This is a genomic window from Anaeromassilibacillus sp. Marseille-P3371 (genome assembly GCF_900169665.1).
Taxonomy (GTDB): domain Bacteria; phylum Bacillota; class Clostridia; order Oscillospirales; family Acutalibacteraceae; genus Anaeromassilibacillus.
In genome coordinates, this window is the sequence record NZ_LT835157.1 from 3,417,879 (window position 1) to 3,475,549 (window position 57,671).

The window sequence follows — 57,671 nt, forward strand, 5'->3', positions numbered from 1 at the left end:
AGGTGCCAGCCCCATGATACCGGCCGCCCGGCATCAAAACAAGGAACGCCCTCTATTTCCCATAAAGTTTGGGAAATACATATGTTTCCTATCTTTATCTTCAAAAAGGTGAGTTAAAAATCAGAATGACTGCCCTTACTTTCCTTCTCCACTGTTGATGTTCTCAATCCCTAATCTCAAGCAGCACAAAAACCCCGGCAGGAAATCCCTGCCGGGGTAATTTGCTCCATAAATATAGATTCAGTCAAATCACTAACGCGCGTTCCCGAACTGGTAACCTAGATTTCCCATGTAATTAAACAATTGTTCCTACATTACATCCTGCAATATCGCCTGTGTAGCCGGAATAGTTTGCATATAGTTCCCCGTCCGCTGTACATCCGCGAATGGTACCACCGTTGATCCCGACGATTCCACCTGCGAATACGCCCTGTCCAAAATTCGTATTTGCTATACTCGTTGCAAAAATATAGGTATCTACACTGCAATTTTCAATCAGTCCGGTATTCTGTCCAGCAATTGTACCAATTATAGCGCCTGCTTGTACATAAGCATTGGTAAGTTTCAAATTCTTGATCGTTCCGCCCCGATTATAGGCTACCAGGCCGGCGCCCGCTGTTCTAGAATCCAACATAACGTTCATATTTTTGATCGTATGGTCTTGTCCATCAATCTCCCCACTGAAGCCAGTGCTCACCCCACCAGTGCTCACAGTCGTGTGAATCGGCATCCAATTGGAACCGCTCAAATCGATATCTTTCACCAAACGGAAATGGGAAGACATATGGTCCTCAATTCTACTCAACTCACTCCTGTTGGAAACCATAAACGGATGAAGGCTTGAACCGTCTCCTCCTAACAGGTAATCTGCGTCGCGTCTTACTTTTACCGTAAACCGCACATCTGTAATGGGCTCCTGAGTCTCCGTATCAAGCAAAACCCCGTCTTTCAGCGTCACAGAGACGCTTTGCGGATCTGGGTCAATATAATATCTACCTCCCGGCTGCCCAACATCCGCTGTAGAGATCGTCTTCGTCTCTCCCTCTTTGAGAGTCACAGTGTAGTTGGCAGAGCCTGCTTCATGATCGTTCTTATGTGCAGCAGGATTATCCGGGTTATAATTATACTCATGGCTTGGGTCAACACACCACCACTGGATGACAACTTCCTTTTCCTCCGGCTCAGGCTCTTCGCCGCCAACCTCTTTTACCGTGAATTCAATCACCTCTGGTCCCTTCGCCGCCGGAATGGTAACAAATTTTGCGCTCTGTCCCGCCGGGTCGTATTCATAGCCTTCCGGCGCCGTTACATAATGTAGAACCTCGGTGTCATTTTGTGCTTCGCCAACCGGAGTAAAGTTGTGGACTCCTTTTGTGAGGCCGCTATATGTTTTGGAATAACTTTGATCCAAAAGTACGCCTGTTTCCTGATTTCGGAAATCCACGCGCACCTGATACGCTTCCGGATGCTCCTCCGGGTCCGGATCGGTCGGTTCTGTACTCTCCGGTTTTACATCAAAGGTAATCCTCGTGGGCGTGGCTGTTCCCTCCGCATTGACCGCTACATCATAGGCCTGCGTATCCGGATCAAACACATAGCCCGCCGGAATCGGAGCGGAAATCCGATCCTTCTCTGTCGCCCTGGTCCTTGACGCCGGCGCATTGGGGGCTACAATGGTGTATTCCCCTGGATATTCCAGTGAAACCGTTTCGGTTTGGGTAAGCAATTGACCGTCTACTGTATTTCTATAATACAGCACATACTCAATCGCCTTCGCCTCTTCCGGCACCACCGTGAAAATAACCTTGCCCGGCGTTGCTTCGCCAGTCTCATGATTGACCGTCACCTCGGTGGACTGTTCTGCCGCCTCGGGGCTATACACATAACCATTCGGCGCATCATAGTTCACAGCTGCAATGGTGGTATCGCTCTTTACCGTCTCATTCTGGCTTTTTACCAGGTCACCTTCCGCAGTTCCTTCACGCCACTCGATGGTCACGTTGTCCTCGAAGCGGTCCGGGTCCTCCGGATCGGTCGAGCTGGAACCGCCCTCGTCCGGCTTGCCAGCACCGGTGTCGTCCATCTGGTAGGCATTCAGCACCAGCTTGCCGTGGAAATGCTGGCCCTGATAGGCGTTGTTCACGGTCTCCGGCAGATAGCCCGCGATCACATAGGTCGCTGTGCCCTGGGCCGGAAGCATTGCCGTCATGTATGTATTGTTCGTCTCTTTCGCTGTGTTGTCCGACGCTACTTTGTCCGGATTTGCCTTAGCCTCGTCGTACGCTGTGTTCAGGTTGACATCCTCAACCTTTGTCCAGGTTTCGCCCACCAGCTTGTAAACAAACACTTTCAGGACCGGCGCCAAACGGTTTACACAATCCTGCATCTTTTCGGGGTCCTGTTTGATCGTAATGTTGTTTTCCGTCAGGATCGGCTCCCCTGCTTCGCAGCCATCGCCTGCTTCCAAAGATAGCTTTACCTTTGCCGGCAGTGTGCCCTCATTTTTGATAACCATCGGCTTAAAGTATGCCGGCACCGGCGCATAATCCTCGTCGTCCAGGCCCGTTGTATTATCCTGGGTCACATCGTTGACCCATTTTTCGTTGCCATTGGGTTCCAACTCCTTGTAGAAGTTGTCGTACAACATCGGGCGCAGGTTCTCAAACGTGAGATCCCCTTTGTCCGTGTCACCCGGCTTTACACTGATGTCCAGCACGCCCGCGGTGAAATTCGCGTTCACCTTTTCCGTGTCCGTAAACCAGGCCATCGTCATGCCTGCCAGCAGACTCAGCACCAGCAACACGGAAACGCTCGACAAAACGACTCTGCTCTTTTTTGTCTTCATTGCTTTTCCTCCGTTTCTTTTTCGTACATCCTCAATTAGGCCGCTATTCGGCCCACGACAATAAGGATTCTATTGAAAAATCCTTATTTATTACATTATAATAGTTGTCCTTTCAATTTGTTTCTAAAAGACAATTATATTTAATATTTGTATATAATTTTATTTTTATATGATTAAAATCTATCTAATTTGTTTACTATCTCCTTCTGTTTTTTCCAATAATATTTTCTTTAAAAAATTTATCCTTTCAATTCAATTTCTATGTGCTACTTTAAGGAAACAAGAGAAGGCCCCGGCTTTCACCGGGGGCCTTCCGTTGCCATGCGGCCTGCGCATTTCTTATTGAAGGGTTGGATAAGTGCCATCTACAATGTTCCAGACGCCGGTGTCCCATCCGGCATCCGTATACGTCGAAGCCGTCTTCATTTCCTCTTCGGTTTTCCCCTGGCCACGGGCTTTATCAGTATCCCAGCCTGTATAAAGCCGGCCCCCGCGATAGAGGTTTCCTTTCCGGAAGAAGATGGTTTCCTTCCCAACCGTTCCTCCCTCCATCCATCCAATGACCGGATGAGTGGAAGTATCCACATTGCCGAAACTGTCGGTCAAAGCATACACTCTGCTCGTGGTATAGCAATTTGAAATGGTTCCCTGGTTCCGCCCCAGCAGACCGCCTGCCTTTGCTCCTTTGACCGTACCTGTCGAATAACAATTTGTCACCGTACCACTGTTGGTCCCTGCAACCCCACCGTAATAGTAATGTGTAGGAGTACTAACCGGCAGGTTTGCGGGGTTTCCACTGACATTGGCAAGAGATGCACAGCCGCTGATGACACCGGTGGTATCGTTCCAGCCGGTAATACCCCCAACTTCCCAAATATCTGCGAATGAATTCCCGGCTGTTACGTTGCCGCTCACCGTACAATTCTGAATTTTTCCGGCGTTCCAACCTACCAAAATACCGGAGTTGCTGTGTGCGTTGATTTTTGCATCGTTCACCGTAAGATTGCGGATTGTCCCGGCAGAATAGGTGAACAGGCCATTATAACTCTTCAATGTGCCGACATTCAGGCCTGTGAGTACATGCCCGTTTCCGTTTATATCCCCGGTAAACACATTTTCAGACGGCTCATAATAGGTTCCATTCCACGGATCATACTTTTGCTCCAATACTCCAATGGGCTCCCAATTCGGATAGGCCTCGCTGAGGTCTACATCATTGGCGAAAATAAAATTGCAGTGTGGATGCAGCCGTACGTTGTACAGATCTTCTGCGTCACGGATAATATGGTCGTCACGATCACAATTTGGATTATCCGGCTCTTCCGGGTCCGTGCTTCCGCCACCCACGTATTGAACCGTAAATTCAATGACTTGCGGTCCCTTCGCCGCCGGAATGGTAACAAATTTTGCGCTCTGTCCCGCCGGGTCGTATTCATAGCCTTCCGGCGCCGTTACATAATGTAGAACCTCGGTGTCATTTTGTGCTTCGCCAACCGGAGTAAAGTTGTGGACTCCTTTTGTGAGGCCGCTATATGTTTTGGAATAACTTTGATCCAAAAGTACGCCTGTTTCCTGATTTCGGAAATCCACGCGCACCTGATACGCTTCCGGATGCTCCTCCGGGTCCGGATCGGTCGGTTCTGTACTCTCCGGTTTTACATCAAAGGTAATCCTCGTGGGCGTGGCTGTTCCCTCCGCATTGACCGCTACATCATAGGCCTGCGTATCCGGATCAAACACATAGCCCGCCGGAATCGGAGCGGAAATCCGATCCTTCTCTGTCGCCCTGGTCCTTGACGCCGGCGCATTGGGGGCTACAATGGTGTATTCCCCTGGATATTCCAGTGAAACCGTTTCGGTTTGGGTAAGCAATTGACCGTCTACTGTATTTCTATAATACAGCACATACTCAATCGCCTTCGCCTCTTCCGGCACCACCGTGAAAATAACCTTGCCCGGCGTTGCTTCGCCAGTCTCATGATTGACCGTCACCTCGGTGGACTGTTCTGCCGCCTCGGGGCTATACACATAACCATTCGGCGCATCATAGTTCACAGCTGCAATGGTGGTATCGCTCTTTACCGTCTCATTCTGGCTTTTTACCAGGTCACCTTCCGCAGTTCCTTCACGCCACTCGATGGTCACGTTGTCCTCGAAGCGGTCCGGGTCCTCCGGATCGGTCGAGCTGGAACCGCCCTCGTCCGGCTTGCCAGCGCCGGTGTCGTCCATCTGGTAGGCATTCAGCACCAGCTTGCCGTGGAAATGCTGGCCCTGATAGGCGTTGTTCACGGTCTCCGGCAGATAGCCTGCGATCACATAGGTCGCTGTGCCCTGGGCCGGAAGCATCGCCGTCATGTATGTATTGTTCGTCTCTTTCGCTGTGTTGTCCGACGCTACTTTGTCCGGATTTGCCTTAGCCTCGTCGTACGCTGTGTTCAGGTTGACATCCTCAACCTTTGTCCAGGTTTCGCCCACCAGCTTGTAAACAAACACTTTCAGGACCGGCGCCAAACGGTTTGCACAATCCTGCATCTTTTCGGGGTCCTGCTTGATCGTAATGTTGTCTTCCGTCAGGATCGGCTCCCCTGCTTCGCAGCCATCGCCTGCTTCCAAAGATAGCTTTACCTTTGCCGGCAGTGTGCCTTCATTTTTGATAACCACCGGCTTAAAGTATGCCGGCACCGGCGCATAATCCTCGTCGTCCAGGCCCGTTGTATTATCCTGGGTCACATCGTTGACCCATTTTTCGTTGCCATTGGGTTCCAACTCCTTGTAGAAGTTGTCGTACAACATCGGGCGCAGGTTCTCAAACGTGAGATCCCCTTTGTCCGTGTCACCCGGCTTTACACTGATGTCCAGCACGCCCGCGGTGAAATTCGCGTTCACCTTTTCCGTGTCCGTAAACCAGGCCATCGTCATGCCTGCCAGCAGACTCAGCACCAGCAACACGGAAACGCTCGACAAAACGACTCTGCTCTTTTTTGTCTTCATTGCTTTTCCTCCGTTTCTTTTTCGTACATCCTCAATTAGGCCGCTATTCGGCCCACGACAATAAGGATTCTATTGAAAAATCCTTATTTGTTATATTATACCATTTATCTTTTTTCTTTGACTTCTTTTGGGAATTTTACAATACACAATTTGCACATGTCATGTGAAATTTAGGATTGAAATTTGTGTATATCGCTCCATTATCCCCTCTTATTCTTCCAAAAAAGAGGAATCTCTCTGCTAAAATCAGCAGAGGGATTCCTCTTCCTTAGAAACTAACCAAACAACCGTCCTCCTGTTATACCGACAAATACCATGGATAGAATTCCAACATAAATCAAAACAGAAGGCAGGCCGCGGAATGCCCTTGGCATATTCTCATTGCGATATCGCTCCAACGCTTCGGAAAGAACAAGCGCTGCTAAAAAGAAGGCCACCCCTGTCCCTATGGCAAAGCCCACCGCCTCGTGTGGCTGGAGCGTAAAGCTGCGCTGCATATAGGGCATTGAAAGCACAATACAGTTGATAGCTGCTGGCGCAAGAACAGCGCCCACCTTATCATAAATCCCTGGGAGAAACGTTTTCATCAAAAATGCCGCCAGTATATACGCCAGTGCGGCACAAAATGCATAGATGGCTGGCCGCATAAACAACAATGTGCTATTGGAAAGCAAAACCGGACCCAAAAAACAAGCAACCAACGCCGAGACCAGTGAGAACCCTCCGACAAACAGGCTGTAAATTCCAATGGTCTTCGGTTTTCGCGCTGCGCGCAGTACACGGCTAAAGCCAATGCCACCCGTAAAGATCAAATTTTCCGCTGTAACGGCTAACAGGGCTGTAAAGCCCACCTCCATCCATGTGTTCATGCGCGTGGTACCTGCCTTTCCGTCTTCTTATTTCTCCGGCCGTCCGCCCACTTGGCGAGGGCAGCGGCAAATCCAAGCAACAGAAATCCAAAGAACGGCAGCGCAGTCCCTTTATCCGCCGCGATATAGGTCCCTACATTGGCGTTCCAAACACTTCCCCTTTGGAGATATTCCCTCAAGCAGGCAAAACCGCACAAAACCACAGAATAGCCGAGCATACAGCCAAAGACATCGGCCAGAACCGCTCGCGCCAAGTGAAATGGTGCATAGTCGTTACAACGGGACAGCAACATGGAATTGCATACCGTCAGGCCCGCATAGATTCCCAGCGCATTGAGGGAACCTGGAAAAATCTGATTGAGGTACCAAGCCGCTGGAAGATAAGCCCCTGCACTTATCACAAGGACCGCGCCGGGGCGCAACCAATTGGGCACCAACCCTCCGAGAAAGCAACAGATCAACGCTGTAGGCAATGTAATCAGGAATAGCAGAAGCGATAATTGGACAGCTGCACGTAGATTATAACCAGCCGCAACAACCGGGTACAACCCCAAAGCTCCGATCAAAACCGGGTTCTTAAAAAACAAACCGTTCGTAAAAATCGTTCGGGTCTCCCGCAAGGTAGACCTCCTGGCAGGACGTATTTGTTCCGTTCTAGCTTTCAACGATCTTCCCTCCCCATCCGCGGGCGGCTGTTGCCGCCCGGTCCAGCAGCGGAGCAACCGCATTTGCCGCCAACACCGCAAAACAGGCGCCTTGTTCGTATGCGCCAAAGTGGCGGAATAGCATCACCAGCGCGCCGCAAAATGCGCCATAAACACACCGTGCTACCGGTGTACGCGGTGCGGTGACTGGGTCGGTCACCATAAAGACAGAGCAAAAAAATAGAGAACCGGACATCAACTCATATTTCACGGAGGTCAACGGGCTGCATGCGATTCTTGGAAAGAGTGCAGCCCCCACAGCCGCTACCAGCAGAAAGAATACAGGGGCTTCCCAGTTGGCGATCCTGCGCAATATCAGGAACAGCCCACACGCGCCGATGACCAGCATGGCAGTCGTCCCCATCGGCCCTACAAAGCGGCCCCAGAGCATCTCCAAAGGTACAATATCCGGTTTCAGCCCTTCTTTTAGCACGCCCGCCGGCGATCGAACCGCAGTATACGTACATTCGCCAAAAGCCGGTAACACCCATCCGGCGGAGGAACTGATATAAGAAAACATGCGTTCCGGCCAACAGATGGTGACAAACGCCACGCCAGCTGCAGCTGGATTGAAGGGAGTGCACCCTGTTCCGCCAAAGGGTGCGCGCACAACCAAAACGGCAAAGAGCGCCGCCAGTGCGGGCATCCAGAACGGTGCGTTCACAGGCATCAGGAGCGCAATAATCAGTCCCGTTACCAGAAGGGATGGGTCCATTTGAATACTACAACGGCGCACCAGGCAGACTGCCACTTCCGCAATACAACATAGCGCCACCGTTCCAAAGGAGGTGACCAGGGGTCTCCAGCCATAGTACACAGCCGGCAATACCAACAGTGTACACAGAGAGAGCGCTACATTCCACATCATCGAAGAAACGCTTCGTTCTTTTCTTAAACAAGGTGTTTCCTGTAAAGAAGGCATTCTATTCGCCCCCCTTTTTAAATTCCGCTGCACGGAGCATCTGTGACACAAGGTCGATTCCGGATGGGCATGCCACGCTGCACGCAGCGCAAGCAATGCAATGTTGTACGTTTACCATCCGCAGAGGATCGGGGTTTTCCCGGGAAAGCTGATCACACACAGCCCACGGCCGAATCCCCCTGGGACAAGCGCGCGCACAGCTTCCACAGCCAATACAAGGGAAGGTTTTCCATCTTGGCGCGCGTTTGAGTGCGACCAAACAACGCGTATCCAGCGTAACCGGAGTGTCCAGATCGGACACCTGCTTCCCAGTGATTGAGGACCCGACAAAACAAGCGCCGGGTGTCCCTTCCCCTCCACAGAATCCCAATAGTTCCCGCAATGCCGTGCCAACAGGTACGCGGACATTGTATGGAGTTGAAACCGCATCGCCGTTCACCGTTACGACCGTCTCTGTCTGTGGGACTGCCTTCTCTAAAAAGTCTGCAAAAGCGGCACAGGCCTGAACCCCAATAAATCCAGTGGTATTTCCCTTGGCATACAGCTCTCTCTTGAGCAATGCACGCGCCGGATAGCGCTCTCCAGCTGGAAACGGCTCGACCGTAGGGCACGCCTCATGAATCCGCTTGCTCTCCTTCCGAGAGCTCGCCGCAATACGCCATTCTTCTGCCCCACATGCCTTTGCAGCGGCGGCTAAGCCCTCCGCCACCCGCTGGGGGTTTTCCCGCAGGACTGCCACTGCGGACGCCACGTAGGGATCATCATCGATCGCATTGCCGAGCAGCAAATTTACACCGCGCCGGCGGAAACGTTTTAATTTCTTATATAGCGGCAGGCCATCAAATTCATCTACGATTCCTGCGGCAGCGGCCGCTGCAATGAGCTCCTCCTGATGCCCTTGCGCCGGTTTCTTTCGCTCCGGAAACTCATATGACCAATCGGGGCTCAGAAGGACACAGGTGGTTGGGCCCTTCTGAGCAAGCGTCCTCTCCCGGATCTCCTTGATACTTCCCGCGGCGGGGGCGTATACCGGCGCAGCAAACTGCGGCGCGGAAAGAGGAGTCCCCTTTTCGATCCAGTCCCCCGGTTCCACCAAGCACTCCGAGCGCACGGTACATCCTACCAAGGGAACCCACAACTGTTTCGGCTGAGGAAAGCCCTGTATCTCGTGTTTCAGGGGTTCGTCCCTGTGCGGCTCCAAACGAACGCCGCGCGGTAACCCTATCAAAGGACCACCCCATTCCCTTCTCGAAGGGAGGCGATCGCTTTCGCTGCATCCGGCGCATGGAATACACTGGTTCCCGCCACACAAGCGTCCACGCCAGCCTGTTTTGCAAGAACCGCTGTCTGAGGATTGATACCGCCGTCCACCTCTACGAACACCCCGCGGGATTTGAGAGAACGCACCTTATCCATCATGGGTTCCATAAACGACTGGCCGCCAAATCCCGGTTCCACCGTCATCACCAGAACCATATCAAGCTCGTCCAAAAAGGGCAACACAGCTTCAACAGGTGTTTTCGGTTTTATCGCGACAGCCGGTTTTGCGCCCCCTTCCCGAATCGCCCGGAGCGTCTCATGAACGCTGCTCTCCGCCTCCAGGTGGAACGAGATGATGTCCGCACCTGCCTTTAAAAAATCGTCCACATAGCGCAAGGGTTCGCTAATCATCAAATGGACGTCAAACGGCAGTTTGGTATAACGCCGGATTGCCCCTACAATGGGCGCGCCGAAGGTCAAGTTCGGTACAAAATGAGCGTCCATGACGTCCAAATGAATCCAATCCGCGCCGGCCCGCTCCATACGTATGGTTTCTTCTCCCAATTTGGAAAAATCCGAGGACAACATCGATGGTGCAATCAGCATGACTGCAACCTCCTTTTTTCAATTCCACAGCGGCCGTTACGGCGCCGGTTTTTCTATCTTTCATTTTATCCGAAATTTGTCTTTTTTTCAACCAAACGCGAAAAACGAAGCTGTTGAATTCCGGAATTCCTACTGTGAAAGGAATGGCACCCTCTCAAAAGCCCGGTCAAGAAGACTGGCTGCCGGGGAAAGGCCTTTCTGTGATTCGACACTTTGTAGAGCCATTCCATGCGAAATATGCTGAACCCCACCTTTTACAACCTGTCTTGAAGCCTAGGAAAGCCAAATGTGCGCAGGGCATCAACCCTGCGCACATTTGCCGCCGCGAGCGAACAGACACCAATATCCCGGGGCCAGCTGGACGCCCGGGTCTTGGCCGAACCCGGGCGATCTATCGTGAAGCGGTGGAAAATATATTTGCCCCGCACTCCCATAGTATGCACCCCGGTCCAAAATGGACTGCAAAATCCTGCGAAACTTACAATTGCCATCCGCAAATTTCTGTCCTCTTATCCTTCGCTGTTATCCTTTTTTCGTTCACGGTAATAAGCCATACATAGCAGCACCAACGCCACTGCCATCACGCCGCGGAACGCCCAACCGAGCGCGCCCGCAAACAGATCCTGCTGTAAAATCGCCCCAACCAGCCACCACGCGCCCATTACGAAAAACAATGCCCCTGCAAAATAAAAAATCTTATTCAGCTTCCCAAACCGAAAGACCAGAAGCAATGCCACAATAAACCACATGGCTGCATATAAATAATCCAACAAATCGCATAACCTCTTTTACACCGGACCACAGGGTTCGGGTTTTTTGTTTTTCAGTATACGCCCACCCTGAAATCCTGTCAACCGTTCTGTCAGCCCGCACGTTTCACCTGTCTCGACTGCACGGACGCCCGATGCAGGGCCCGCAAGCGGCGAGTCCGGCGAATGCGAAAGAGATATTCCCGGCGGACACGCAATGTACAACAGAATCCCATCGCCAATTCCAAAATACTCTGTACTCCTGTAAAAAATAAGTTCCCTTGCCCTGCTAGTAGGGAAACCAATCCCATGACCGCCATCATAGCACACAGCATTCGATTCGCGTCTGTCTTCGGTTGATATTGTACAAATAGCGTGCACGCACCGGCAATCATAAGAATTCCTATGAATTCCAACATCCCGTTCTCCCTCCAAAACGTTCATATGTTCTATTTTTCCCATGATAACACATATGTTCTGTAAATACAAGAGAAGTCGCAAAAATATTCGAACAAAAGACCGATCTGCTTTCTTACTGCCGATCAACCGTTTTCTTCGCCGTAGAAAGCGCTCTTCTGTATTCCCATAAATATGTAAAACAAAAGCGCCCCCTAAGGGGCGCCTGTTAAAAATTCCTTTTCGCTGCCGTATATCGAATCCTAGAAGCAACCGTCATTCTGGGTAAGCTCCGCCTTCCCCACAGCAAAGCCGTAGAGAAACCGCTAGCCTACACAGAAAATCGGATTCACGCCATTCTGTGAACGCCTCTTCTACTAGGACAAAATATACAGGTTCATGTTTCGCACGCCAAAGTTTATACACTCATTGTACGTGTCGTAGTACAAGTCCGCAACAATCCGGCCGCTCTTTACACCGCCGCCTGTGTCCGCCGCAATGGCGTAACCATAGACGGTCTTTCCGTCCGGAGAAGCGATATACATTTTCGTACCATACGGAATGATATTTGGATTGACGGCTACCAGGCCCACTGCCGCAGGTTTTCCAGTAGAGGTATATCCACCACCCGTGTAGGCAGAACTGCGCCCAGAGATCACCTTGGAGTACTTAATCGTATTTCCATTGTGATCGGTAAGGGTACCGTCTCCATTGATCACCGCAATACCGCTCTTCGGCTTTGCGCCAACAGTAACAACCTTTGTGACCGGCTCTTTCAACACCGTTGTATTGAGAACGGTCTCCTCAGCCAACTGACCGTCAATAAACTTCTGACGCTTTTCAACGGTCTGGCTGCCTACCTGACCCTCGACTTCCACAATCGTCTTGCCGCTGTCGAGCGTCGCATCCTTTTTTGTTGTCGTCTCATAAGGAATTTCTTCTGTCACTGTAACATCCTGATAAGTCACACGGGATACGACAATTTGCATGCCGTCGCAAACGCGTTCCTGCAGGTTCACACTGACAAGATCATCGGCTCCAAGGGCAATCCCTTGATCCGACAGGGTTTGTTCCACCGTGTTGGACGGAGCCAGCAATTCGCGGGTCTCTCCATCCGCTGTGATGGATACTTCATATCTGCGGGTGACTACGATTTCCGTGTCCTCCGTCACTTTCTCGTTTTCGTCGGGCTCCACCACATCGTTTACACCGAGGGTCACGCCCACCTTTTCCAACACATCTTCCACGTCTTCGCCATAGTAGGCGAGTACCGTATGACTGACATCGTCCGCCAAAACCGTCATCTCATAAGCACTCTTAACGGTCAGATGGATTGATGTTTCGTCCTCGGAACGGGAGATGTCGTCCATAGGCCCAACTTCAATCTCTGGATATTGAGCCTTTGCCTGGTTCAGGATGTCCTGCGTCCCGCCGCTGGTTGTCTGCAGCGTGTAGGTTTCCCCATTATAATTGAGATTGACGTCGCGGGTGGCAGCCATAACTGTAATCACCGAACTAACCGTGATCGCAACCATCACCAACAGTGCAGTCAGTCTTTTAAATGGGGTTTTGCACAGGAAGCGCTTTGCGTTCTCCACAAATTGCTTCGCATTCTGATTGAACATTGTTTCACCTTTTTCCTTTTCTGCGGCAATTTCGGTTCGTGCCATCACCATTTCTCTGTCATCCTGTTTGACATGGAAAGGCCTTCGACAAAGTAAATAACTTACTATAATTCGGGGATTTTCTCCCCGGCCGCCGCTTCATGGTTATTGGGGTTTGTCAATGCACGTATTATATTCATCCAAACGACGATTGTCAAATTTAAAAAAACAAGGCTTTTGAGCATTATGAACAACTTGAAAAACAAAATATCACACCGTTTTCCTGGGTAGTTTCTCTTTTCGACCGGTTTTCCCCGCTGATTGGGAAGATTTTGCCCCCGATTTCTGTGCAGAATGTAAAAACTTCTGGTTACAAACTTGTTACAAAGGTTTCAAGCCTGTATTTTATGCCTGAAACATGCCGTTCATTCACAAAAAAAGAGACGCTGGACCCTCCAAAAACGGCTTGAGTCCTGACTTTTCAAACGAGCTCTTAAAAAGCGTCTTGTCTCATCCTGGGAGTTTTCCAGGCGAATATTTCCAACCCAATCGCTTGTTTCTATGGATTGTTTCTTCCATTGTGGACGACTTTTTTCCACATTTTTCAACCACTTTTCCACGTATCTGAAAAAAGGCCTGTTTTCCTTATATAGGAAGGTCTTTCCCACGCCGGATCCCGCAAACAAGCATCCCTGCCTTATGTGGCCTCCGACAGCTACCACGATACCTACCACAACGTACCCCTTTTTATGAAAAGAGCTTTTCTGCGTACTTTCTTGAGAAATGGTAAATTTTCTTCTCGAAAAAGAATTTTTCAAGTTAAAACTGCTGACTACTATAGGATTGCAGTGGATACTTCCATTTTACCACCGTGTTTCATCGGACAATCCAACCTTAAAGATTCCACATCGAATCCTCCCGCTATAAAACCGCTCAGCACTGTATATTGGGGCTCTGGTTCGATTTTCCGAACGTTTTCCACTATTTCCACACAGTTTTCCACCGTTGAAAAGAAAAACTTTGTGGAAAACCCGACCTCCTTTTTGCGGTTTTACTCCACATTCTTTGCAGTTTTCCACAGCTTTCCTAAAAAAGCAATCCGATCCCGCAGGCCGAACCATCCACTTGCATGCAAAATAAAGCTGCCTGCTTCCCAATCCTCCCGCCAATCGGCCGGAAACGATTGTATTTATTATGCAGAAGCAATCGGCTTTTCCACGCAAAAAGCCTCCCAAGGTTCGTTCCCTGGGAGGCCTGCATATTGCTCTAAAAAGACAGTCTCCCATTAATTTCTTTGCGATATGCCTATAGCATCTTCTTCACGGCGGCCGCGGGGGCTTTACGACAATGGCCTCCAGTTCTCCACATAAAAAAGTCCCGAAGACCCATAGGATCTTCGGGATATAGTTCCCAGATAAATAATTATCTCTTGGAGAACTGCGGAGCACGACGTGCGGCCTTGAGGCCGTATTTCTTACGTTCCTTCATTCTCGGGTCACGTGTCAAGAATCCTGCCTTCTTGAGAGAAGCGCGCAGGTTCTCGGAATCATACTGCAACAGGGCACGTGCGATACCATGGCGGATTGCACCGGCCTGTCCCGTTACGCCGCCGCCTGCCACACGGCAGACAACGTCAAACTTCTCATTGGTCTCGGTGAGCACCAGCGGCTGACGTACGATCAGCTTGAGGGTCTCAAGGCCGAAATAATCGTCGATGTCACGATCGTTGATCGTCACCTTGCCGGTGCCCTGGTACAGGCGCACACGAGCGACGGAGCTCTTTCTTCTGCCAGTTCCGTAAAAATAAGGTGCTTTCTCGTACATAGTTCAGTCCCTCCCTTATAACTCCCAGGCTGCGGGCTTCTGGGCGGCATGCTTATGCTCAGCGCCGTCGAACAAACGCAGTCTGGTCAATGCAGCGCGGCCGATGGTGGTGCTCGGAATCATGCCCTTAACGGCCAATTCCATCGCCTTGGTCGGACGCTGTTCCATGAGGGTGTCATAACGGACCGCCTTAAGGTGGCCGATATAACCGGTGTGACGATAATAGAATTTCTTCTCCAGCTTTTTGCCGGTGAGAACTGCCTTTGCGCAGTTAATGATAATGACATGATCCCCGCAATCAACATGGGGAGCAAAGGTCGGCTTATGTTTGCCGCGCAGAAGAACAGCAGCCTGAGCAGCAACACGGCCCAGCGGCTTTCCTGCCGCGTCAATCACATACCACTTGCGGTCGACTTCGCCGGCCTTGGGCATATAAGTGGACATAGCTTTTACCTCCAATGATGTTTCAAAATTCCCGAGCCTATCCCTGAATCGCCGCAAATTCTCCGGCAGCTCAGGGATAGGCTCTTTGCAGGTGCGCAATTCCTTATACAGGTAGACGCTTCCCACAGTGCAGTAATGATCTTACCACACCGGATGCAAGGTGTCAAGAGAAAAAAGCGGATATTTTAATTTACTTTGCTCAAAGCTTCTGTTTTCTCCCCTTTTTGGCCGATTATCTCCTAGAAACTCTTCCGTCATTTCATTTGTTAAAAACCTGTCAAGATAGAACTTCCCTTTTCTTTTTCTCCTGTATCCTGTATAATAGCGCTAAACAAACCGGCAAGTTTTCTTATACATTATATATAGGGATTTTTTGCGGTCATTTGCGTGAGGATGGAGGCACATTATGCAGAAGATTATGGGAGAAATGCGCGCTGCAATGGAGCGATATGAGATGGTCGAACCGGGAGACCGCATTGCGGTCGGCGTTTCAGGCGGCAAGGATTCCCTCGTGCTGTTGAGTGGCCTGGCATCCCTGCGCGCATATTATCCAAAGCCATTTGAGGTGGTTGCTCTGACCATTGACCCGTGCTTTGGTGGAAAGCAGGCCGATTTCAGCCCTATTTCTGCTCTGTGCAGTTCCATGCAAGTGGAATATCGTCTGCGTCGTTCTCGCTTGGGAGACATCATCTTTGAAGAACGCAAAGAAAAAAATCCGTGTAGCCTGTGTGCACGGATGCGGCGCGGCATCCTACACAATATGGCAAAGGAGGCCGGCTGTAATAAACTGGCGTTGGGGCATCATTTTGACGATGCGGTCCAGACCTTTTTTATGAATCTTTTCTATGGAGGGAAGCTCTCCTGCTTTTCTCCAAAAACATATCTCTCCCGTAAGGATCTCTGGATGGTCCGCCCCTTAATCTTTACAGAAGAAGCGGCAATCCGGTCAGCCGCACGACGCCATGCACTCCCCGTGGTAAAAAGCGCCTGCCCTGCGGACGGTGTCACCAGCCGCCAGGACACTGCTCTCTTGATCGCCAATTTGGAACATCAGTTTCCCGATCTACGCGCAAAGGTCATGGGGGCGATGCAGCGCTCGCACCTCTCCAATTGGTAAAGAGATCCCCCAAAATATGTTCTGGACCACTTGGCTAAAGAACCTTTGCCTCGCAAACGCTCCTGCGAATACTTGTCTACAAGAGGTACGTTTCCCTTTCATCTTATGAATCCCATTGACGATAAACAAAACGGATTCGTTGAACCGGTTCTTTTCAAACTCTCATCCGATGTCAAATTGAATCGACAGTCCCCTTGACCCAATCGTTCCTGCCATAAAAGATTCCCCCAACCTTCCATTCGGTTGGGGGAATTCTTATGGCCTCTTTCCCATGCTGCCAAGATACTGGTACGTTTGATTTTCGCCATGGAAGAATCCAGAATAACGTGCCATTGGGCGGCCTGCCTTTCTTCTGATCGTTAACCGCGGCCTTCCCGTGCCCCCGCTTTTCTATCCCTTTTTGAGCCATCTGTTTTTGACCGCCTCCATGCATTTTTAATCGTTAATCTTTCGGATGGAAAAGCGGGAAACCGCGACAAATATTTATACAAATAGTATTTTATATATTATAAAATTCAGGTTGTTATTATATAATACTATACAATTTGTATTTTTATTGTGAATATATTCGTTTTGTTGTTTCTTGACAAAGCGAAAGCCATTGGCATCCCCTACACACCTGTTCCAAAAGGTCCCTTTCAAGAATCCTCTGCGAAACATGCTTCTGGAACTCTTTCCAGGAAAGCCTTTGTCCCATTTGCAGCCCACAGCATTGCAAAACCGCTTGATCGTAAAGGGAAGGCTTCGGCGAAGATTCACAAGCTCCCTCTTGATTATGTGGGCAACATGCGCAAAGCACGTCCACACCAGCTGTGAGCTCAATTTGTGTTTCAGGCATCGCGCGCAAAACGGCAATTACATGGGTCATATTGGCTACAAATGCGGCGCTATATCCTTTTCCAGTAAAATGCTGGATGCAAAGTCCATGATGGGGACGCAACCGAATCATTTTGGTAATCATGCAGTCACCGTCCCAGTTCTGGACAATGCTTTTTGTAATACCGGTACCAACAATGAGGCCACCACAATTTTTGCCGCATCGCCCGGCAAAAAGGGAATTACGCAAAGGAACAGGGATTCTACAAAGCCTGTATGCGACGAAACTATAAACCAAATCGTCCCCAGCAGATAACACAGTACCAGTCCGCCGATCATACTCAATGCAAGCCAATAGATTTTACCACGGCACCGTGCCGATAGAATTCCCACAAGCCAAGCAGCCGCAATATATCCAAAAATATAACCACCCGTTGGACCGAACAGAATCCCCATTCCGCCACTAAAGGAGGCGAATACCGGCAATCCGACTGCCCCCAATAGCACATATATGGCTTGGCTTATTACACCGCGTTTCGCTCCTAGGACCCCTCCTGCGACAAATACAGAAAATGTAGCTAAATTAATTGGTACAGGCTGGATCGGAATGGCGATCTGAGAAAGTACGGCGGTTAATGCTGCAAATAGTGCGCAAAGCACCAGATTCCGGGTTTTTTCCAGTCGATTCATATATTCTCCTCCATTTCAAATCAATTGTAAACTGTAATAAATATTTTAGTTTACAATAGCTGCATTATAAATGTTTTCCAAATAAATGTCAAGTGTTGGAATCTCTTAAAACGCTTTCGGCTCATAAATATCGATCGAAAGATTGTCAAATTATCCCTTTCGATCGTTACACTTTCAAATAGAAAACGCTCGATTGTTCCAGGAAGCGACACCATTTGCCTTTCTCCTAATAAAGATCAAATAGGCAATATCCTTCTTCTCTTATTTCTACCGTTCAACAAAAACATTACTATATCAATCATTTTTATAGCTTTTTTGCAAAATAATGGTATAATTAGTCTAAAGGAGGGGTAATCCATGTTAGATCTCTTATATATGGAAATTCTGGCCTTTTTATTGATTGCGTTCGTCATTTTTATTCTCTATACGGTAAAACGAAAAAAATACGAAAAAACCGAATACTTTGCTCAAACGCATCATGCATATAGGAAACTTCGCGGGGATAAGGGGTTGCTGGGGGAATATTGCATTTATACATATCTCAAGCCTTTAAAAGGCCACAAGCGCTTCCTCTTTAACTGCTATTTGCCAAAGGAAGATGGAGAAACCACGGAAGTGGATGTGATCCTTTTGCATGAATCCGGTATTTATGTTTTTGAATCAAAAAATTATAGCGGCTGGATCTTTGGAACCGAATCAAAACCATACTGGACCCAAACACTGCCTAAGAAAAGAGGGCGTTCTCAAAAATCTTCCTTTTTAAACCCTATTATTCAAAACAAGGTCCATTTGAAATGGCTCCATACATTTTTACAGGAAGATACACTCCATTTTTACTCGTTCATTGTATTCAGCGACCGCTGTACATTAAAAGAGATCAACCTAACTAGTGACGAACATCGCGTAGTAAACCGCTACAATCTTCTCGCCGAAGTGACACGCATCTCCCAGGAAATGGGCGCCCAGCTCTCTGTTGATAAAATCGATGATCTCTATGAGAAACTATATCCTCTTACACAGCCCGATGCTGCGCTAAAGGCTACTCACATTGAAAACATCCAAAAAAAGTATTCGGCCTCCCCTTCTGTGGATAAGGGCGAAAAACGCTGCCCAAGATGCGGTGGCAAACTGGTATTGCGGACAGCCTCCCACGGGTCCCGGGCTGGAAAACCGTTTTGGGGATGTTCCAACTACCCCAAATGTAAATACGTGCAAAATATGGAGGAGTAATACCGACCTATATAAGGAATCGGTTTCGTGAATGGAGCTGGACCTGTTTCCTTGCAGGCATCCGTTTATATTTTTCCTTGCCCAACAATCAAAACATTCTTTTCCTTTTTGCAGATGTAACGAATAGAAGGGGTTTTATGGATGTCTCGGGCATTCCGCACATATAAATAATTTCGCTTGTGTGTTAGATGAGATCTTTTTCGAATGGCGTTCTATGCAAAGCAAGTTCTCTTTCTCATGCCCATCTGAAAAAATCCAAAATTTTTGTTATGATGAATCCCCTCAGGAGGGTGTCCCAAAAATCATGAAAAGGCTGAAGGATATCCTCTTTTTTAGAAACTCAGATATTTTTCCAACCAGAAGGAGGGCGCCCCTCTCCTGTGAATCGAAAGATTCGCAGTTTGGGGACACCCTCTCGTTTTTTAGGAACCCAGATTTTCAAGCAGAAAGAGGATGCCCCTTTCCTGTGAATCGAAAGATTCGCAGTTTGGGGGCACACTCCTGTTTTTTAGAAACCCAGATTTTTCAAGCAGAAAGAGGGCACCCCTCTCCTATGAATCGAAAGATTCGTAGTTTTGGGACGCCCTCTTGTTTTTTAGGAACCCAGATTTTCAAGTAGAAAGAGGGCCCCCCTCTCCTATGAATCGAAAGATTCGCAGTTTGGGGACGCTCTCCTGTTTTTTAGAAACCCAGATTTTTCAAGCAGAAAGAGGGCGTCCCTTTCCTATGAATCGAAAGATTCGCAGTTTGGGGACGCCCTCTTTCAATTCTTAATCCGCAGTACAACGGTTAAGAATACATGGATCTTTTTGGCTTCTTCTTTTATTGGCTATTTCAGCTAATATACAAACAGAACTATTTATCTTATTTACAACAAAAAGTAAATGTCGTATCCTGTGCATAAGGTTCGCCTTTCCGCAATACCGGAGAAGGGAAATTGGTACATGACATTGCATTGGGGAAGTACTGCGTTTCCAAACACAACCCCATATTTTTTTCGTAGGCGATACCGGATTTGCCAACGGGGCCATCCAATACATTCCCGCTGTAAAACTGTACACCGGGCATGGTTGTGCGGACGGTCATCTCAATTCCTGTCTCCGGAGAATATAGAATTGCCGCCAGTTTCTCTCCTTTTTCACCCTGCAAAATAAAGTTGTGATCGTACCCTTTCCCATTCCGAAGCTGTGGACAATCCACACCAATGTCCCGCCCGATTTCTTTGCTCTCACGAAAGTCGAATGGAGTGCCCTCAACTGGAAGGATTGTTCCAGTCGGCAAACAATTTTCGTCGTTCTCCGTAAAGGACAAAGCTGGTATCTGGAGAAAGTGGTTTAGAATCGTGCCTCTTCCCTCTCCGGAGAGGTTAAAGTAACAGTGATTGGTCAGGTTCACCACGGTATCCAGATCGGTTTCTGCGCGATACTGCAAGCACAAACGATTGTCATCCGTGAAAGTATAGGTCACATATACATCCAGATCGCCGGGGTACCCTTCCTCCCCGTCCGGCGAAATCCGGTGAAAGGTCACGGAATTTCCCTCCGTTGTGGCATCCCACACCCGTTTGTCAAAGCCGCAAAGTCCGCCGTGCAGATGGTTCGGCCCATCGTTGACTGCCAGATGATACTCTGTCCCGCCAAGTGTGAAAATACCCTTTTCAATCCGGTTTCCATGTCTTCCAACGACCGCGCCGAGATACCCATTGTTCTGTTCATATTCCGCCAAGGTGCGATAGCCCAGACATACGTCTGTCAAGCGGCCTTCCCGGTCAGGCACTTGAATCGATGTAATGGTACATCCATAGTTCATCACGGTGACGGACGCCCCACTTTGATTTTCGATACGAAACCGGTAAACCGGAGTTCCGTCCTTTCTTGTTCCAAATCGTTCCTGTGTAATCATGTTTGTATTCTCCTTATTTTAATTGCCAGTAAGCTGGCTCAATGATTTTCCCCCTGCGTGAGAACATCTGTCTGTATATCTATGGGAAGAGCCCGCTTGTCTTTTTGAAAGTTCAAGAGGTCTCTTGTCCAGACATTTCCGGACAGCCTTGGGTGGATTCCTTGCCTGCAGTCTTTGCGCTGCTTCCTCCTGCTTTGCCGTTTCTCATCCGCCTAAGCTCCATCGGGGCCTTTTTAAAGTCGTACCGCTACCGCCGATTTCCCTTTGTAATCACACTAAAAATCGGCAAAGCAATGCTTTTTATAATCAATATTTTCTGCTTCGGATATACTTCTGTGCGTTTTCCTGTGTGTAAACCTTTTCATCTGTAATGATACGCAAGGGCAATTCTTTCCCCGCCATCAGATCTTTGATCGCCTTCATCAGCTGGGGGCCCAACAAAGGGCTACATTCAACCACGCAATTCAGCCGGCCGTCAATCAGCGCTTCAAACGCCGATCGCGCGCCGTCGACAGAGATCAGCTTTACATCCACACCAGGCGTGATCCCGTTGTTTTCCAACGCCTCCGCCGCGCCAAGCGCCATGTCGTCGTTCTGTGAGAAAATCACATCGATGTCCCAATCATGGGAATTGATATACTCTTCTACGACCTGTTTCCCACCCTCATAGGTGAAATCTCCACAGGACGAATAGACGATGTCACAATTCGGGTATTCCTGCATAACCTCTTTGAACCCTTGGCTGCGTTCTTCCGATGGGGAGGCCCCCACCGTGCCTTCAATCTCCATAATACGCACGCACTCCTCCGGGTCCTCCATAGTCTCTGCTACCCAACGCATGGCGCGCCGCCCTTCCTCCAGGAAGTCGGCCCCAATAAAGGTCATATACATGTCGTCTTTCTTTGTACTGACCTTTCGATCGGATAACAAAACCGGAATGTCCGCTTCTTGCGCCTCTTCTAGAATTTCATCCCAGCCACTGTCTACTACGGGGCTTAAAACAATGACATCGACATCCATCTCAATGAACCGGCGCAAGGCTTCGATCTGCCGCTCCTGACTCTGGTTGCAGTCCTCATAAATCAAATTGATTCCAAATTCCTTTGCAGCGGTTTTGATCGACTGTGTGTTGGCCAGACGCCAAGCGCTCTCTGTGCCAACTTGGGCATATCCTACGTCAATGATCTTATCGGGTTCTTCATAGCTGCGGTTGAGGCCCGCCTCATACGCATCGGCATTTTCCTTTGTAACGCTATGGCTGCGAAGAATCACCTGTTTGGGAACACCACTGACCTCCTGCAGAATCTCCAATGCATACTGAACTGCCTCCCTGCCGCCGGTCGGGCAGGTGATCGTCTCATCAATGATTCCACGCCTCACCAAGTCGATTCCGCGATTTTCACCGGTAAATCCATCGACCCCGACGATGCGGATATCCTCGTACCCCAGCTGCTTCAAAGCACGGGACGCTCCCAAGGCCATGTAATCGTTGTGAGCAAAGATGGCGTCGATATCCCGCAAATGCGTGCCGTATGCCCGAACGATGTCCTCCGCCGAATCGCGCGATTCACTGACCACGTGTACCTGCTCGACCTGAATATCCCCCGTTTCATCAATGATACTGCTAAATCCTTCGCTTCGGTCGATGCTGGCCTGTGAGGCGGAGCTTCCGCAAAGTTCCAGCACCGTTCCCTTGCCGTTCAACATCTGAGAAACAGACTTACCCGCCTGCTTCCCGATCAGTTCGTTATCGGGACCAATAAACAGGGAATAATCGTACCCTTCTACCACACGGTCAAGAACAATCACGGGGATGGACTGGTAGACGTCGCTCACCACCGGAGTGACCTTCTTGACATCGCAGGGGGACACGATCATCAGATCGACCCCAAAATCCAGCAGTTTTTGTATATCTGCTATTTGCTTTTCACTGTTGTCGGTTGCATCCGTGATGACCAGACGGACGTCCGAATGTTTCGCCGCCTCTTCTCGAATCTCCTGTGTGAGTACAAGACGCCACGGTTCCCGCATATTGGCTTGTGAAATACCGATCACATACGAAATCTGATCGGGTTGTTTCTTGGCCACACATGCCGAACAGAGGGAAAAAAGCAGTGCAAAAGTCAAAACACATGCACAGGCAATCTTCCCAATCCGCCGGCCGCCGATATTTTTAAACCATTCCCTCATGCTGTCCCCCCTACTCCCCAAACGTATATATTCCCTGATCCGCATTCCCAGTGGGAATTGTCTTTCTATTTCTTCTGTAGGCTCTTTTTATACTCCATCGGGGAAACGCCCAAAACCTTTTTAAAAGCACTGCTGAAATAATGCTGGCTGGAATACCCTACGGTCTCGGCAATCTCATACATTTTACGGTCGTCATCCCGCAAAAGCTCGATTGCCCTGCGGATACGAACACGTGTGATATAGTCCATAAAGGTAATTCCGGTACTCTGTCGAAATACCCGGCTCAAGTGTTGTGGAGAAACGTGCGTATAGTCCGCCGCATCCGTCAGGGAAAACTCTTCCCTTGCAAAATTTTCTTCTATGTATTTCTTTGCATCGCGCACCAACTGCGGCGTCTCTAAAAGTGCACGCAGGTCTTCGGCCGCGCCCTCATAAGAGGCCGGCAGGCCCCCTAACTTTTCTCCCCCGCGCCGGGTCAAAAAGGCATCCACCGGCAGGTGGGTCTGCAAAAGGTTTTTCAATTGTTCCCCTGCGGCCTCCCACTCCGCGCGCGGCTCTCCGGATGATATAAGCACCAGTTCGCCGGCTGGATTTCGGCAGGTGGATACTGGGCGGAAGGGTTGGAACACCTCCCGTGCCATATTCTCCGCTGCATAAAACAGGAGATCGTCGTCCCATTCACCTCCGATTTCAGCATTGTCCTTATCTTCCAGGTGTACCAACGTCACACCAAACGGTTCTGGGATTTCCAGGTCGAGCGCCGCTGTACGTTCCTGTACCTCCGCCTCTGTGAGCCGGCCATCCAGCCAGCCCTCCAGAAATTCCGCGATCATTGCAGGGCGGTTCTTTTCCACCAGCTTCCGGGCAAATTCAAGATATTGGGCCTGTTTTTGCCGGCAGCCAAGTTGTTCCTTCGCCTTGTGCAGAGCGCCGTAAAAGGTATCTTCCATAATCGGCTTCAGCAAATAGTCAAAGACGCCCAACCGCAGTGCCTTTTGCGCATATTTAAAATCGTCATATCCAGTGATTACAATAATCAAAGCATCCGGTTGTACCGCCTTCAATTTTTCAATGAAATCCAATCCGTTTAAGAACGGCATATTAATATCCACAAAGAGCAAATCCGGGCGATACTCCATTGCCTGATCCAAAGCCATTTCTCCATCTTCCGCCTGCGCGACCACTTGAATCTCTGGATCTTTCTTTAAAAAATAGGCAATCCCTCTTCGAATGATTTCTTCATCATCTGCAATCAGCACCTTATACATCCCCATCACTCCTCATCGAATTTCTTTGGCCTTTGATCCAAAGGCAGCGTAATCGTCACACGGGTCCCTTCGCCCAGTGTGCTCTCGACATGTACGCCGTATCCCTCTCCGTAACAGAGTTGGATGCGCTCTCGGATGTAGAACAGCCCAAAGCTCTTCTGTTCATCCAACACGCTGCGTTCACTCATCCGCCGGTTGATTTCGTCCACCTTTTCCTGGGGCATCCCCGCGCCGTCATCCCGCACAGTAAAGAGTAGGTTCCTCTCCACAGGTTCTCCTGTAATATAAATCGTTCCTCCCCCTCGCTTCGCCTTGATGCCGTGATAAATTGCATTTTCCACCAAAGGCTGTAGGATCAATTTCGGCACCTCGATGGAATAGAGGGATTCGTCCACCTGGATCTGGTAGTTCAATTTGTCCTTATATCGAATTTTTTGAATGTACAGGTAATTGGAAACATGCGTGATTTCCTCTTTGACACTGATAATATCCTTGCCGTGACTCAGGCCGATGCGGAACATATTGGTCAGCGCATCCACCAACCGCACAATGTCGTCCGCTTCGTAGTCGCGGGCCATCCAACTGATGGTGTCGAGTGTGTTATATAGGAAATGCGGCTTGATCTGCTCCTGGAGGGACTTCATCTCGGCTGTACGCTTGTTTTTCTGTTCTACGTAGACCATTTGAATCAGGTCGTCAATGCGTGCAATCATATGGTTGAAACTCTGTCCCAATTCGCCGATCTCATCATTATTGCGCCCATTGAACCGAACAGTTAGATCTCCGGATTCTGCCTGCCGCATCAGGCGCTTTAACTTAAAGATCGGGTTGGTGAGCGTCCGAGTCAATTGGAAGGACACAATCACCACCAGCACCAGAGAAATAATGACACAGGCCAGAAGAATGTACACAATGGTATTGACGCTGGACATCACTTCATCGAGCGAAAACACCCCCACAGTACGCCATCCTGTATAAGGAGACAGTTCACTTCGGATTTGGTAGCTGCCGCCGCCAATCTGCACCGACATGGGCTCCGCAGACCGGAACCACTTGGGATTGACGCGGTATACAATCTCATTGACGGGCGTGTATACCATATTGTCCTCCTCGTCGATGACAAAGACAAAACCTTCTTCTCCAATGGTGATGCCATTGATGGAACTCTGAATGATGTCATGCCGGATGTCCAGCAGAATGACCCCCAGCACCTCGCCGGTGTCCGGGTTTTGGACGGCCTTGGCCAGAGAGAACACGTCGTCGATGCTATAGCTGCGGTTGGTCACGATATTTCGGCCTGTCACCACGCTGATGAGCTGGATTTCCTCCGGGTTTTCCACAGCCTCACGGTACCACTGTTCATTTTCGAATGGGTCGCGCGAGATACGCGACATCCCTGTGCTGACATAAAGGTCCTCTTTTGAAGCGATTAAAATCCCCGCCACCTCACGGTGCGAGTTTGCAACATTTTCCAATATAGAGCGTATATAAGCGGTTTCGTCCCTCCACCCTGGGGCATCATCCGATCGCATGTTAAAAAACGGGGTGTCCCGCACCTCCAGCTGGACATAATTCACCATCTTTTCAATAGTTTCGACATATACATCCATGGAATTGCTCACCTGATGAATCATCTGTACGGAGTGTTCCTCTGCCGTTTTCTGTGCATGATTCAGAAATACGATTCCGCTGACAATCGAAAAGATCAGGAAGGGGATGAGCGCCACAACAATGTTGGACAGGATCATTCTGGTCCGTAAACTGACATTCAGCACTATATCCCGTATTTTTTTCAATGCATCTCCCTCGCTTTCTCTTCGAAATATTTTCGACTTTATAGCATGGTTCTGTCAACAATCTTTTTTGCCGGCCTCTTAAACCGGCCGCTGCTTTTGGTTGATCTATTTGTTTCGCATGGAATCCCTTGCATTCCATTCAAACGGCTTGAATGCGCTTTCTGTTCTTCGCACCATGGGCGCTAAGCTCTTCTTTTAAGGCCCCGAGGTTTCTTCCCACGCCACAGGGCATATTTTCTGAAACTTTGTGCCATCCGGGAAAGTTCTCTAGGTCATGCCAAAAGTCCTTCTTCGATGGACTCTCCCTTGCCGCATGCCTATCTCTGACATATGCAGATAGCGCCCAGATAACCGGGCATTCTCTTCCATATCGCACTCCCCTGTACGGCCACCCGGCCTCCCGTTGAAAATGGAGCGCCCGCCAAAAGGGACGCCGCCAGGAGCGTTCGATACAGGGCCGGCACTTTGTGGTAATGGGATGCCTTTTCCTCCGGTCAAATACCATTGCATGCAAACCAAGACATATGCAGATAGCGCCCAGATAACCGGGCATTCCCTTCCATATCGCGCTCCCCTGTACGGCCACCCGGCCTCCCGTTGAAAATGGAGCGCCCGCTAAAAGGGGCGCCGCCAGGAGCCTTCAATACAGGGCCGGCACTTTGTGGTAATGGATGCCTTTTCCTCCGGTCAAATACCATTGCATGCGAGCCAAGACCCATAACGAGCAACCCTCTATCGGAAGATCAAAAACACGAGTATCCCTGACAGAACTTATGCAAAAGCTCTGCCAGGGATAACGATTCATTTTAAAACGGGGCTCTGTCTATTCCGACCTATTGCGTATAATCTCAGCAAGACACAGGCCGCTTAGTTCGTGCCCTTCATCTTTTCCGCACGGATGGCAATCACACGCTGGATAACAATGAAGATGCACAACAAGGCTGCAATAGTCACCTTTGTCCACCAAGTGTTCAAGTTCTGATAGGTCACGATGGTCTGGATGACACCCTGGATCAAAACACCGACCGTAGTACCAACCACATTGCCCACGCCGCCGGTCAACAGGGTGCCGCCGATGACGGAGGAGGAAATCGCATCGAGTTCCAGACCCATGTTCTGTAGCGAGTAGCCTGCCAGGGTGTAGAAGCTGAACACCACGCCAGCCAACGCCGCACAGAAGCTGCTGATCGCGTATACAGCGACTTTCGTGCGTGCAACTGGCAAGCCCATCAGGATTGCAGATTGCTCATTGCCGCCGACCGCATATACTGTACGGCCAAAGCGTGTAAACTTCAACACAAACAGGGATACCAGCAGCACCGCCAATGCGATGAATACATAGAAGTAGATCCTGCCGCCGAGAAGCGTGATTTTCGTCAACGCCATCGTCTTGTAGAATTCATCCGAGATCGGGATGGACTCGGTGCTAATGACCGCACACATGCCGCGCATGAAGAACTGACCTGCCAGCGTGACGATGAATGGCTGAAGTTTGAAATAATGGATCATATAGCCCATCAAAGCACCAAACGCCAGGCCGATCAGCAACACGAGAGGAATCACGATGAATGGACTCCAGCCGAGCCGCAGTAAAAATGCAGAAAATACGCATGTAAAAGCAATCGTCGATGCGATCGAAATATCGATGCCGCCTGTCAACAGTACAAACGTGATACCAATCGAAGCAATAATGAGATAGGCGTTGTCGTTAAACAGGTTAAAGAACGTTGAGAAGGACAAAAAGTTGTCATACGCAATGGAACCTGCTCCGAACAGTACAATAAACAGGACGGTTGTAATTGCCAGGGAAATATTTTTGATCGGAAAACCTTTTTTCTTTTTGTTCTGTCCACTCATGCCTGGCTCACCGCCTTCCGGGATACAAAACGCCTCTTGAGTCTCTCCTTAAAGGCCTTGGATTGGAACAGGCAGATAAAAATAACAATCAGGGACTTGACCACCAGCGTGACCTCGGGGGCAACGCCCATAGCATAAATGGAGGTGGTGATACTTTGGATAATCAGCGCGCCAAACAGGCTCGCCGGAATGGAGAACCGGCCGCCGTTCAGAGAAGTGCCGCCGATGGCAACCGCAAGGATGGCGTCCATCTCGATCAAAAGGCCTGCATTATTGCAGTCCGCACCTTTGATACCCGCGCTTTCGATCAGCCCGGCAACCGCCGCCATCACGCCGCAGAAGGTATAGACCATCCATTTGATGCGGTCCACATTGATTCCCGCAAAATGGCTGGACACCGGGTTGATACCCGTGGACTCCAGGAACAAGCCGAAAGCCGTCTTCTTTGTGAACAGCATGGCAACCAGTACGACAAATGCCACGATAAAGATGGGGAACGGCAATCCAAGGATATAGCCGCCGTTGATAAAATAGTAGGAATCCGAATTGATGGTGATAATCTTGCCATTGGTGATAAGCTGTGCAATACCACGGCCTGCCACCATCAGGATCATGGTTGCGACAATGGGCTGAATCTTAACCTTCGAGACCAACATCCCATTCCAAGCTCCTGTAACAACTCCCGCCAAAATTGCCACCAACACCGCAACAGCCACATTGCCGCCATTCGCAACAATGCTGCATGCGATTGCGCCGCTGATTGCCATAACTGAGCCGACCGAAATGTCCGTTCCGCCCGTGGCCAAAACCAACGTCATGCCGGTAGCCAACAACATAAGTTTACTACCATTCCTTAAAATGTCAATGATTCTTCCATATAGGTGCCCATCCACAATCTTCATTTCAAAGAATGCGCCGCCGGAGATAATTCCGTTGACTAACAGAATCAACAGAAAGATCACCATGGGCCAAAAAACCTGAGCTTTGCTCCACTTTTTAAGCAGGTTCATTCTCCGCACCTCCCGCAATAAAATGCATAATCGCAGCTTCCGAAATCTCCTGTCCGGCCAGCTCTGCAACTTTCTTTTTGTCCCGCAGGACGATCATACGGTCACAGCAGCGCAGCATCTCATCAATTTCCGAGGAAATGAAAATGACTGCCATTCCCTGTTCCGCAAGCTGGACCACCAGCTTTTGAATTTCAGCCTTTGTACCGATGTCGATGCCGCGGGTCGGTTCGTCCAACATCAACAGGTCTGGATTGGTGGCCATCCACCGTGCCAATATGACCTTCTGTTGGTTGCCACCGGAGAGATTCTTGATAAGCTGATCTGCGGATGGCGTCTTAATCTCCAATTTTTCAATAAATTCATCCGCCAGTTTCTGGGCCTCCGCCTTTGAAATGGCCCGGAACATGCCGCGCTTTGCCTGGAGCGCCAGGATGATATTATCCCGAATACTCAGGTCTCCGACAATTCCCTCTGTCTTTCGGTTTTCCGGACAGAAGGCAAACCCTTTGCGGATTGCGGCCAATGTGCTGCGATTGTGAATCTTTTCTCCCTTGAGGTCCATCTCGCCTCCATTGAGGCGGTCCACACTGAAGATCAGGCGGACAATCTCAGAACGGCCGGAACCCAGCAGGCCGGAGAGTCCGAGAACCTCTCCGCGGTTGATGTCGAGTGAAATGGAGTCGATGGTCCCCGCGCCGCTGGCATCCTTGAGGGAGAGCAGCGTCTCTTTTTTGGCCTGTTCCGCCTCCTCGTTGACAAACCGCTGATTCAAGTCCGCATACTCCTTGCCGATCATCTTAGCGACCAGCTGTACACGCGGCAGGTCCGCGGTTGCATATGTACCCACATATCCACCGTTGCGCAGGACGGTGATCGTATCGGTGACCTCGTAAACCTGGTCGAGGAAGTGGGTGACGAAGATAATCCCCATCCCCTGCTTTTTCAGCATGCGCATGATTTCAAACAACTTTTGTACTTCTGGCGCGGAAAGGCTGGACGTAGGTTCGTCCAGGATCAGCACTTTTGCCGAGACGTCCACCGCGCGGGCGATGGCAACCATCTGTTGTATGGCCACGGAGTAGGAATCCAACGTCTTGGTCACATCGATGCTCAAGTCAAACCGCTTCAAAAGTTCTTTAGATCGGGTATTGATGGTTTTCCAATCGATACGCCCACCCTTTTTCGGCTCGCGGCCAATATAGACATTTTCCGCAACCGAAAGATTCGGGCACAGGTTGACCTCCTGATACACCGTACTGATACCGGCATTCTGGGCTTCCTGCGGTGTTTTTGGGAAAATCTCTTTCCCATCCAACAGGACGGTTCCCCCGTCGCGCTCTTCTACGCCTGTTAAAACCTTAATCAAAGTGGACTTTCCCGCGCCGTTCTCGCCCAGCAACGCGTGGATCTCGCCTTTTTGTAGTGTAAACTGCACGTCGTTGAGCGCGACGACGCCAGGGAATGTCTTGGATATATGCGACATTTGGATCAATGCCGATTCGCCGCTCATTGCAGCCCCTCCTTTTGGTATGCAAAATCCGCCTCCGTCTCAACAGGCGGGGCGGATTTTGCAGAGTCGGTAAAATTTATGGAATGAAGAAGAAAGAAAGTGAAGGAGAAATCAAATTAATATACGCGGTCCTTGATGTCTTCCGCGGCAGTTTCCTGACGGAAAATGCTCTCTTCGGGCTTTACCCACTTTTCAACCGTTTCGCCGTCCTTGAGCTTCTGAGCAGTCTCAAAGAAGATCGGTCCAAGCAGCGGGTTGCATTCGATGGTCACGTTGGCTTCACCAGCGACCATTGCTTCAAAGATTGCTTTGACGCCGTCGCAGGATACAGTCTTAATGTCCTCACCGGGCTTGAGACCGGCCTCTTTGATGGCCTCGATTGCGCCGAGCATCATATCGTCGTTGTGTGCATAAACACCCTTGATTTCAGAACCATAGGTCTTGAGGAAGGACTCCATAACCTCTTTGCCTTTTGCACGGGTAAAGTCGCCCGTCTGGGATGCGAGGATCTCAATGTCCGGGTACTCCGCCGCAATCTGGTCATCAAAGCCCTTCTTACGGTCGTTTGCCGAGGAGGCGCCGACGGTGCCCTCCAGCTCTACGATCTTACCGCTGTTGTTGAGTAGTCTTGCCATCTCATCCGCCGCGTTCTTGCCCTCTTCGATGAAGTCAGAGCCGATGAATGTTGCATAGAGGTCTTCCGGAACATCCGCCATACGGTCTACCAGGATGATCGGGATACCTGCATCTTTTGCCTCGGTAAATACGGCGTCCCAGCCGGTCTCAACAACTGGAGCCAAACCGATGACATCGACACCCATATCAATAAAGGATTTAATTGCCTTGATCTGATTTTCCTGCTTCTGTTGTGCATCTGCAAACTTAAAGTCGATGGTATCTACGTTCTGGCCTGCATGGAACTGAATGGAAGCAGTCTCTGCGTCGCGCCATCCGGATTCCTGCCCGATCTGTGCAAAGCCAACCTTCAATTTTCCATCGTCCGCGTCGCCGCCACCCTCGTTTGTTGCGCTCGTACCATCGGTCGAAGCAGTACCGTCGGTCCCCGCCGGGGTATCTTCTGTGCTGCCGCAGCCGGTGAAGCATGCGCCCATCATCAAGACAGAAAGGATAGCTGCTACAATTCTTCTCGTTTTCATAGATCGTTCCTCCTATGTAACTTTGACTGTTTGTTTTTTGGTTCGGCCGGTTTGATTACCGCCCTAGGGCCGTTCCCCTTTCGTTGTCTCTATTGTATCTGGTTTTGTTTTTAAAGTCTTTACGATAACAAAACTGGAATTTACAATATTTTAGCAGACCTTCGCTTTATTCTCTTTCATGCAGTCCCTCCTGAAAGGGGAACGTTACACAATTCTTTTCCCAACTTATGTAGTAAAAATCGCTGTACAAATGCCGGAATTTCCCCAATAGGCCCGATGTTCACAACTATTTGTTCGCTTAAAAGCAATAGGGATTCCCTACTTTTCGCATGGGCTATCCCTATTATAAGTGTCATTGCTTGGATAACATATAAAAGGAAGGTTGTCCACCCAATACCGCGGCTTCTGTCCTTTTGTAAATATTTTCAATGCAAATGGTATGCCTTCCCCATCCTTCTATAGACCTGTTTCAACCCGCCGCATATTTCTTTTCCACCCATAGCAACTGCCTTAAAATTTCCGAATGAAGTCAGGACCTCTGGTAAAATAAAACCATTTTCAATTTTTATAGAAAATCAAAACTATTTTCATTTTTTCTATTGATTTTTACATAATGGTGTGATTAAATATACATAGATTTAATGAATTTATAAATAATGCCAAATTATTTATAAAAAGGAGGTGTATAAAACAGTCTGGTAAGTTTGTCTATCCGGAAAGCAAGCCGGCAGAACTTGATCGTTGCCGCATGCCTTTCCTGCATTTTATAGGCAAACGGCGCGAGCTAACGCGCTCATTTCCATTGCTTTTTCGCAGGAGATCAAAGAAAGAGGATAAGGGGGAAATCAAGATGAAAAAGAAGGTGTTGGCACTTTTTCTGGTACTGGTGATGGCGCTTACCGGCACGGGACTTGGCATGCCAGTCGCTTTAGGTGCACCAGAGGAATTGGACGCTTATGATCAGCTGCGTCTGAAATGGTACAATATGGCTGTAGGCGGCGATTATGAGGAAAACGACCCGGATTTGCAGCCTATGCTCCAATCCATCAACGACACAGCGCAGGACTATTGGGATCGCATGAATCCTTCGCCTGTTTGTAACGCGGTAAACGGGCGCTATAATGGTGTAGAAGGAGCAGGCGACTCCTCTCAGGACTATTTATGGGAAGAGTATCCACTTGGTTGGCGCGGTGATTCAATTGATTCGAATAGTATCCATTTTTCGTATCAATATCTGCGTGCAATGGCGCTGGCACATGAGACGAGGGGCTGTGAATTATATCACAACGAAGCTCTTTTAGCAGATATTGAGCGTGGCCTGGAGTATTTGTATATAAACCACTTCAATGAAAGTATAAGCAATTACGGCAACTGGTTTGGGTGGGGAATTGGAGCTCCCATTTATTTGGATGAAACACTCATTCTTTTGTATGATTCCCTGCCGTGGGAAGATATCTTAAAATATGCAGTGGTATCTCGCAAATGGGCGGAGAATAATATGATTGGCGCTGCGAATTCCCTTTGGCAGTTACGTGCGAGTATGTATGCAGGTATGTTGCTAAAAGATCAGATGGGTAATTATAAAGGATCGCAAATGACCGGTGGACAGATGTTGGAGCGCGTACAGCAAAAAGTGCCGGATTACTTGGGGTATGTGACCAGCGGGGATGGGTATTATCCAGATGGTACCTATATTGCCCATTCCAATATCGCATATAACGGCGGTTATGGTTATACGGCCCTGTCCGAATCTTGCCATTTGGTGTATATGCTGACCGATACTCCTTGGGAAATTATGGATGAAAAAGCCAAAAACGTGTTTCAATGGATTTATGACTCCTACGAAACGATCATCTACAACGGGGTGTTAATGGATGCTTTCCGTGGACGCGAGATCGCCCGAACCGATATGAAACAAGCCGATGCGGCAATTATTGTAGTAAATGCAATCCTAATGGCGATCGAGATGGCGGAACCCGAGGACGCCGCCAACTATAAGTCCATGATTAAGCAGTGGTATGCAGGGAATACGTATACTCTAAAGAATCTGAATGAAAGCGCAGACCTGCCATGGCATAAATTCCCGTTGGATACCGTTGTACGGATCCTTAACATTGTCGACGACGACACGATCCAGCCCCGCCATATAACAGGAAAATATTATCAATTTACACAATCTGACCGTGCCGTTTTACGCGGCGAAACATTTTCTGCCTGTGTTGCAATGGCTTCGAAGCGAATCGCTCATTATGAAACTGGAGATGTCAATACAAAGGGCTGGAACACGGGAAGCGGCATGACCTACATATATAATGGCGATCTGGAGCGGTACGACGGCTTGAATAAAGCAACCATCGACTGGTTCCGGCTCCCGGGCACAACCTCTGTTTACAATAAGAAAGTCAATACGGGAACTTCCTCTCAATCTTTTGCTGGTGGTACGGGCGATGGAATGTATGGTGTTTCTGGAATGCAATTGGCGGCACCTGGGACCAATTTGAAAGCAAAAAAGTCTTGGTTTATGTTTGACGATGAAATCGTCGCATTGGGTTCGGACATTCAGTCCAGCGGCGATTCCGAATCTACGGAAACCACCTTTGAGAATTATATGATCGACGATGCTGGCGATAATCGCCTGGTGGTCGATGGAGAAGAACAGCCCTCAGAACTCGGATGGGAAGAAAAGAAATCCGATGTACAATGGTTGAATATTGAAGCAAATGTCGAAGGAGCCAACCTTGGCATTTATTTCCCAGAGAAGGAAACCGTTTCTATGAAAAGAGAAACCCGCTCTGGAAGATGGACGGATTTGGGCGGCTATAATACCGACGCAACCTTATATTCTGCCAACTATCTCACCCTTTGGAAAGACCATGGGGTAAATCCGATAAACGAAACATATTCTTACATCCTGCTGCCAAACAAGACAGCCAACGAGACGGCTGATTATGCGGGAAACAGCGATGTAACCATTCTACGCAATGACGCACTGGTCCAGGCAGCCTATGAGAAAAACTTAAATCTGGTAGGGGCTAATTTCTGGGAGGGCGCCTCCATTGATGCAAAGGGGATCGGTAGCTACCTGACTTCGGATAGCCCTTCTTCGGTGATGGTTCGCGAAAATGACCGCGAAATGGAAATCTCTGTGTCCGACCCAACACAAGAGAATAAGGGAAGTATCCAAATTGAGCTTAACCGTGCAGCGCGCGGAGTCATTTCTGCAGACGAGGGTGTGGAGGTGCTCTCCACAACTCCAACCATTCGGCTCAAGGTTCATGTGAACAATGCGAAAGGTAAGACCTTCTCTACTAAGCTTTCCTTTGAGGATCTGGGGGAACCGGAATCAACAGCCATTGAAGGCTTTAAGACCGAAGGGGACGAAGTGGTCGTTACGCTCGCACCAGCTGCCCGTGCAAAGGCTTACACGCTGAGATATGGCACAGAGAGTGGAAAGTATCCCTATACGCAATCGTCCACAGGAACTTCCATCCGTTTGAACGGCTTAACGGCAGGAGAAACCTACTACTTTACTGCGGTCGCGTTTAATGATTCCGGAGAAAGCCCGCAAGCTCTGGAACAAAGCTTTACCGTTCCGTTAACCACGCAGTTTACCGACCATTTTGATACTATGGATCAGATTTTGAGCAGGAGCTCCAATATCCTATTGGAGGTTTCCGATGGGGCAAACTTTAGCGGGGATACCTCTACGCTCAAACGTGCAACTATGGAGGAAGGTTGGATCACCTATTCATTGCCGGCTCTTTCCAACTTTACATTGGTTTCTTATATCCACTCCACAGCTCCTGGTACTGTGACTTTGTTTACTTCTCCGGACAATGAGGTATGGACTGAATTGCAGACAAAGGATCAAACCAGCGGCAGTAGTTGGGTTCGCCATACGATTACTCCTCTGGGGAAGATTCCAGAAGGTACCAATTATCTGAAAATTGTTCTGAATGGTACAACGAAAGCGTGGAGCCCACAGCTTTCCGATTTGACAGCGACGATTGCATATGGCGTGAAAGAACGTCAAATGGTGGATTCCATGGTGGATTTCTCCAAAATATATCGGGCGGATCATGTAGTATTGCACAATGGAGCGATTGAGGCACAGGACCAGAATACCGGCTCGTTGGTGTACAGCTTGACTCAAATGCAGGAAATGGTTGTGCAGGCTTCTGGAAACGTATCCCTTGCCGTCTCAGAGGACGGGCTGTCCTATACGGCGTTGGATGATCTGGAAATCACAGATCGCGCAATCCATGCGGAATTGAATGGCGCAAAATATGTGCAGATCATGCTGAACGGTGACGCTAAGGTGGGCGGTGTGCAGATCGATTATCTACATGAGATTGCGCCCATTGAAGCGATTCGATTTGATGAGGATACTTTCCGTGCAGTAGCTCTGTACGATGTTGAGCCGTCTATCAAAAAAGCCCCTATGAATGGCACCGGTGAATTGCTCTATGAGACTTCCAATGAAGCGATTGCCACCTATGGGAACGGTATCCTCCATCCCAAAGCAGTGGGAAGTACCGATCTGACGGCCTCCGTTTTAGGAAGTGACATTACGGCGGAGGCGACTGTGGATGTCTATCATAATGTAGCCAAGAACAAAACTGCAACCAGCAGCGCTTATTATAATGGCTATGCGCCGGACAAGGCTTTTGACGGCAACATGAACGATGCTGCACGTTGGCAGAGCAGCGGGAGTGGAATCTCTTGGATTCAGGTGGATTTGGGAGAAATCGCAGAAATCGAATGGATGGATTTTACCTGGGACAGCATAGGAGGCGACTATGCGGTAACATTTTCTGAAGATGGGGATACTTGGAGCAAACCGATCACAATGAAAGAAGCAGATGGTAAACAGGTTGCTGTGGAAACGCCGGGAATCAAGGCACGCTATGTAAAACTGACCGGACTGGCGGAGAATGCCGTCTACGGTTTAGTGGAATGGCGGCTCCTGAACAGTAGCCACGCGGGTTCTGACGAGGACGTAGTGGATACCAACATTGCTTTGAACCAAGAAATCCTATGCAGCAATGAGAATATTGAAGGCGGGTATGCGGCCAAAAACGCAGTGGATGGAGATCTCAATACACGGTGGGATGTCGATAAATCCCACCGTGACGACAACCAGTGGATCGCGGTCAATCTAGGAGAGCCTTCTACGGTTACTGCGGTCAATCTGAACTTTGAAGCAGCCTATGCAAAAGAGTATACGATCCAGATTTCCGATGATGGAAAGAAGTGGACCGATCTGCTGACCAATAAAGCAGGAGCGGTTGGCTGGAATTACCATAACCTGGAAAGCCCCGTTCAGGCCCAGTACGTCAAGATGCAGTGTATTAAGCGCGGGACTAATTACGGCGTAAGCCTGTTCGAATTCGAAGTCATAGGGAGAAATCAGGCATCGATGGAGCCAGTAGAGCTTACTTCTATTACCATGCTTCAGGATTCCGTCAAACTATTGCCTGGGCATACCCAAACGCTCAATGTTCTCACAGAACCAGTAGCCAATGCGGCGAGCCTCCAATGGAGCAGTTCCGACGAGGCGATTGCCACAGTTAACGCTAATGGACTTGTGACGGCACACAAAGAAGGAACCGTAAGAATCACTGCATGTGCAACGCTCAATCCAAAAGTACAAGCGGTTTGCACCGTGACAGTTGTGCCTTACAGCGGCCTCCCCGTTTCGGTAGCTTCCGTGGAAATTCAAAACGCTCCGGAAGAGCCTATGACGGTTGGTACATCACAGGCGTTGCAAGTGGTTGTCCTCCCGGAAAACGCATCCAATCGGAATGTACAATGGATCAGCAGCGACAGTTCCGTAGCAAAGGTGAACAGCCGCGGCATTGTAACCGCGGTTGCTGAAGGAACTGCAACCATTACGGCAAAAAGCGTTGTTTCGGATTGCGAGGATCAAGTGGAGATAGCGGTTGTACCGAAAGAAGCTCCATCGGCACATGTTCTGGTGGTTCAATATGGAAATCAGGCGACCATGGAATTCAATGGAAATGTAGAACAAGAGATTCTCGATCAGGACGGCCTGTATGCGGCGTCCGTTTTGGGCGGCACAGAACTGACGCTTACCTTTATTCCAAAGGGCGAGGAATGCACGTTCCGTACAGTAACCCTAAATGGCAAACCTGTAGAAGGCGTTACACCGGACGGGTTGACATTCGCTTATACTATGAAAAATAGTAGCGCCAATCTGACCTTTGTATTTGAAACCGTCAATAAGTCTGTCTTAAAGACCATCCTAGAGGTCGCCGAAGGATTGGTGAATAGCGAGGAGTGGGAAGCGGCCGTCCCGTCCGTGCAGAAAGCTTTTGATAAGGCATTGGCAGAGGCGCGGTCTGTGTACTATGACAAGGACGCGTCCCAAGAACAGGTGAATCAAACTTGGAGCAACCTATTAGACGCAATTCACCATTTGTCCTTTGCTAAGGGGGATAAGAGCAGGCTGGAACAGTTGGTTTCTATTGCCGAGGAGTTGGAACCAACAGACTTCATAGAAGAAAGCTACAACGTAATGGCGCAAGCGCTGGAGGATGCTAAAAAGATCCTACAGGACGAGGATGCGCTGGAAAAAGAGGTACAAGATACCTACGATACGCTGTATGAAGCAATGGTTTCTTTGGAGCGTGTAGCGGAAAAAACCACTTTAAACAGTGCGATTGCTAAAGCAGTTGAGATCGAAACGAATCTGAACCTTTATATGACCGATGGAAAAGAGGCCTTTAAACGGGCTCTGGCCGCCGCAAAACGGGTTGCCGTGGATTCAAATGTTTCACAGGAGAAAGTGGATCGTGCAACGGAGGCATTAACAGAAGCGATGGCTGCTCTCCGTAAGCTAGCAGATAAGACCCAACTGGAAGAGTTGCTTCACAGAGCGAATACAATCAATCTGAGAGGCTATACTTCCTCCAGCGTGTCCCAGTTCAAAGCGGCATGCAATGTGTTGGAAGCATTGGTCAGCCAAAAAGAAGTTGCAGAAGAAGAAGCACAAGCTGCTATAAAAGCCTATTTAGTCGCAGAGGGCAATCTTAAACCGGCAAATTCTCCTTCGCCTTCCAAGAAAGGAAGCTCTTCAAAAAATGCTGCAGCAAATACGTATGCAGATGCCGGAAGGGTCCAGGTAGCGCCTGAGAACTCCATAGGATCTGCTGTACGCTCTGTTTTGTGCGATACAACCATTCCGTTTACAGTCAAACATGGTAGCGCATATTGTTTTAAGATTACCGTATTAAACGGAAGTCCTGAAACACCAAGCTTCACGGTGGGGAATGGCAACGTGCTCAAGACACAATTTGTGGCTAAAAGAGGGAACGACTATTATTACCGAGTTTGGGCAATCGGTATGCCAGGCGAAAGCGCTGGCGTTTATACACAGATGCCCAACGAAACGCCCCAAAGACAATGCGTAGTTACCATCGTATAAAATAGTTTATTGGACAAAACCGCCGGTTTCCCGGCGGTTTTGTCCTTTTTTATAAGAATTCCTTCCTGTCAAAGTCCACCATGCGGCTTTGAATCCCTACGTTAGCGCAGTTGTTAAAGACGTTCAAAAAGCCCGGCGCATACAAATCTAGAGCTTATGCCATCCGGCGTTCCCCAAGATATTCTGGCTTAATAGGGTTTTGTACAGGCCAGAAAGAATCGGTATATTTCCCCGGGCGAGAGGCTTCCAGGTAGGGTTGGTAAACCATCTACCAGGATACCAGATCGCACTGGTACACGTGTTCGCAATCTTGCGGTTTTTCCCAATGGTTCGCGTTCTTTCTAAGTATAGGGGATAACCGTCTAAAAGAAAACGGATGAAAGAAACTCCGCCAAAGTTTCCCCTGTTCGATTGCATCTTGACATTAAAGAAAAATAGGCATATACTTTATACATACAAAAGTATGTTAAACAGACAAAGAGAGGTGAAAATCCATGTTCAAGAAATTGTCCGAAGCCGAATTGGATGTCATGTTAGTAATCTGGAACGCGCAGGAATCTTTGGATACCGGCGAGATCGTCCGTAAACTGAAACAGGGCAAGAAGTTGCAGGCTGTGCAGGTCCTTTTGGGGCGGTTGGTCAACAAGGGATATGTATCTTGTGAAAAGATAGGACGTTTGAATTATTATACCCCACTTGTTCCACAAGCGGCGTATCGGGCGGCAGAGACGGAAACCTTTGTGGAAAAACTGTACCGCAATTCCCCGAAGTCCCTGATCGCCGCATTGGTCCAATCTCAACCTCTCAGTAAGGAGGACCTGGAAGAAATTCGGGCACTGTTGGATCGAGAGGAGAAGTAGGAATGTTGGAAAACCTGTTTGTCCAAACCCTCAGTGTATCCGTACAGGCGACTTTGCTGTTATTACCGCTCTTTTTCGCCGATAGATGGCTTACAAGGGCATTTCCCTCCCAGGCAAGATGCTTTTTATGGCTGGTGTTTAGTGTCCGGTTATTGATTCCGATGACCTTTGCATTCCCTCTTTCAGCGGGAAATGCAACTATGCAGGGTTCGGCCGGAACCATTTCTTCCTCCGGTTCTCAGGTTGTCTACCAGCAGCCGGACGTTCTTTCGCAGGCCTTTCCCGCTAGTCCCGTTCCTACATTTGACGCCCCCATGGAACCGTTCTATGAACACCTTCCTCTCCTGGAAGGTCTCGCACTGGTTTGGGTCATGGGGAGTATTTGCTTTTTGTTGACTCATATAGGGTTTTATCTTTTTCATATCCGATTCCTAAAGAAAAGCGCAGAATCCGGCTTGGGTCCGGAACAATCGATTCTTTTGGAACAGGTGCGGAAGGACATGCATATCCGGCGGGACATCCCCGTAAGAATCAGCAGCCATGCGGAGGGGCCTATGATCCTGGGGCTATTTCGTCCCGTGCTGATTTTGCCACAGATGAAACTGACGCAACAACAGTTGACATTTATTTTCCGCCACGAACTCGCCCACTATAGGCGGCACGATCTTCTGATGAAATGGCTGTTCCTTTTCGCGCAGAGTGTCCACTGGTTTAACCCCTTGGTACATATTCTGGCGAAGAAGGCAAATTTGGATTTGGAAAATGCCTGCGACGATACCGTCCTAAAGGGGAAAAGCCGCCTCTACCGGAAGGAATACGGGACGGTCCTACTGGAAGTCTTGACGGAACAGTCCCACAGGGTTCCCCTCTCTACCGGTTTTTCGGGAAAGAAAAAGGAAATGGTCCGGCGGTTCCAAAATATTGTACATCCATCGCCAAAGCGAAATGGACATGTCCTGATCGGTTGTATCGCAGTAGCTTTGGTATTGCTTACCAGTTCCCTGAACCCGGCGTCTGCGCAGGCGTTGAATCCTTCGGTTCTTTCCCAGTTAAAGGCAACCCATACAACCCCGGAAGAACAGGCCGCAACCAAGGCGCTTCTGGCGCAGTGCCTGGAAGGGTCAATGTTCGAAAACTACCAGCCCTTCCGCGATTTGCCGTTGACCGATGAAAATTACCAGAGGTACGAACAGGCGGAAGAATCATACTGCGATCTACTCCGAAAATATCCAGAAAACTCTCAGGTATATGAATATACATCGAACCCTTATTTTCTTCTAGTCGATATACAATCCCTTATGTCAAACGGCATTTTTTGTTGCCAAACAGATCAAGATCGAGCAGAGGGATGCTTTCGAATGATTTGGATGGACTTTTCCGATCCGACTTCACTGCAAGTAACCGATTTGGGAATTGCTTATCCAAATAAAGGCCGTTATTTAAACGAGAATATTCAATTTATACAACAACAATCCCAGCAAGCGTACAATATTGCCACCCGGTTCGGAATCGATCTGTCGGAGTATCAGAAGGCATATACGGGGATGTATCCGGCCGTAATCGAGAATGACGCTATCAATTTAGGTTGGTCCATTCAGGAACAATTAAAAAGACTAGGTCCATATAAATTTGAACAATTTGATAGGGCCCATATGATGGCCTATATTCATAACGATTCTACACAGGGTGTTATTTTAAATGCGGATCGGAGCGGTATCTATGCCCATTATTTTGAAGTCCCTACGATTGATGAAAGAAATCAAAGAAAAACATTAGAAAGCCAATTCCCTATCATCCGTTCAGAATGTCAGTCTTCATAACCATCTCATTTCAAATACCACTACAATAAAGCATAGTAGCGATAGGGATACCCTGCAATTTGATGGTGGCTGTCATTTCATATATCCCCATTACAAATAAACAAAACCAAACGATTATTATGTATGAGAAAGGATGTATAAAATGAAAAAAAGATTTTGTCCGTAGTCTGTATCCTATTATTCATGTACTGTCTGCCTTCTGCGGCCTTTGCCTATTCTGTAAGTGGAAATGCAAGTGTGACGGGAAACATCAGCTTATAAGTGTAGAACTCCATCATGAGAAACAAGTAATTGTGGAATTAAAAATACCCAAAACGAATCATATAAATCGAATAATATTAAATAGACATATTGACTGCTTAGGCAAATCATTATAATATCTATATAGAACCATTTTTAAAGACCAAATTGGATGATTTTAAAGGGGTGATTGTGTTGAAAAAGTTTCTGAGTCTCTGTTTATGTCTTTGCTGCCTCCTGTTTTTCGCAATGCCTGCTTTTGCCGCGACTACAAAGGAAACTGGAAATTTGCAAGCCTATCAGTCGGTATTGGACAAGTTAAACGAAGAATATGGAACGACGTTCCATTTTCCAACCGAAGAGGAGTTGCATGAAGTAGGCCTTACCAATACGGTCGACCCGAGAACCGCGACTGTCTCCGCAACAGAGTTTGAGAAATACATGCGTCCGATCGCCGAGCGGATTTCCCAGGCAAATTTGGAAGCGGAAAGAGAGTGGGAAGAGATCTCCGCCCGCGCTGTAACAGGCGCGGAAGAAGCATCAAAGAAGGCGGCCTCTGTTCAGATACCAAAACAGTTGGAACAAACGATTGAAGGCACTGTTATAAGTTTCAGCTCCTACGCGGAGGACCGTGCGGGGTATCGGCGTTGGGATTCTTTTATAAAGTCCTATCCTCCCATGGATTGCGATTATGGTAGACATCTGTATTTGCCTACAAAGGCAAGTAAAGCAAATTATCCAAATAATTCCTGCATACATTTGCCTATATTTATAGGAAAATGCGGCGAACCAACATGATGAAGTGCGTTTTACAACGGACGATCCGGATAACGATTCCTACAAATACTTAGATGCTTATCGAACATGTGCAGTAAAGTATACAGAAATACTTGATTTGAATACACTTGTAGGTTGGATTCCTTCGGATCATACACAAACCGCTGAGTGGTATGCCAGCATGTGGCATTTTCAGCAGCAGACAAATTGCTTCGTATCCTTTAAGAGGGCAAAGAGGGGAGATCACCTCGCTGCCCTCTTTTCGATTTGTTTATAAAACCTTGACACTAAGAAAAATATCCTATATACTTTTAACATACAACTGTATGTTAAACAAACAAAGAGAGGTGAGTTAATATGTTGAAAAGGCTTTCCGAATCAGAATTGGACATCATGTTGATCATTTGGAGAGCCCCGGAGGCTCTGGATACCGGCAAAATTGCGCGCCGCCTGCAAAAGGGATGGAAGATACAAGCCGTACAGGTGATTTTGGGCAGGTTGGTCAACAAGGGATATGTATCTTGTGAAAAGATAGGACGTTTGAATTATTATACCCCACTTGTTCCACAAGCGGCGTATCGGGCGGCAGAGACGGAAACCTTTGTGGAAAAACTGTACCGCAATTCCCCGAAGTCCCTGATCGCCGCATTGGTCCAATCTCAACCTCTCAGTAAGGAGGACCTGGAAGAAATTCGGGCACTGTTGGATCGAGAGGAGAAGTAGGAATGTTGGAAAACCTGTTTGTCCAAACCCTCAGTGTATCCGTACAGACGGCTTTGCTGTTATTACCGCTCTTTTTCGCCGATAGATGGCTTACAAGGGAATTTCCCTCCCAGGCAAGATGCTTTTTATGGTTGGTGTTTAGTGTCCGGTTATTGATTCCGATGACCTTTGCATTTCCTCTTTCAGCGGGAAATGCAACTATGCAGGGTTCGGCCGGAACCATTTCTTCCGCCGGTTCTCAGGTTGTCTACCAACAGAAGGACGTTCTTTCGCAGGCCTTTCCCGCCAGTCCCATTCCTGCATTTGACGCCCCCATGGAACTGTTCTATGAACACCTTCCTCTCCTGGAAGGGCTCGCACTGGTTTGGGTCATGGGGAGTATTTGCTTTTTGTTGGCTCATATAGGGTTTTATCTTTTTCATATCCGATTCCTAAAGAAAAGCGCAGAATCCGGCTTGGGTCCGGAACAATCGATTCTTTTGGAACAGGTGCGGAAGGACATGCATATCCGGCGGGACATCCCCGTAAGAATCAGCAGCCATGCGGAGGGGCCTATGATCCTGGGGCTATTTCGTCCCGTGCTGATTTTGCCACAGATGAAACTGACGCAACAACAGTTGNACTTCCAATGAAGCGATTGCCACCTATGGGAACGGTATCCTCCATCCCAAAGCAGTGGGAAGTACCGATCTGACGGCCTCCGTTTTAGGAAGTGACATTACGGCGGAGGCGACTGTGGATGTCTATCATAATGTAGCCAAGAACAAAACTGCAACCAGCAGCGCTTATTATAATGGCTATGCGCCGGACAAGGCTTTTGACGGCAACATGAACGATGCTGCACGTTGGCAGAGCAGCGGGAGTGGAATCTCTTGGATTCAGGTGGATTTGGGAGAAATCGCAGAAATCGAATGGATGGATTTTACCTGGGACAGCATAGGAGGCGACTATGCGGTAACATTTTCTGAAGATGGGGATACTTGGAGCAAACCGATCACAATGAAAGAAGCAGATGGTAAACAGGTTGCTGTGGAAACGCCGGGAATCAAGGCACGCTATGTAAAACTGACCGGACTGGCGGAGAATGCCGTCTACGGTTTAGTGGAATGGCGGCTCCTGAACAGTAGCCACGCGGGTTCTGACGAGGACGTAGTGGATACCAACATTGCTTTGAACCAAGAAATCCTATGCAGCAATGAGAATATTGAAGGCGGGTATGCGGCCAAAAACGCAGTGGATGGAGATCTCAATACACGGTGGGATGTCGATAAATCCCACCGTGACGACAACCAGTGGATCGCGGTCAATCTAGGAGAGCCTTCTACGGTTACTGCGGTCAATCTGAACTTTGAAGCAGCCTATGCAAAAGAGTATACGATCCAGATTTCCGATGATGGAAAGAAGTGGACCGATCTGCTGACCAATAAAGCAGGAGCGGTTGGCTGGAATTACCATAACCTGGAAAGCCCCGTTCAGGCCCAGTACGTCAAGATGCAGTGTATTAAGCGCGGGACTAATTACGGCGTAAGCCTGTTCGAATTCGAAGTCATAGGGAGAAATCAGGCATCGATGGAGCCAGTAGAGCTTACTTCTATTACCATGCTTCAGGATTCCGTCAAACTATTGCCTGGGCATACCCAAACGCTCAATGTTCTCACAGAACCAGTAGCCAATGCGGCGAGCCTCCAATGGAGCAGTTCCGACGAGGCGATTGCCACAGTTAACGCTAATGGACTTGTGACGGCACACAAAGAAGGAACCGTAAGAATCACTGCATGTGCAACGCTCAATCCAAAAGTACAAGCGGTTTGCACCGTGACAGTTGTGCCTTACAGCGGCCTCCCCGTTTCGGTAGCTTCCGTGGAAATTCAAAACGCTCCGGAAGAGCCTATGACGGTTGGTACATCACAGGCGTTGCAAGTGGTTGTCCTCCCGGAAAACGCATCCAATCGGAATGTACAATGGATCAGCAGCGACAGTTCCGTAGCAAAGGTGAACAGCCGCGGCATTGTAACCGCGGTTGCTGAAGGAACTGCAACCATTACGGCAAAAAGCGTTGTTTCGGATTGCGAGGATCAAGTGGAGATAGCGGTTGTACCGAAAGAAGCTCCATCGGCACATGTTCTGGTGGTTCAATATGGAAATCAGGCGACCATGGAATTCAATGGAAATGTAGAACAAGAGATTCTCGATCAGGACGGCCTGTATGCGGCGTCCGTTTTGGGCGGCACAGAACTGACGCTTACCTTTATTCCAAAGGGCGAGGAATGCACGTTCCGTACAGTAACCCTAAATGGCAAACCTGTAGAAGGCGTTACACCGGACGGGTTGACATTCGCTTATACTATGAAAAATAGTAGCGCCAATCTGACCTTTGTATTTGAAACCGTCAATAAGTCTGTCTTAAAGACCATCCTAGAGGTCGCCGAAGGATTGGTGAATAGCGAGGAGTGGGAAGCGGCCGTCCCGTCCGTGCAGAAAGCTTTTGATAAGGCATTGGCAGAGGCGCGGTCTGTGTACTATGACAAGGACGCGTCCCAAGAACAGGTGAATCAAACTTGGAGCAACCTATTAGACGCAATTCACCATTTGTCCTTTGCTAAGGGGGATAAGAGCAGGCTGGAACAGTTGGTTTCTATTGCCGAGGAGTTGGAACCAACAGACTTCATAGAAGAAAGCTACAACGTAATGGCGCAAGCGCTGGAGGATGCTAAAAAGATCCTACAGGACGAGGATGCGCTGGAAAAAGAGGTACAAGATACCTACGATACGCTGTATGAAGCAATGGTTTCTTTGGAGCGTGTAGCGGAAAAAACCACTTTAAACAGTGCGATTGCTAAAGCAGTTGAGATCGAAACGAATCTGAACCTTTATATGACCGATGGAAAAGAGGCCTTTAAACGGGCTCTGGCCGCCGCAAAACGGGTTGCCGTGGATTCAAATGTTTCACAGGAGAAAGTGGATCGTGCAACGGAGGCATTAACAGAAGCGATGGCTGCTCTCCGTAAGCTAGCAGATAAGACCCAACTGGAAGAGTTGCTTCACAGAGCGAATACAATCAATCTGAGAGGCTATACTTCCTCCAGCGTGTCCCAGTTCAAAGCGGCATGCAATGTGTTGGAAGCATTGGTCAGCCAAAAAGAAGTTGCAGAAGAAGAAGCACAAGCTGCTATAAAAGCCTATTTAGTCGCAGAGGGCAATCTTAAACCGGCAAATTCTCCTTCGCCTTCCAAGAAAGGAAGCTCTTCAAAAAATGCTGCAGCAAATACGTATGCAGATGCCGGAAGGGTCCAGGTAGCGCCTGAGAACTCCATAGGATCTGCTGTACGCTCTGTTTTGTGCGATACAACCATTCCGTTTACAGTCAAACATGGTAGCGCATATTGTTTTAAGATTACCGTATTAAACGGAAGTCCTGAAACACCAAGCTTCACGGTGGGGAATGGCAACGTGCTCAAGACACAATTTGTGGCTAAAAGAGGGAACGACTATTATTACCGAGTTTGGGCAATCGGTATGCCAGGCGAAAGCGCTGGCGTTTATACACAGATGCCCAACGAAACGCCCCAAAGACAATGCGTAGTTACCATCGTATAAAATAGTTTATTGGACAAAACCGCCGGTTTCCCGGCGGTTTTGTCCTTTTTTATAAGAATTCCTTCCTGTCAAAGTCCACCATGCGGCTTTGAATCCCTACGTTAGCGCAGTTGTTAAAGACGTTCAAAAAGCCCGGCGCATACAAATCTAGAGCTTATGCCATCCGGCGTTCCCCAAGATATTCTGGCTTAATAGGGTTTTGTACAGGCCAGAAAGAATCGGTATATTTCCCCGGGCGAGAGGCTTCCAGGTAGGGTTGGTAAACCATCTACCAGGATACCAGATCGCACTGGTACACGTGTTCGCAATCTTGCGGTTTTTCCCAATGGTTCGCGTTCTTTCTAAGTATAGGGGATAACCGTCTAAAAGAAAACGGATGAAAGAAACTCCGCCAAAGTTTCCCCTGTTCGATTGCATCTTGACATTAAAGAAAAATAGGCATATACTTTATACATACAAAAGTATGTTAAACAGACAAAGAGAGGTGAAAATCCATGTTCAAGAAATTGTCCGAAGCCGAATTGGATGTCATGTTAGTAATCTGGAACGCGCAGGAATCTTTGGATACCGGCGAGATCGTCCGTAAACTGAAACAGGGCAAGAAGTTGCAGGCTGTGCAGGTCCTTTTGGGGCGGTTGGTCAACAAGGGATATGTATCTTGTGAAAAGATAGGACGTTTGAATTATTATACCCCACTTGTTCCACAAGCGGCGTATCGGGCGGCAGAGACGGAAACCTTTGTGGAAAAACTGTACCGCAATTCCCCGAAGTCCCTGATCGCCGCATTGGTCCAATCTCAACCTCTCAGTAAGGAGGACCTGGAAGAAATTCGGGCACTGTTGGATCGAGAGGAGGAGTAGGAATGTTGGAAAACCTGTTTGTCCAAACCCTCAGTATATCCGTACAGGCGACTTTGCTGTTATTACCGCTCTTTTTCGCCGATAGATGGCTTACAAGGGCATTTCCCTCCCAGGCAAGATGCTTTTTATGGCTGGTGTTTAGTGTCCGGTTATTGATTCCGATGACCTTTGCATTCCCTCTTTCAGCGGGAAATGCAACTATGCAGGGTTCGGCCGGAACCATTTCTTCCTCCGGTTCTCAGGTTGTCTACCAGCAGCCGGACGTTCTTTCGCAGGCCTTTCCCGCTAGTCCCGTTCCTACATTTGACGCCCCCATGGAACCGTTCTATGAACACCTTCCTCTCCTGGAAGGTCTCGCACTGGTTTGGGTCATGGGGAGTATTTGCTTTTTGTTGACTCATATAGGGTTTTATCTTTTTCATATCCGATTCCTAAAGAAAAGCGCAGAATCCGGCTTGGGTCCGGAACAATCGATTCTTTTGGAACAGGTGCGGAAGGACATGCATATCCGGCGGGACATCCCCGTAAGAATCAGCAGCCATGCGGAGGGGCCTATGATCCTGGGGCTATTTCGTCCCGTGCTGATTTTGCCACAGATGAAACTGACGCAACAACAGTTGACATTTATTTTCCGCCACGAACTCGCCCACTATAGGCGGCACGATCTTCTGATGAAATGGCTGTTCCTTTTCGCGCAGAGTGTCCACTGGTTTAACCCCTTGGTACATATTCTGGCGAAGAAGGCAAATTTGGATTTGGAAAATGCCTGCGACGATACCGTCCTAAAGGGGAAAAGCCGCCTCTACCGGAAGGAATACGGGACGGTCCTACTGGAAGTCTTGACGGAACAGTCCCACAGGGTTCCCCTCTCTACCGGTTTTTCGGGAAAGAAAAAGGAAATGGTCCGGCGGTTCCAAAATATTGTACATCCATCGCCAAAGCGAAATGGACATGTCCTGATCGGTTGTATCGCAGTAGCTTTGGTATTGCTTACCAGTTCCCTGAACCCGGCGTCTGCGCAGGCGTTGAATCCTTCGGTTCTTTCCCAGTTAAAGGCAACCCATACAACCCCGGAAGAACAGGCCGCAACCAAGGCGCTTCTGGCGCAGTGCCTGGAAGGGTCAATGTTCGAAAACTACCAGCCCTTCCGCGATTTGCCGTTGACCGATGAAAATTACCAGAGGTACGAACAGGCGGAAGAATCATACTGCGATCTACTCCGAAAATATCCAGAAAACTCTCAGGTATATGAATATACATCGAACCCTTATTTTCTTCTAGTCGATATACAATCCCTTATGTCAAACGGCATTTTTTGTTGCCAAACAGATCAAGATCGAGCAGAGGGATGCTTTCGAATGATTTGGATGGACTTTTCCGATCCGACTTCACTGCAAGTAACCGATTTGGGAATTGCTTATCCAAATAAAGGCCGTTATTTAAACGAGAATATTCAATTTATACAACAACAATCCCAGCAAGCGTACAATATTGCCACCCGGTTCGGAATCGATCTGTCGGAGTATCAGAAGGCATATACGGGGATGTATCCGGCCGTAATCGAGAATGACGCTATCAATTTAGGTTGGTCCATTCAGGAACAATTAAAAAGACTAGGTCCATATAAATTTGAACAATTTGATAGGGCCCATATGATGGCCTATATTCATAACGATTCTACACAGGGTGTTATTTTAAATGCGGATCGGAGCGGTATCTATGCCCATTATTTTGAAGTCCCTACGATTGATGAAAGAAATCAAAGAAAAACATTAGAAAGCCAATTCCCTATCATCCGTTCAGAATGTCAGTCTTCATAACCATCTCATTTCAAATACCACTACAATAAAGCATAGTAGCGATAGGGATACCCTGCAATTTGATGGTGGCTGTCATTTCATATATCCCCATTACAAATAAACAAAACCAAACGATTATTATGTATGAGAAAGGATGTATAAAATGAAAAAAAGATTTTGTCCGTAGTCTGTATCCTATTATTCATGTACTGTCTGCCTTCTGCGGCCTTTGCCTATTCTGTAAGTGGAAATGCAAGTGTGACGGGAAACATCAGCTTATAAGTGTAGAACTCCATCATGAGAAACAAGTAATTGTGGAATTAAAAATACCCAAAACGAATCATATAAATCGAATAATATTAAATAGACATATTGACTGCTTAGGCAAATCATTATAATATCTATATAGAACCATTTTTAAAGACCAAATTGGATGATTTTAAAGGGGTGATTGTGTTGAAAAAGTTTCTGAGTCTCTGTTTATGTCTTTGCTGCCTCCTGTTTTTCGCAATGCCTGCTTTTGCCGCGACTACAAAGGAAACTGGAAATTTGCAAGCCTATCAGTCGGTATTGGACAAGTTAAACGAAGAATATGGAACGACGTTCCATTTTCCAACCGAAGAGGAGTTGCATGAAGTAGGCCTTACCAATACGGTCGACCCGAGAACCGCGACTGTCTCCGCAACAGAGTTTGAGAAATACATGCGTCCGATCGCCGAGCGGATTTCCCAGGCAAATTTGGAAGCGGAAAGAGAGTGGGAAGAGATCTCCGCCCGCGCTGTAACAGGCGCGGAAGAAGCATCAAAGAAGGCGGCCTCTGTTCAGATACCAAAACAGTTGGAACAAACGATTGAAGGCACTGTTATAAGTTTCAGCTCCTACGCGGAGGACCGTGCGGGGTATCGGCGTTGGGATTCTTTTATAAAGTCCTATCCTCCCATGGATTGCGATTATGGTAGACATCTGTATTTGCCTACAAAGGCAAGTAAAGCAAATTATCCAAATAATTCCTGCATACATTTGCCTATATTTATAGGAAAATGCGGCGAACCAACATGATGAAGTGCGTTTTACAACGGACGATCCGGATAACGATTCCTACAAATACTTAGATGCTTATCGAACATGTGCAGTAAAGTATACAGAAATACTTGATTTGAATACACTTGTAGGTTGGATTCCTTCGGATCATACACAAACCGCTGAGTGGTATGCCAGCATGTGGCATTTTCAGCAGCAGACAAATTGCTTCGTATCCTTTAAGAGGGCAAAGAGGGGAGATCACCTCGCTGCCCTCTTTTCGATTTGTTTATAAAACCTTGACACTAAGAAAAATATCCTATATACTTTTAACATACAACTGTATGTTAAACAAACAAAGAGAGGTGAGTTAATATGTTGAAAAGGCTTTCCGAATCAGAATTGGACATCATGTTGATCATTTGGAGAGCCCCGGAGGCTCTGGATACCGGCAAAATTGCGCGCCGCCTGCAAAAGGGATGGAAGATACAAGCCGTACAGGTGATTTTGGGCAGGTTGGTCAACAAGGGATATGTATCTTGTGAAAAGATAGGACGTTTGAATTATTATACCCCACTTGTTCCACAAGCGGCGTATCGGGCGGCAGAGACGGAAACCTTTGTGGAAAAACTGTACCGCAATTCCCCGAAGTCCCTGATCGCCGCATTGGTCCAATCTCAACCTCTCAGTAAGGAGGACCTGGAAGAAATTCGGGCACTGTTGGATCGAGAGGAGAAGTAGGAATGTTGGAAAACCTGTTTGTCCAAACCCTCAGTGTATCCGTACAGACGGCTTTGCTGTTATTACCGCTCTTTTTCGCCGATAGATGGCTTACAAGGGAATTTCCCTCCCAGGCAAGATGCTTTTTATGGTTGGTGTTTAGTGTCCGGTTATTGATTCCGATGACCTTTGCATTTCCTCTTTCAGCGGGAAATGCAACTATGCAGGGTTCGGCCGGAACCATTTCTTCCGCCGGTTCTCAGGTTGTCTACCAACAGAAGGACGTTCTTTCGCAGGCCTTTCCCGCCAGTCCCATTCCTGCATTTGACGCCCCCATGGAACTGTTCTATGAACACCTTCCTCTCCTGGAAGGGCTCGCACTGGTTTGGGTCATGGGGAGTATTTGCTTTTTGTTGGCTCATATAGGGTTTTATCTTTTTCATATCCGATTCCTAAAGAAAAGCGCAGAATCCGGCTTGGGTCCGGAACAATCGATTCTTTTGGAACAGGTGCGGAAGGACATGCATATCCGGCGGGACATCCCCGTAAGAATCAGCAGCCATGCGGAGGGGCCTATGATCCTGGGGCTATTTCGTCCCGTGCTGATTTTGCCACAGATGAAACTGACGCAACAACAGTTGACATTTATTTTCCGCCACGAACTCGCCCACTATAGGCGGCACGATCTTCTGATGAAATGGCTGTTCCTTTTCGCGCAGAGTGTCCACTGGTTTAACCCCTTGGTACATATTCTGGCGAAGAAGGCAAATTTGGATTTGGAAAATGCCTGCGACGATACCGTCCTAAAGGGGAAAAGCCGCCTCTACCGGAAGGAATACGGGACGGTCCTACTGGAAGTCTTGACGGAACAGTCCCACAGGGTTCCCCTCTCTACCGGTTTTTCGGGAAAGAAAAAGGAAATGGTCCGGCGGTTCCAAAATATTGTACATCCATCGCCAAAGCGAAATGGACATGTCCTGATCGGTTGTATCGCAGTAGCTTTGGTATTGCTTACCAGTTCCCTGAACCCGGCGTCTGCGCAGGCGTTGAATCCTTCGGTTCTTTCCCAGTTAAAGGCAACCCATACAACCCCGGAAGAACAGGCCGCAACCAAGGCGCTTCTGGCGCAGTGCCTGGAAGGGTCAATGTTCGAAAACTACCAGCCCTTCCGCGATTTGCCGTTGACCGATGAAAATTACCAGAGGTACGAACAGGCGGAAGAATCATACTGCGATCTACTCCGAAAATATCCAGAAAACTCTCAGGTATATGAATATACATCGAACCCTTATTTTCTTCTAGTCGATATACAATCCCTTATGTCAAACGGCATTTTTTGTTGCCAAACAGATCAAGATCGAGCAGAGGGATGCTTTCGAATGATTTGGATGGACTTTTCCGATCCGACTTCACTGCAAGTAACCGATTTGGGAATTGCTTATCCAAATAAAGGCCGTTATTTAAACGAGAATATTCAATTTATACAACAACAATCCCAGCAAGCGTACAATATTGCCACCCGGTTCGGAATCGATCTGTCGGAGTATCAGAAGGCATATACGGGGATGTATCCGGCCGTAATCGAGAATGACGCTATCAATTTAGGTTGGTCCATTCAGGAACAATTAAAAAGACTAGGTCCATATAAATTTGAACAATTTGATAGGGCCCATATGATGGCCTATATTCATAACGATTCTACACAGGGTGTTATTTTAAATGCGGATCGGAGCGGTATCTATGCCCATTATTTTGAAGTCCCTACGATTGATGAAAGAAATCAAAGAAAAACATTAGAAAGCCAATTCCCTATCATCCGTTCAGAATGTCAGTCTTCATAACCATCTCATTTCAAATACCACTACAATAAAGCATAGTAGCGATAGGGATACCCTGCAATTTGATGGTGGCTGTCATTTCATATATCCCCATTACAAATAAACAAAACCAAACGATTATTATGTATGAGAAAGGATGTATAAAATGAAAAAAAGATTTTGTCCGTAGTCTGTATCCTATTATTCATGTACTGTCTGCCTTCTGCGGCCTTTGCCTATTCTGTAAGTGGAAATGCAAGTGTGACGGGAAACATCAGCTTATAAGTGTAGAACTCCATCATGAGAAACAAGTAATTGTGGAATTAAAAATACCCAAAACGAATCATATAAATCGAATAATATTAAATAGACATATTGACTGCTTAGGCAAATCATTATAATATCTATATAGAACCATTTTTAAAGACCAAATTGGATGATTTTAAAGGGGTGATTGTGTTGAAAAAGTTTCTGAGTCTCTGTTTATGTCTTTGCTGCCTCCTGTTTTTCGCAATGCCTGCTTTTGCCGCGACTACAAAGGAAACTGGAAATTTGCAAGCCTATCAGTCGGTATTGGACAAGTTAAACGAAGAATATGGAACGACGTTCCATTTTCCAACCGAAGAGGAGTTGCATGAAGTAGGCCTTACCAATACGGTCGACCCGAGAACCGCGACTGTCTCCGCAACAGAGTTTGAGAAATACATGCGTCCGATCGCCGAGCGGATTTCCCAGGCAAATTTGGAAGCGGAAAGAGAGTGGGAAGAGATCTCCGCCCGCGCTGTAACAGGCGCGGAAGAAGCATCAAAGAAGGCGGCCTCTGTTCAGATACCAAAACAGTTGGAACAAACGATTGAAGGCACTGTTATAAGTTTCAGCTCCTACGCGGAGGACCGTGCGGGGTATCGGCGTTGGGATTCTTTTATAAAGTCCTATCCTCCCATGGATTGCGATTATGGTAGACATCTGTATTTGCCTACAAAGGCAAGTAAAGCAAATTATCCAAATAATTCCTGCATACATTTGCCTATATTTATAGGAAAATGCGGCGAACCAACATGATGAAGTGCGTTTTACAACGGACGATCCGGATAACGATTCCTACAAATACTTAGATGCTTATCGAACATGTGCAGTAAAGTATACAGAAATACTTGATTTGAATACACTTGTAGGTTGGATTCCTTCGGATCATACACAAACCGCTGAGTGGTATGCCAGCATGTGGCATTTTCAGCAGCAGACAAATTGCTTCGTATCCTTTAAGAGGGCAAAGAGGGGAGATCACCTCGCTGCCCTCTTTTCGATTTGTTTATAAAACCTTGACACTAAGAAAAATATCCTATATACTTTTAACATACAACTGTATGTTAAACAAACAAAGAGAGGTGAGTTAATATGTTGAAAAGGCTTTCCGAATCAGAATTGGACATCATGTTGATCATTTGGAGAGCCCCGGAGGCTCTGGATACCGGCAAAATTGCGCGCCGCCTGCAAAAGGGATGGAAGATACAAGCCGTACAGGTGATTTTGGGCAGGTTGGTCAACAAGGGATATGTATCTTGTGAAAAGATAGGACGTTTGAATTATTATACCCCACTTGTTCCACAAGCGGCGTATCGGGCGGCAGAGACGGAAACCTTTGTGGAAAAACTGTACCGCAATTCCCCGAAGTCCCTGATCGCCGCATTGGTCCAATCTCAACCTCTCAGTAAGGAGGACCTGGAAGAAATTCGGGCACTGTTGGATCGAGAGGAGAAGTAGGAATGTTGGAAAACCTGTTTGTCCAAACCCTCAGTATATCCGTACAGGCGACTTTGCTGTTATTACCGCTCTTTTTCGCCGATAGATGGCTTACAAGGGCATTTCCCTCCCAGGCAAGATGCTTTTTATGGCTGGTGTTTAGTGTCCGGTTATTGATTCCGATGACCTTTGCATTCCCTCTTTCAGCGGGAAATGCAACTATGCAGGGTTCGGCCGGAACCATTTCTTCCTCCGGTTCTCAGGTTGTCTACCAGCAGCCGGACGTTCTTTCGCAGGCCTTTCCCGCTAGTCCCGTTCCTACATTTGACGCCCCCATGGAACCGTTCTATGAACACCTTCCTCTCCTGGAAGGTCTCGCACTGGTTTGGGTCATGGGGAGTATTTGCTTTTTGTTGACTCATATAGGGTTTTATCTTTTTCATATCCGATTCCTAAAGAAAAGCGCAGAATCCGGCTTGGGTCCGGAACAATCGATTCTTTTGGAACAGGTGCGGAAGGACATGCATATCCGGCGGGACATCCCCGTAAGAATCAGCAGCCATGCGGAGGGGCCTATGATCCTGGGGCTATTTCGTCCCGTGCTGATTTTGCCACAGATGAAACTGACGCAACAACAGTTGNCGGAATGTACAATGGATCAGCAGCGACAGTTCCGTAGCAAAGGTGAACAGCCGCGGCATTGTAACCGCGGTTGCTGAAGGAACTGCAACCATTACGGCAAAAAGCGTTGTTTCGGATTGCGAGGATCAAGTGGAGATAGCGGTTGTACCGAAAGAAGCTCCATCGGCACATGTTCTGGTGGTTCAATATGGAAATCAGGCGACCATGGAATTCAATGGAAATGTAGAACAAGAGATTCTCGATCAGGACGGCCTGTATGCGGCGTCCGTTTTGGGCGGCACAGAACTGACGCTTACCTTTATTCCAAAGGGCGAGGAATGCACGTTCCGTACAGTAACCCTAAATGGCAAACCTGTAGAAGGCGTTACACCGGACGGGTTGACATTCGCTTATACTATGAAAAATAGTAGCGCCAATCTGACCTTTGTATTTGAAACCGTCAATAAGTCTGTCTTAAAGACCATCCTAGAGGTCGCCGAAGGATTGGTGAATAGCGAGGAGTGGGAAGCGGCCGTCCCGTCCGTGCAGAAAGCTTTTGATAAGGCATTGGCAGAGGCGCGGTCTGTGTACTATGACAAGGACGCGTCCCAAGAACAGGTGAATCAAACTTGGAGCAACCTATTAGACGCAATTCACCATTTGTCCTTTGCTAAGGGGGATAAGAGCAGGCTGGAACAGTTGGTTTCTATTGCCGAGGAGTTGGAACCAACAGACTTCATAGAAGAAAGCTACAACGTAATGGCGCAAGCGCTGGAGGATGCTAAAAAGATCCTACAGGACGAGGATGCGCTGGAAAAAGAGGTACAAGATACCTACGATACGCTGTATGAAGCAATGGTTTCTTTGGAGCGTGTAGCGGAAAAAACCACTTTAAACAGTGCGATTGCTAAAGCAGTTGAGATCGAAACGAATCTGAACCTTTATATGACCGATGGAAAAGAGGCCTTTAAACGGGCTCTGGCCGCCGCAAAACGGGTTGCCGTGGATTCAAATGTTTCACAGGAGAAAGTGGATCGTGCAACGGAGGCATTAACAGAAGCGATGGCTGCTCTCCGTAAGCTAGCAGATAAGACCCAACTGGAAGAGTTGCTTCACAGAGCGAATACAATCAATCTGAGAGGCTATACTTCCTCCAGCGTGTCCCAGTTCAAAGCGGCATGCAATGTGTTGGAAGCATTGGTCAGCCAAAAAGAAGTTGCAGAAGAAGAAGCACAAGCTGCTATAAAAGCCTATTTAGTCGCAGAGGGCAATCTTAAACCGGCAAATTCTCCTTCGCCTTCCAAGAAAGGAAGCTCTTCAAAAAATGCTGCAGCAAATACGTATGCAGATGCCGGAAGGGTCCAGGTAGCGCCTGAGAACTCCATAGGATCTGCTGTACGCTCTGTTTTGTGCGATACAACCATTCCGTTTACAGTCAAACATGGTAGCGCATATTGTTTTAAGATTACCGTATTAAACGGAAGTCCTGAAACACCAAGCTTCACGGTGGGGAATGGCAACGTGCTCAAGACACAATTTGTGGCTAAAAGAGGGAACGACTATTATTACCGAGTTTGGGCAATCGGTATGCCAGGCGAAAGCGCTGGCGTTTATACACAGATGCCCAACGAAACGCCCCAAAGACAATGCGTAGTTACCATCGTATAAAATAGTTTATTGGACAAAACCGCCGGTTTCCCGGCGGTTTTGTCCTTTTTTATAAGAATTCCTTCCTGTCAAAGTCCACCATGCGGCTTTGAATCCCTACGTTAGCGCAGTTGTTAAAGACGTTCAAAAAGCCCGGCGCATACAAATCTAGAGCTTATGCCATCCGGCGTTCCCCAAGATATTCTGGCTTAATAGGGTTTTG

The 57,671-nt window shown here is 48.2% G+C and carries 40 protein-coding genes; 18 read left to right on the forward strand and 22 right to left on the reverse strand.

Features of this window, described 5'->3' with window-relative positions:
• Positions 1-295: 295 nt before the first annotated feature.
• The 12 genes from B9Y59_RS14395 to rplM all read right to left on the reverse strand — a co-directional run bounded on the left by B9Y59_RS14395 (position 296) and on the right by rplM (position 15,214).
• Positions 296-2,845 carry a TasA family protein gene (locus tag B9Y59_RS14395; RefSeq protein ID WP_085534307.1) on the reverse strand — a complete coding sequence of 850 codons (2,550 nt, stop codon included), beginning with the start codon at positions 2,843-2,845 and terminating at the stop codon, positions 296-298.
• Positions 2,846-3,184: 339 nt separating this feature from the next.
• Positions 3,185-5,836, reverse strand: coding sequence for a TasA family protein (locus B9Y59_RS14400; protein ID WP_085534309.1), 2,652 nt, complete (start codon positions 5,834-5,836; stop codon positions 3,185-3,187).
• A gap of 275 nt (positions 5,837-6,111) precedes the next feature.
• The gene (locus B9Y59_RS14405) at positions 6,112-6,705 is read right to left on the reverse strand and encodes an Rnf-Nqr domain containing protein (RefSeq protein WP_054324950.1); all 594 of its coding nucleotides are present in this window, start codon (positions 6,703-6,705) and stop codon (positions 6,112-6,114) included.
• Positions 6,702-7,325: an Rnf-Nqr domain containing protein gene (locus B9Y59_RS14410; protein ID WP_158089050.1), complete on the reverse strand. Its 624-nt coding sequence runs from the start codon at positions 7,323-7,325 to the stop codon at positions 6,702-6,704. Before B9Y59_RS14410 ends, B9Y59_RS14405 begins: the two co-directional genes overlap by 4 nt.
• Positions 7,326-7,359: 34 nt before the next feature.
• Entirely contained in the window at positions 7,360-8,331 is a 972-nt protein-coding gene (locus tag B9Y59_RS14415; RefSeq protein ID WP_085534313.1) for an RnfABCDGE type electron transport complex subunit D, read from the reverse strand.
• 1 nt (position 8,332) lies between these two features.
• A complete protein-coding gene (locus B9Y59_RS14420) occupies positions 8,333-9,559 on the reverse strand; it encodes an SLBB domain-containing protein (RefSeq protein ID WP_158089051.1) in 1,227 nt (408 codons plus the stop codon).
• On the reverse strand, positions 9,556-10,197 hold the full coding sequence (gene rpe / locus B9Y59_RS14425; RefSeq protein ID WP_085534318.1) for a ribulose-phosphate 3-epimerase: 642 nt from the start codon (positions 10,195-10,197) through the stop codon (positions 9,556-9,558). The genes B9Y59_RS14420 and rpe overlap by 4 nt, the downstream gene beginning before the upstream one ends.
• A 509-nt stretch (positions 10,198-10,706) precedes the next feature.
• Entirely contained in the window at positions 10,707-10,970 is a 264-nt protein-coding gene (locus tag B9Y59_RS14435) for a hypothetical protein (RefSeq protein WP_054324955.1), read from the reverse strand.
• 89 nt (positions 10,971-11,059) lie between these two features.
• Positions 11,060-11,365: a hypothetical protein gene (locus B9Y59_RS14440; RefSeq protein ID WP_054324956.1), complete on the reverse strand. Its 306-nt coding sequence runs from the start codon at positions 11,363-11,365 to the stop codon at positions 11,060-11,062.
• Positions 11,366-11,719: 354 nt separating this feature from the next.
• Positions 11,720-13,018, reverse strand: coding sequence for a 3D domain-containing protein (locus B9Y59_RS14445; RefSeq protein WP_085534320.1), 1,299 nt, complete (start codon positions 13,016-13,018; stop codon positions 11,720-11,722).
• 1,350 nt (positions 13,019-14,368) lie between these two features.
• The gene (gene rpsI, locus B9Y59_RS14455; RefSeq protein ID WP_054324959.1) at positions 14,369-14,770 is read right to left on the reverse strand and encodes a 30S ribosomal protein S9; all 402 of its coding nucleotides are present in this window, start codon (positions 14,768-14,770) and stop codon (positions 14,369-14,371) included.
• A 15-nt stretch (positions 14,771-14,785) separates the two neighbouring features.
• Positions 14,786-15,214 carry a 50S ribosomal protein L13 gene (rplM, locus tag B9Y59_RS14460; protein ID WP_054324960.1) on the reverse strand — a complete coding sequence of 143 codons (429 nt, stop codon included), beginning with the start codon at positions 15,212-15,214 and terminating at the stop codon, positions 14,786-14,788.
• Between the two features lie 406 nt (positions 15,215-15,620).
• Here rplM and B9Y59_RS14465 point away from each other — a divergent pair, with 406 nt between their 5' ends.
• A complete protein-coding gene (locus B9Y59_RS14465) occupies positions 15,621-16,331 on the forward strand; it encodes a tRNA 2-thiocytidine biosynthesis TtcA family protein (RefSeq protein ID WP_054324961.1) in 711 nt (236 codons plus the stop codon).
• Positions 16,332-16,884: 553 nt separating this feature from the next.
• Here the strand turns inward: B9Y59_RS14465 and B9Y59_RS16885 are convergent.
• Both B9Y59_RS16885 and B9Y59_RS14480 read right to left on the reverse strand, forming a co-directional pair.
• Positions 16,885-17,292: a DUF1284 domain-containing protein gene (locus tag B9Y59_RS16885; RefSeq protein WP_085534326.1), complete on the reverse strand. Its 408-nt coding sequence runs from the start codon at positions 17,290-17,292 to the stop codon at positions 16,885-16,887.
• A complete protein-coding gene (locus tag B9Y59_RS14480; RefSeq protein WP_085534328.1) occupies positions 17,289-17,837 on the reverse strand; it encodes a biotin transporter BioY in 549 nt (182 codons plus the stop codon). The genes B9Y59_RS16885 and B9Y59_RS14480 overlap by 4 nt, the downstream gene beginning before the upstream one ends.
• A 357-nt stretch (positions 17,838-18,194) precedes the next feature.
• Here B9Y59_RS14480 and B9Y59_RS14485 point away from each other — a divergent pair, with 357 nt between their 5' ends.
• Positions 18,195-19,067 (forward strand): nuclease-related domain-containing protein, encoded by an 873-nt coding sequence (locus B9Y59_RS14485; RefSeq protein WP_085534330.1) that lies wholly within the window; start codon positions 18,195-18,197, stop codon positions 19,065-19,067.
• Positions 19,068-19,931: 864 nt separating this feature from the next.
• Here the strand turns inward: B9Y59_RS14485 and B9Y59_RS14495 are convergent.
• The 8 genes from B9Y59_RS14495 to B9Y59_RS14535 form a co-directional block, all read right to left on the reverse strand.
• Positions 19,932-20,969, reverse strand: a complete 1,038-nt coding sequence (locus B9Y59_RS14495) for an aldose epimerase family protein (RefSeq protein ID WP_143255326.1) — start codon at positions 20,967-20,969, stop codon at positions 19,932-19,934.
• A 306-nt stretch (positions 20,970-21,275) separates the two neighbouring features.
• Positions 21,276-23,159, reverse strand: coding sequence for a substrate-binding domain-containing protein (locus B9Y59_RS14500; protein ID WP_085534334.1), 1,884 nt, complete (start codon positions 23,157-23,159; stop codon positions 21,276-21,278).
• Positions 23,160-23,224: 65 nt separating this feature from the next.
• Positions 23,225-24,427 carry a response regulator transcription factor gene (locus tag B9Y59_RS14505; RefSeq protein WP_158089052.1) on the reverse strand — a complete coding sequence of 401 codons (1,203 nt, stop codon included), beginning with the start codon at positions 24,425-24,427 and terminating at the stop codon, positions 23,225-23,227.
• Between the two features lie 5 nt (positions 24,428-24,432).
• Positions 24,433-26,223: a sensor histidine kinase gene (locus B9Y59_RS14510; protein WP_085534338.1), complete on the reverse strand. Its 1,791-nt coding sequence runs from the start codon at positions 26,221-26,223 to the stop codon at positions 24,433-24,435.
• An 867-nt stretch (positions 26,224-27,090) separates the two neighbouring features.
• Positions 27,091-28,080: a galactofuranose ABC transporter, permease protein YjfF gene (gene yjfF, locus B9Y59_RS14520; RefSeq protein WP_054324872.1), complete on the reverse strand. Its 990-nt coding sequence runs from the start codon at positions 28,078-28,080 to the stop codon at positions 27,091-27,093.
• Positions 28,077-29,090, reverse strand: a complete 1,014-nt coding sequence (locus tag B9Y59_RS14525) for an ABC transporter permease (protein WP_054324871.1) — start codon at positions 29,088-29,090, stop codon at positions 28,077-28,079. Before B9Y59_RS14525 ends, yjfF begins: the two co-directional genes overlap by 4 nt.
• The gene (locus B9Y59_RS14530) at positions 29,077-30,600 is read right to left on the reverse strand and encodes a sugar ABC transporter ATP-binding protein (RefSeq protein WP_085534342.1); all 1,524 of its coding nucleotides are present in this window, start codon (positions 30,598-30,600) and stop codon (positions 29,077-29,079) included. The genes B9Y59_RS14525 and B9Y59_RS14530 overlap by 14 nt, the downstream gene beginning before the upstream one ends.
• A 116-nt stretch (positions 30,601-30,716) precedes the next feature.
• Positions 30,717-31,757 carry an ABC transporter substrate-binding protein gene (locus B9Y59_RS14535; protein WP_082402299.1) on the reverse strand — a complete coding sequence of 347 codons (1,041 nt, stop codon included), beginning with the start codon at positions 31,755-31,757 and terminating at the stop codon, positions 30,717-30,719.
• An 850-nt stretch (positions 31,758-32,607) separates the two neighbouring features.
• Here B9Y59_RS14535 and B9Y59_RS14540 point away from each other — a divergent pair.
• From B9Y59_RS14540 to B9Y59_RS14615, 16 genes are all read left to right on the forward strand, one after another.
• On the forward strand, positions 32,608-39,204 hold the full coding sequence (locus B9Y59_RS14540; protein WP_158089053.1) for a polysaccharide lyase family 8 super-sandwich domain-containing protein: 6,597 nt from the start codon (positions 32,608-32,610) through the stop codon (positions 39,202-39,204).
• Between the two features lie 494 nt (positions 39,205-39,698).
• Positions 39,699-40,064: a BlaI/MecI/CopY family transcriptional regulator gene (locus B9Y59_RS14545; RefSeq protein ID WP_085534346.1), complete on the forward strand. Its 366-nt coding sequence runs from the start codon at positions 39,699-39,701 to the stop codon at positions 40,062-40,064.
• 2 nt (positions 40,065-40,066) lie between these two features.
• A complete protein-coding gene (locus B9Y59_RS14550) occupies positions 40,067-41,884 on the forward strand; it encodes a M56 family metallopeptidase (protein ID WP_085534348.1) in 1,818 nt (605 codons plus the stop codon).
• Between the two features lie 528 nt (positions 41,885-42,412).
• Positions 42,413-42,922, forward strand: coding sequence for a hypothetical protein (locus B9Y59_RS14555; protein WP_143255328.1), 510 nt, complete (start codon positions 42,413-42,415; stop codon positions 42,920-42,922).
• A gap of 336 nt (positions 42,923-43,258) precedes the next feature.
• Complete coding sequence (locus B9Y59_RS14560; RefSeq protein ID WP_085534352.1) at positions 43,259-43,624, forward strand: BlaI/MecI/CopY family transcriptional regulator; 366 nt, start codon at positions 43,259-43,261, stop codon at positions 43,622-43,624.
• 2 nt (positions 43,625-43,626) lie between these two features.
• Positions 43,627-44,256, forward strand: a complete 630-nt coding sequence (locus tag B9Y59_RS14565; protein ID WP_085534354.1) for a M56 family metallopeptidase — start codon at positions 43,627-43,629, stop codon at positions 44,254-44,256.
• Between the two features lie 103 nt (positions 44,257-44,359).
• Positions 44,360-47,221, forward strand: coding sequence for a discoidin domain-containing protein (locus B9Y59_RS14570; RefSeq protein WP_143255329.1), 2,862 nt, complete (start codon positions 44,360-44,362; stop codon positions 47,219-47,221).
• Between the two features lie 494 nt (positions 47,222-47,715).
• The gene (locus B9Y59_RS14575; protein WP_054324869.1) at positions 47,716-48,081 is read left to right on the forward strand and encodes a BlaI/MecI/CopY family transcriptional regulator; all 366 of its coding nucleotides are present in this window, start codon (positions 47,716-47,718) and stop codon (positions 48,079-48,081) included.
• A 2-nt stretch (positions 48,082-48,083) separates the two neighbouring features.
• Entirely contained in the window at positions 48,084-49,901 is a 1,818-nt protein-coding gene (locus tag B9Y59_RS14580; protein WP_085534360.1) for a M56 family metallopeptidase, read from the forward strand.
• Between the two features lie 528 nt (positions 49,902-50,429).
• The gene (locus B9Y59_RS14585) at positions 50,430-50,939 is read left to right on the forward strand and encodes a hypothetical protein (RefSeq protein WP_143255328.1); all 510 of its coding nucleotides are present in this window, start codon (positions 50,430-50,432) and stop codon (positions 50,937-50,939) included.
• Between the two features lie 336 nt (positions 50,940-51,275).
• Positions 51,276-51,641 carry a BlaI/MecI/CopY family transcriptional regulator gene (locus tag B9Y59_RS14590; protein ID WP_085534352.1) on the forward strand — a complete coding sequence of 122 codons (366 nt, stop codon included), beginning with the start codon at positions 51,276-51,278 and terminating at the stop codon, positions 51,639-51,641.
• A 2-nt stretch (positions 51,642-51,643) separates the two neighbouring features.
• Positions 51,644-53,461, forward strand: coding sequence for a M56 family metallopeptidase (locus tag B9Y59_RS14595; protein WP_085534362.1), 1,818 nt, complete (start codon positions 51,644-51,646; stop codon positions 53,459-53,461).
• A gap of 528 nt (positions 53,462-53,989) precedes the next feature.
• Positions 53,990-54,499 (forward strand): hypothetical protein, encoded by a 510-nt coding sequence (locus tag B9Y59_RS14600; protein ID WP_143255328.1) that lies wholly within the window; start codon positions 53,990-53,992, stop codon positions 54,497-54,499.
• A 336-nt stretch (positions 54,500-54,835) separates the two neighbouring features.
• Positions 54,836-55,201 (forward strand): BlaI/MecI/CopY family transcriptional regulator, encoded by a 366-nt coding sequence (locus B9Y59_RS14605; RefSeq protein ID WP_085534352.1) that lies wholly within the window; start codon positions 54,836-54,838, stop codon positions 55,199-55,201.
• 2 nt (positions 55,202-55,203) lie between these two features.
• Positions 55,204-55,899 (forward strand): M56 family metallopeptidase, encoded by a 696-nt coding sequence (locus B9Y59_RS14610; RefSeq protein WP_085534365.1) that lies wholly within the window; start codon positions 55,204-55,206, stop codon positions 55,897-55,899.
• The gene (locus tag B9Y59_RS14615) at positions 55,865-57,469 is read left to right on the forward strand and encodes an FIVAR domain-containing protein (protein ID WP_158089054.1); all 1,605 of its coding nucleotides are present in this window, start codon (positions 55,865-55,867) and stop codon (positions 57,467-57,469) included. The genes B9Y59_RS14610 and B9Y59_RS14615 overlap by 35 nt, the downstream gene beginning before the upstream one ends.
• Positions 57,470-57,671: the final 202 nt, after the last annotated feature.

What these genes read in the sequence shown, in the direction of transcription:
- B9Y59_RS14395 (WP_085534307.1), bottom strand. Translation starts at nt 2,845, where the DNA reads ATGAAGACAAAAAAGAGCAGAGTCGTTTTGTCGAGCGTTTCCGTGTTG.
- B9Y59_RS14400 (WP_085534309.1), bottom strand. Translation starts at nt 5,836, where the DNA reads ATGAAGACAAAAAAGAGCAGAGTCGTTTTGTCGAGCGTTTCCGTGTTG.
- B9Y59_RS14405 (WP_054324950.1), bottom strand. Translation starts at nt 6,705, where the DNA reads ATGAACACATGGATGGAGGTGGGCTTTACAGCCCTGTTAGCCGTTACA.
- B9Y59_RS14415 (WP_085534313.1), bottom strand. Translation starts at nt 8,331, where the DNA reads ATGCCTTCTTTACAGGAAACACCTTGTTTAAGAAAAGAACGAAGCGTT.
- rpe (WP_085534318.1), bottom strand. Translation starts at nt 10,197, where the DNA reads ATGCTGATTGCACCATCGATGTTGTCCTCGGATTTTTCCAAATTGGGA.
- B9Y59_RS14440 (WP_054324956.1), bottom strand. Translation starts at nt 11,365, where the DNA reads ATGTTGGAATTCATAGGAATTCTTATGATTGCCGGTGCGTGCACGCTA.
- B9Y59_RS14445 (WP_085534320.1), bottom strand. Translation starts at nt 13,018, where the DNA reads ATGGTGATGGCACGAACCGAAATTGCCGCAGAAAAGGAAAAAGGTGAA.
- rpsI (WP_054324959.1), bottom strand. Translation starts at nt 14,770, where the DNA reads ATGTACGAGAAAGCACCTTATTTTTACGGAACTGGCAGAAGAAAGAGC.
- rplM (WP_054324960.1), bottom strand. Translation starts at nt 15,214, where the DNA reads ATGTCCACTTATATGCCCAAGGCCGGCGAAGTCGACCGCAAGTGGTAT.
- B9Y59_RS14465 (WP_054324961.1), top strand. Translation starts at nt 15,621, where the DNA reads ATGCAGAAGATTATGGGAGAAATGCGCGCTGCAATGGAGCGATATGAG.
- B9Y59_RS16885 (WP_085534326.1), bottom strand. Translation starts at nt 17,292, where the DNA reads ATGATTACCAAAATGATTCGGTTGCGTCCCCATCATGGACTTTGCATC.
- B9Y59_RS14480 (WP_085534328.1), bottom strand. Translation starts at nt 17,837, where the DNA reads ATGAATCGACTGGAAAAAACCCGGAATCTGGTGCTTTGCGCACTATTT.
- B9Y59_RS14485 (WP_085534330.1), top strand. Translation starts at nt 18,195, where the DNA reads ATGTTAGATCTCTTATATATGGAAATTCTGGCCTTTTTATTGATTGCG.
- B9Y59_RS14495 (WP_143255326.1), bottom strand. Translation starts at nt 20,969, where the DNA reads ATGATTACACAGGAACGATTTGGAACAAGAAAGGACGGAACTCCGGTT.
- B9Y59_RS14500 (WP_085534334.1), bottom strand. Translation starts at nt 23,159, where the DNA reads ATGAGGGAATGGTTTAAAAATATCGGCGGCCGGCGGATTGGGAAGATT.
- B9Y59_RS14505 (WP_158089052.1), bottom strand. Translation starts at nt 24,427, where the DNA reads ATGTATAAGGTGCTGATTGCAGATGATGAAGAAATCATTCGAAGAGGG.
- yjfF (WP_054324872.1), bottom strand. Translation starts at nt 28,080, where the DNA reads ATGAGTGGACAGAACAAAAAGAAAAAAGGTTTTCCGATCAAAAATATT.
- B9Y59_RS14525 (WP_054324871.1), bottom strand. Translation starts at nt 29,090, where the DNA reads ATGAACCTGCTTAAAAAGTGGAGCAAAGCTCAGGTTTTTTGGCCCATG.
- B9Y59_RS14530 (WP_085534342.1), bottom strand. Translation starts at nt 30,600, where the DNA reads ATGAGCGGCGAATCGGCATTGATCCAAATGTCGCATATATCCAAGACA.
- B9Y59_RS14535 (WP_082402299.1), bottom strand. Translation starts at nt 31,757, where the DNA reads ATGAAAACGAGAAGAATTGTAGCAGCTATCCTTTCTGTCTTGATGATG.
- B9Y59_RS14540 (WP_158089053.1), top strand. Translation starts at nt 32,608, where the DNA reads ATGAAAAAGAAGGTGTTGGCACTTTTTCTGGTACTGGTGATGGCGCTT.
- B9Y59_RS14545 (WP_085534346.1), top strand. Translation starts at nt 39,699, where the DNA reads ATGTTCAAGAAATTGTCCGAAGCCGAATTGGATGTCATGTTAGTAATC.
- B9Y59_RS14550 (WP_085534348.1), top strand. Translation starts at nt 40,067, where the DNA reads ATGTTGGAAAACCTGTTTGTCCAAACCCTCAGTGTATCCGTACAGGCG.
- B9Y59_RS14560 (WP_085534352.1), top strand. Translation starts at nt 43,259, where the DNA reads ATGTTGAAAAGGCTTTCCGAATCAGAATTGGACATCATGTTGATCATT.
- B9Y59_RS14575 (WP_054324869.1), top strand. Translation starts at nt 47,716, where the DNA reads ATGTTCAAGAAATTGTCCGAAGCCGAATTGGATGTCATGTTAGTAATC.
- B9Y59_RS14580 (WP_085534360.1), top strand. Translation starts at nt 48,084, where the DNA reads ATGTTGGAAAACCTGTTTGTCCAAACCCTCAGTATATCCGTACAGGCG.
- B9Y59_RS14590 (WP_085534352.1), top strand. Translation starts at nt 51,276, where the DNA reads ATGTTGAAAAGGCTTTCCGAATCAGAATTGGACATCATGTTGATCATT.
- B9Y59_RS14595 (WP_085534362.1), top strand. Translation starts at nt 51,644, where the DNA reads ATGTTGGAAAACCTGTTTGTCCAAACCCTCAGTGTATCCGTACAGACG.
- B9Y59_RS14605 (WP_085534352.1), top strand. Translation starts at nt 54,836, where the DNA reads ATGTTGAAAAGGCTTTCCGAATCAGAATTGGACATCATGTTGATCATT.